Source organism: Psychrobacter cibarius (assembly GCF_904845955.1).
GTDB lineage: Bacteria > Pseudomonadota > Gammaproteobacteria > Pseudomonadales > Moraxellaceae > Psychrobacter > Psychrobacter cibarius_B.
Map to the genome: position 1 here is coordinate 1 of NZ_CAJGYX010000009.1, position 57671 is coordinate 57671.

Below are 57671 nucleotides of genomic sequence, written 5' to 3' on the forward strand. Positions count from 1 at the left end.
TGAGGACACGCCCTAGCAACTGTTCCCTTATTGCGGTCAATCTATGAAGCCTGCTACTAATATCGTCTCTACTGTTACTCATTATTTGCATCGTGATGACACGCTATCTCCACCTCAATTGCGCAGGTTGGGGCTTATTTATAGCAGTTACCGCTTTGCTGTTAGTCTGTTTTCTCTACTGATGGTATATATCACCGCTCACTCTGACAACAGCCTCTCTCTACCAAGATTTTTACAACAAACAACGCTTAGCTTTTATTTCCTACTGAGTCTTATTTTACTTGGCTTGTTTTATGTCGTTAATCATCAAATGCGGCGGCAGTTAGCTTTTGGTTTAGTATTAGACGTCATTATATTAAGCTTATTACTATATACAGCGGGTGCGCCTGATTTACAGTTGACCATGCTATATATGGTGGTCGTCGCAGCGAGTTTTATGTTGCTACACGGCTCACAAGCCTTAATTATTACCTTACTCGCTATTATTTTTGTCATTTATCAGCAATTCTTTTATGCCATTGCCAATAGCATGAGCTTAGCAAATTTAGGGGACGCATTGCTCATGTCAGCCAGCTTTTTGGCGGTTGGTGGTTTGAGCTGGTCCATCTCACAGCGTTTGGTACAACTTGAGAAAGTAGCAGCGAGTCACGCTAAAGAAGTTGAACGATTAAACGTCATCAACCAAGAAGTCATCACGCAAATGGTCAATGGTGTCATCGTCATCGATAAAAAGCATATCGTTTTAGCAAACCTTGCCGCTCACCAATTACTTAGCCTTTCGCACACCCCTTCCGCATCATTGCACAACACCTCTATTGATACAAAAGATACTCGAAACAATACTCGCAGTGCACTCTTATCTAACTTTCAGCAGCAGCTTGGTCAACAACATACGCAGCTATTTAAAGCCTGTTTGTCAGTAGCGGCAGGCCAATCACGTACCTTTATTTATGATTTGCCTGCAGTCGCAAACGCTTCCATATTCGGTAAACTGCGCGTACAAATTATTCCATTAAAAGATGACAGTAAATTGATAATGTTAGAGGACTTACGCCGCGAGCAAGCCAGTGCCCAACAATTGAAACTGGCTTCTTTAGGGCAATTGACGGCGAGCATCGCCCATGAAATAAGGAATCCTTTGGCAGCGATATCACAAGCCAGCCAATTATTAATGGAAGATGTTATAGAAGCCAATCTAGAAGTCGATACAGCAGATAATACAATAACGGCGACTATCTCAAATGACGATATGGCAGCGAATCATGAGCTTTATCAAATGATATTTTCACAAACAAAACGCGTGAATCGCATTATCGAAGATGTACTAAAATTGTCTCGCCAGCAAACTGCAAACCAGCAGTCGATTATACTGGCAGACTGGATGCCAACATTTTTAGAGAATTACTTTCAAGGACACGATGTTTTTCTACACGTAAAAACACAACCGACCATATCATTCGACACGCATCAACTAGAGCAAGTCTTAATCAATTTAATCAACAATGGCTTGCGCTACAGTAGCTACGCCCACCCTCATGCCTATGTGGAAATCGAGATTTATTGTGCGGATAACGATGTTATAATTGATATCTTGGATGCTGGTCGTGGGGTTAGCACCAAAGACTTAGAACATTTATTCAATCCATTTTTTACGACAGATCAAGCAGGGACAGGCTTAGGACTGTATTTATCACAAGCTTTTTGTGAGGCCAACCAAACTCGTTTGCTTTATATTCCTGAACATGAAAAAACCTGTTTTCGCTTGATAGCACCTGCTATTGGCGCTGATACTCATGTAAATAAAACTGAACATAATGTGAATGCCACTATTTTATAAATATTAACGTTACCAAGTATTAATATTATATGGAATACTTTGCCATTAAGGCCTCTTGGTTTTTACCATTTTATAGCTATTGAATACGATGAGATGATGTATGACAACAACCGCGCTAGTCGTTGATGACGAAGTGGATCTGTGCCGATTGATGCAAATTACTTTGACCAAAATGGGCATTAAAAGTGATGAAGCATATACTCTGTCACAAGCAAGATCATACTGGCAAGACAATGATTACGATTTTTGTCTGACCGATTTAAAGCTGCCTGATGGGTCAGGACTAGAGTTGGTAAAAGAAATTAGCAATAGCTCTAGTACGCCCATTGCCGTGATTACTGCTCACGGCAGTATGGATCTCGCCATTGAAGCATTGAAGCTTGGTGCTTTTGACTTTGTGAATAAACCTCTTGAGTTACCGCGCCTACGTCAACTGGTGGAAAATGCTTTAAAAGTTATTCATCAAGATAATGAAGCAAAAGCCACAGCCGAATGCTCACCTGAACAAAAACTGCTGGACAGTAGGCTCATTGGTGATTCTGCGGTGATGCACCCACTGAAAAATACTATTTTAAAATTGGCACGCTCACAAGCACCTGTATTTTTGTCAGGCGCTTCGGGTACTGGTAAAGAAGTGGTTGCCCGATTGATTCATGATTTAAGCCCACGCCGTGATGGTAGCTTTGTACCAGTAAACTGTGGGGCGATACCATCAGAGCTGATGGAATCAGAGTTTTTTGGTCATAAAAAAGAAAAAACGGTGAGAGCCATTGGTGATACCAAAGAGGTTCCCGTAGATATTCGTATCTTGTCCGCCACCCACAAAAATTTAAACCAATTGGTGCAAGACGGTGCGTTTCGACAAGATTTGTACTACCGTATCAATGTGATTGAGTTAAAACTGCCGACGCTCAATGCACGTCGTGATGATATCCCTGTATTAGCCAAGCACTTTTTAGCATTAATTGCTGATGAATGGCAGCTAGAGAATCCACCCATACTCACTGTTGAGGCATGCGAGCGTTTGCAAGATCATAACTTTGCGGGCAATGTTCGTGAACTACGTAACGTCCTTGAACGTGCAGTAACCCTAGCAGAGACACCGCACATTGACATCAGCCACTTGGGTTTGCCTGATATTGATATAACCCATCACCGCGCAGTCTCTCAAGATCAGAAAAGTGAGCCAGCGGTTGTCAATAATACTCAACATTCTGAGCGTCAAACAAGCAACCAAATGGTCGCTCAATCGATAGAAAATAGAGAAAAAGTCATTCAATCTATGGATGAGACAATAGCGCCACAGGTCAAGCAAGTGACGACCAACTTGCATCCTTATCGTACTAACGCTCAGCACTATCCTTCTATGATACAGCGTTCAGAAAGCCATCATGCAGAAAGCCCAAACCATACGGCCCGTCATAATCATGAAGAATCTGTCACCCATCGATCTATTCTGCAAGGAAGTGATGAAAAAGCAATTCTAAGCAAATTAGAGGATGGTCAGTTACCCTCTCAAGGGTTAGAACACTACCTACAAGAACAAGAAAAACAGTTGATTATTACCGCGCTAAAACAAACGGCTTGGAATAAAACGCAAGCAGCTGAGCTACTAGGCACCACTTTTCGCTCTTTACGCTATCGCATGAAAAAACTAGAGATAGCTGAGGATCAATTCGAGCCATAGCATTCGCCATTTTTGAATAATGACAAATGATATTTTAACGTTGATATATTGCGATAGCCTGTCTTTAAGCGAGCCTTACTGAACCCTATCGCCTGCCACCGCTTGATCGACTTTGGCAGGTTTTCGGACAAAACGAATACCCGAATCAAGTGCTTTTGTTTTTAGTAAAGCAAGCGCTTGCTGCTCCCATGTACTTTCACTTCCTGACAAGGTCATATCAGGCTCTACCCCGATTCCATCGATCTTATTGCCTGACGCTGTCATATAGTTAGCGACGGTTAGTTTGACAGCCTGCTCATCATTCAGTGGGATGACCGCCTGTACAGACCCTTTACCATAGCTGACTTCACCAACGATTGAGGCACGTTTTTGTGCTTGTAAGCTGCTAGCAAGCACCTCTGCCGCTGACGCCGAATAGCGATTTTGCAACACCACCACTGGCAATGATTCAAGTATCGCCAGACCTTGAGTGGATAGCGTACGCGTGTCACTTTGACGACCCTTTACTTGTACCACATCAGTGTCGCTCATAAACAAACTGGCCACGCTCACCGCCGACGTTAGCACCCCGCCTGGATTATCACGCATATCTAGCAAGATACCTGTGATAGGTGCGTCTAGATCTATCAAGCCTTCCAATAGTTTTTCACGGCTATTATTTTGAAAGGCAGGTAACTTGATAACAGCGATACCGTCAATGAGACTTGCCTCGACCGTTTGAGGGTGGCTGTTATTACGCTGCAAGGTCGTGGTATGTTTGCGGCGACCAGCTTTTGAGGTGATAACATCTACTTGCGTACCCGCAATCCCTGTCAAAAGCTGCTCGATATCGTTACTTTCTTTATCTTCATCAAGTTTGAAATCACCGACTTGATGTAAATAATCGCCAACCGCAATGCCCTTTTTATCTGCAGGCGATGCATCAATAACCTCTGTAATCACCCAATAGCCATCTGTAGGCTGATAATTGACTTTAATACCAACATCACCCACATCACCTTCGGTAAAGGCACGCAGGTTTTCATAAGCCTCAGCATCTAAAAATTCAGCATGACTATCTAGCTTAGTCAACATACCACTCAACGCATTATTGAACAGCTCTTCATCGTTGACCGCATCTACATATTCACGGCGTACCAAATCCACTACCGCAACAAACGTCTTGAGCGTTTCTGGAGAAATGGCATTCAATGATACTTGCGCAACCTCAGGTGGAATACTGACATCGATCTCATTCGTGTCATCAGTCAAGGCACTCTCATCTGCGACACTGTCTATCGAATCGTCAACTTGGTCGGCCGACTCAAGCATATCAGCGACATCTGATAAATTATTAGTGTCATCTTCTGTGGCTATCTCATCGGCATTTAAGCTAATCAGTTGTAGACTGGCGGTGGGATTATTGATGGTCGCATTAGCTGGTGACCTCGCTGCTTGTGCGTACATACTAGCAGTGCTGAGCCCAAGCAGACCTATCATCAATGCAGGTTTAAAAATAGTCGGCGCAGTGAATACCTTCATTGCTTGTTTGCCCAATCGCTTCGTCACTGGTAAGCGCATAAAATAAATAGAACGCATAAGAGAACTCGTTTAATAATAGAATTATTTTTATAGATATATAGATGAATATTTATCTCATAAGATAGCATCAAGAGCCAGTCTAAGACTAGGAGAGTATTGCAAGTAACATTCACGATAACTGATATGATTTCATCAAATGATGAGTAGCGGTGTCAAGTTTGTTTAGCAGGCGAAATATCATACTTGCCCTTATTTTTCTCACTACCCAAACATTTAAAGATAAATAAAGTCAGCCAAATATCTCTTAAAAAACAGATCAAAAAAAGGAGAGACAATAAATATCTCTCCCCTTTCTATTACTTCTAACAATGCTAGTAAGTTGTCAATATAATCGTATTAAATGCCTGACTTACAACGCTGGAACCAGTAAGCTTTCGCCCGTCATTTCAGCAGGCCGCTCAATATCCATCAGCGCCAAAATAGTCGGTGCGACATCGCTCAACTTACCACGACTACGTACTTGTAGCTTTTTCTCACCCACATAAATGAGTGGCACATGTTCAGTGGTATGTTGAGTATGTACTTGACCGCTTTCGTAATCTTGCATCTGCTCACAGTTGCCATGATCTGCTGTGATAAGCATATCACCGCCAGCAGCGCGTACCGCTGACTCAATACGGCCAACACAGACATCTAGCGCCTCTACTGCTTTTACAGCCGCATCAAAAATCCCTGTATGCCCGACCATATCACCATTGGCATAGTTGACAATTAACACGTCATATTTGCCTGATTCAATGGCAGCCACTAATTTATCGGTCACTTCAGGCGCACTCATCTCTGGTTTCAGATCATAAGTCGCCACATCTGGAGAGGGTACGAGAATACGTGTTTCACCCTCATACTCTTCTTCACGACCACCGCTAAAGAAAAACGTCACATGCGCGTATTTTTCAGTTTCAGCGATACGCAGCTGAGTTTTACCATTGTCTTGCAAATACTCGCCAAGTGTATTGGTCAACGACGTGGGATAATAAGCAACGCTAGTTTTGGGATTGTCTGCTAAAACGTCAGAATATTTGGTCAGCATCACAAACGCCGCAAGTTTTGGCTGCTTATTGCGGGCAAACCCTGAAAACTCATGATCTGGCAAGACAAAAGCTTGCGCCAGCTCACGGGCACGGTCAGCACGGAAGTTCATAAAGATAAGCGCGTCATTGTCATCAACGGTATATGGCACTTCATCACGGCCAATCACTACGGTCGGGTTAATAAATTCATCGGTTTCGCGTGCCTTATAAGCAGCTTGTACTGCGCCATCTGCACGCGTAGACAGACGATCGGCTTTACCTTCAGTGATAAGCTCATAGGCTTTTTGCACACGATCCCAGCGATTGTCACGATCCATTGCATAATAGCGCCCAATGATACTGGCAATCTGTACGCGGCCGCCTTCATAATGAGCATTAAGCTTATTGATATGATCCCGCAGACGATTAATATACTTATCCGCCGATTTAGGTGGGGTGTCGCGTCCATCCAAGAAGCAATGAACAAAGACATTTTTGGCGCCGTGCACTAACGCCGAGTGGCACATTGCTTCGATGTGATCTTGATGCGAATGTACACCACCATCTGACAGCAAACCCATGATATGGACGTTACCACCCAACTCGTTCGCGGCTTTAACCGCCTTGACTAAGGCTTCGTTTTTATAAAATTCACGATTGGCTACTTCACTTGAGATACGAGTCGAATCTTGATACAGAACGCGACCCGCACCTAAGTTCATGTGCCCAACTTCTGAATTGCCAAACTGCCCATCTGGCAAACCAACATCTTCTCCAGAAGCAGAGATCAATCCATGCGGATATTGCTGATAAATCCTATCCAAATTTGGCATACTGGCGGCAGCAATCGCATTATCCTTATCGTCTTCACGATGCCCAAAACCATCTAATATCATTAAGACATGCGGCACTTTTTTATTTTGATCGCCATCCTGCTTACTATTGAGCTGAGCCTGATTATCATCGATAAATGCTGATTGTTGCTGGGTATTGGTCATGGATTACCGCTCCTCAAGTGAATGAACACCTATAATGCTATATTAGGATGTTTAAAGCCCTCTATATTAACACACATCTTAAAATAGCTGAAAAATCGTCATTTTACGCCCACTCTTAAGCGTCTAAAGCATACTTATTTAAAGCACATCTATAGTTAAGTCGTTATAAAATCGATACAGCCTATATCATGAAATAGTTTAGGCAGATTATTCTCCATCCAACCTTGGCGTAAAAACTTTGCTTGTGCCCACTTCTTTTCAATGGGGTTGAGATCAGGACTGTAGGGTGGCAGCCATAGAATGCGATGGCCATGCCTGTTCAGTAATCTCTGAATACGCTTATTTTTATGAAACCGAGCATTATCCATGACAATCACGCATTTAGTCTTGAGACTTGGAATAAGCGTGAACTTGCACCAGTCATAAAATATATGGCTGTTGATATTCTGTTCAAAGTAATCAAGCGCAAACAGTACTTTCTCATAGAGAGCACCGATGACGTTGGTACGTTTTTGCTTGCCAGTTGTAGCTATCAATACAAGGGGTTCCAATCGGTGCATAGCCATAAGGTCTGATAGTTTCAGCCTCAAAGCCACTTTCATCCATATATACTATGGGATAACCTTGCTGCATAAAGCTACTAAGCCTACTCTGATACTGAGCTCTCTTTATCAGACATGCTTTTGGATGCTCCAGTGTCTTTTTTTAACTGATGCCAAGACGCTTTAGAGCATTGAAGATGCCCGTTTTACTACAATTTAATCGACGAGCTCTTTCGTAGTTATAATCATCAGGGAATCTTCTTACGTCTTCAATCAATGCGTCATCAGGTATTTTAGTCGGTGCTTTGTTTCTGGTTGTTTTAGGGGCTAAATTCTGCTGCCAGCTGTGAATGGTGCTGGTGCTAAGTCCATAAAACAGGGAAGCTTCACGTATGGTCATACCATTAGCGATGCTAGAAAGTACCTGCTTGCGATAGTCTATTGAATAAGTCATCGTTTATTTCATTAAATGCAATTGTTAATAGGATTGTATCGGTTTTATTTGGATTAGACTATATCAGTAGAAAAGGCGGTTAAAACTTAATAGCAATAATGCCACTCTCTAAATCTACGTATCAATCTGTAAATCATACTTGCAATCATTCAAATCATTCGTTAAGATAATTATATTCTGAAGTGTTGGCTAGTAGATGTTTATTCCCTGAGCCGATAATGCTTTACCAGGATGTGGTACCTATTGCTTCATTGTGTATGCCTGCACCGCTTGCGGTGTATCAGGAAACCTGCAGAGGCAGTGACGCATCCGCCCTGAACTTCACGGTTCATGGGTCACCATCTTACAGCGGCACTTCGGTTGTTCTATTCGGTTAATTATTATTCTAATAATATTTGGTAGGTTTACTTATAATCTACCATTTCATAAAGACTTAGTAATAACCATTAAAAACCCCCTTTTATCATTGATAAAAGGGGGTTTTTCTATGCTTGCCGATTAATTCTACTATTCATCATTGGCAGATTTGGTGATTTTTTTCACATCCTTGGGAATGGTTTTTGCTGTCCCATCAATCGTTGTATGCTGTTTAAACCCATCGCCAAACGGGTTTTGTTGTTGACCAAATGGGTTCTGATTATTCATACCACCTGCGCCGCCGAATGGGTTTTGACCGCCCATGCCACCAAACGGATTTTGTCCGCCGCCCATCTGTCCACCCATTTGCTTGGCCATCATTTCCATCATTTTTTGCTGATTATTCATGACATAATTATTAGCAAAGTCTTTGAGCTTCTTTTGCACGGGTGGCAATATCACCAATAATGCGAGCAAATCGCTCAGCACACCTGGAATGAGTAGCAGAATACCAGCCGCTGCCATGGCCACACTTTTCATCATGGTTGATTCTTGCGGACGCATCGATGGGTTCATCATGCCACCTGCTTTCATTTGCTGCGCCATTGGATTGAGGGCAGCCATCCCTTTACGCAAGAGGGAGATACCGATGACTGCGGCGATAATAAACCACATAAATACCCACCAACCACTCATAAACTGAGCAAGCAAATACCAAAGTAGCATTTCGATAATAAACCAAACAATGGCAATACCAACTATCTGACCCATAAAGTGTCGTCCTATAAGATAAAATCTAAAAAATTAAGCGCCATGAAAATTAAAATGGCTAACATATGATGTATATGGGGATTGATTGCTATACTATCAAACTTAAGGCTGATTTTTAAGCCATATAGTCGGTACAATATAATTTGGATACAAGGAAGATGAGTAAAAGTACTACGAGTAGTAGGCTGAGCGAGTCTGACACCGTATCTGATTTATATAGGATTGAATATAAAATAAAATGTAAGCAAGATGGGATATTATGGCAATTATTATCGGGATTGATCCTGGTTCGCGCATGACCGGTTATGGCATCGTGCAACAAACAGGCGACAAACTCACCTATATCGATGCAGGTACCATACGTACCGACACCAAAGAGATGCCTGAACGTCTAAAGCGGATTTTTAATGGCTTAACGCGCATCACACAGCATCATTTGAAATATGCTGATGAGCCTATCTATACTGCCATTGAGCAAGTATTTATGGCAGAAAACCCTGACTCAGCGTTGAAACTTGGGCAAGCGCGAGGTGCTGCTATTGCCGCTATGGTTGCTCTGGATTTAGAAGTGTCAGAATATACTGCACGCCAGATTAAGCAAGCCGTTTGCGGTTATGGTGCAGCGGCAAAAGAGCAAGTGCAAGAGATGGTCTGCCGCATACTATCTTTGGATGTCGTGCCACAGCAAGATGCCGCCGATGGTCTTGCCTGCGCCATCTGTCATGCGCATTCAAGCCATTCCATGAATAAATTAATATTAAACAGCGCCATGCGTGGGCGCGGTGCATCTAAGAAAAAAGGTCGCTGGCGTTTGACAGAAGAAGATTTAGGCAATTTGCGTTAAGAACGCTTATAACACAAGCATAAAAAACACGCGTCTAAATAGCGCGTGTTTTTCGAACTGTCTAAGTTATTTACACTTTCACTTTACTATAAAATCGCTTTACTCTAAAAATGCAACGGCTTAAACCGACTACTCTGCGACGGCACTTTCAATCACTGCATCCAACACATAAGCATATTCTTCGCCTTCTATACTATTGCTATCGTCACTGTCTAATGGGTAACGCTGTAGACGTAATACTTCATCGTGCATGCCATCATGCTGATAGCCATCGATTTCACCCGTAAAGACTGCCCACTTGCCTTCGCTCATTTTAATACCTTGGTCATCATAGGTAATGGGTTTCACTTGTAGACACATCTCTAAGCCATTATCGGTGCTAGGTATCATTTTCGAGCTTACTGCCCAGAATACGGTCTCACCTTTACTATTATACTTGGCTTGTGAGGTAAGCCTGCCTTCCCAAATCAACGTTGCTCCATCACTGGTGACTTGGGTTAATATTGGCTTATCACTCCTGAGACTATCATCCTGAGAGTTGTTGTCTTTAGCGTCGCCATCTTTGGCACTGTTAGCTCTCACTAATGTTAACTGGCTTTCACCTTGCATCAGCTGACTTAAACTATTTTCAGCCTTATCAAGCTCGCCACAAGACATTTTCGTACTCATACCCTCTTCAACAGTCAAAGTATGACCTTGCAATTGGTAGCCGGCGCTCATGGTATTACAACCAACGCTATAACTTAACGTATTCTCACCTTGGTATTGATTAAAAGACAAACGCACTTGGTCTTTAATATCCGTCAGCATATTTAATGGCTGTGCGCCTTTGTCCATTACAGACAGCAATGTCCAACGATAACGTGAAAGATTGGCAATCATTTTCTCTTCATCGCTCATGTTATCCATCTGAGTATCATCCGTTACTGCATCGGCATTCATATCTATGCCATCATCATTTATTGCATCAGCGCTTTTCTGAGTGCCTTCTTGTACCTCACTTTCATTGGGCAAAGAGGCATCTTGGCAAGCACTTAATGCCAAGCTTAGTGCCAACAAACTTGGTAGTAAAGTGAATCGAATTGGCCATTTTTTAACAGATGAGGTCATAGCAGTCATACCTTGTGGTTATCCCTTTTTTAAGTCAAAGTATTTAAAAAATCAAGTTAAATATTTAACAATAAGGGGCTGATGATATCCACTTTAATAAAGCGTCACATTTCACCACTATAGCGCCGTTGATTACCATGGTTGTAACAAAGTGTTTATTTTTATGGATTCATCGTAACTGCTATTTTAATATTTAAAGGTACCATAAAAAATCAATGGTCTCAGATAATTGGAAATTTCATCAATTATTCAAGACCATCAATGATGTCACATTTTTAATTTTTCGCGCTAGGCTTACTCGTTTGTATGAGCAATTTTGGCTTTTGCCATATTTTTAATACTAAAACGCTCATTCATCATTTGATAAAAACGCGCAAGATTTTCGCCCTGCTCGTTCGGATTTACGTTAAGGACTTTACCAAAATCCAAACCGAGATATAGGACGATATCAGCAAAGCTTAATTGTTCACCGACCAAATACTCACGACCTTCTAAAATATTTTCAAAATAAGCAAGAGCTTTAACAGCTCGTGCAACAGATGGCGCGACAAACTCTGGGACTTGCTCAACGCGTTGGGCTTTGGACGGATGGCTGTGCTGAAAAGCCAGCATAAAGTTATACAATACCTCAAACTCAGCAATGCGGCGCATAGCGCACACTTGCGCACGTTGTATCACATCATTACCCATCACCGAACGCTCACCATAGACACGGTCGAGATACTCACATACAGCCTGCGAATCATTGAGTACCGTGCCATCCCCTAGTATGAGAACTGGCACGGTCTGCATTGGATTTATTTTGGTGAACTCGTCTGACGTTTGCTCATTGGCAGCAAAATCAATATCAATCACGTCCACATCATCCATATCATCGACATCGATGCCTTTTGATGCTAACAAAATAAGGGCTTTACGTGGATTGGGCGCGGTACGGGTGACGTATAGTTTTTTCATGGCAAATTCCTTGTAAGATTAGACAAAAGCGACTCAACGCTATCTGGTTTTATTATGGTTGTTACGCTGTTGATGATAGATAAAGACTTACCATCCTTTATACAACAGTTATATCCTACTCTGCTCATCATAGCAAAGCCTTATTAGGCTTGCTTTTTTGATCAGAGACTCAACAACAAAAAGCCCCACAACGTTACGTCATGAGGCTTCATTGCATTCATCCAATCATACTACTTATTTATTGGGTGCAGGCGTAGTACGTAAATAAGGCTTAATTTCTGTATAACCTTTAGGGTATTTAGCCGCGATATCTTCGTTTTTGACACTTGGTGGAATGATGACATCATCACCGTCTTTCCAGTCAACTGGCGTCGCAATATTATATTCATCAGACAGTTGCAGAGCATCAATGACACGGATAATCTCGTCAAAATTACGACCACAGCTCGCAGGATAAGTCAGCGTTAAGCGGATTTTTTTATTTGGATCAATAATGAAGACACTGCGTACCGTATGCGTGCTATCTGCATTTGGATGCATCATGTCATATAGCTCAGCGACTTCTTTGTTCGGATCAGCAATGATTGGAAAATTTAACTCAGTACCTTGAGTCTCACCAATATCTTTTGCCCACGCATGATGGTCATCGATACCATCAACAGAGATACAGATTGGCTTGACACCACGCTTTTGAAATTCGCCATTCAGTGCCGCAGCACGGCCAAGCTCAGTAGTACATACTGGCGTAAAATCAGCTGGATGGGAGAAAAAAACGACCCAATTATCGCCTGCCCACTCGTGGAAATTGATATTACCTTCTGTGGTTGCAGCGTCAAAATTCGGTGCGGTATCGCCTAAACGTAAATGTGCCATGCTTAATTCCTTAGCTATGTTAGTGATGAGCACTAATATCCAAAGATATTCGCGTGCTCTATTATTATCAATGTGCCCTGTCAGATATTACACAATAACTCAAAGCACGTCAGCAAAAATTCTATTTTATCTTAGCAAACTGGTTATAACTGTCTTGTGAAGGATTGTAATGCGGTTATTCTGTTTATTACTAGGTAACTTAGCATACACTTAGCGAATGAATCAAATTACCATTCCAGAATCCCATAAACAAAAATCACCGAATTTACCTTTTTTACTGGTACCGCCTGCTGCACGCCCAGCATCTGTTAATGTGAGCTCACCTTCTTGCTCTTGTAAATATCCCGCTGCAAGCAACTTATCATTTAACTCTTGTGTCTTAAAACCCAACTCTTTGGCAAGCTTCGCCGCCGTTAATTTAGAGTAATTAGGCGTTGCCGCTTCTGTAGCAGTAGGTGTGACCGTTGTATTAGCATTATTGCTGGACATTGTATGACTGGCAGTAGCAGTATTATCAGCCCTACCATCAGATTCGGTCACTTTTTCAAGCGACATGCGCACTTCATCGCTGATACGAATAATGCGCTGTGCCTCCTCATAAGTATCGGCATATAGTTTGGCATCTTCATTACGATAAATCAGCACGCCCATTTCATTATTATTGACTTGGCTAAATTCATACAGGTTCAAACTGGTAATAATGCATTCGTTTTCATTGAGGTAGCACTTCGCATGCAAATTTTTGCAAAAACTGGTACGAATAAAGGTCAGGTTTTTAAGCCAGTTTATTTCTTCTGGGTGCAAATCATTCTTGCCATAGACAATGCGAATATCGATTTTTAGACGATTACGGTCTTCCAATATAGTCGATTCAATTTAAAAATAGTACAAGGCAACCGAGCGTAGATGTATATTTAATACTTCAAGCGAGGTTAATGCAGTAATACTTTTATAGTGGAATGACTATAGCTTTTTAATACGCTCATTCAGCTTTAGATAGGGACTGATGATAATCAACCTATCAGACGCATTTTTAATCAATTCTTCTAAATGGTAAGTCGTGCCACTGCTGTTTAAAAATTTTGCCATTATTATTTCCTCAAATCTTACGATCAATCACTTTATAATCATGCACAAAAAAGCCCATCCCTAGCGTACTAGAAATGGGCAAGCTTGCAAACTACTATTGTTCAGTAGTTTTTCAAATAAGCGCTAATGCCGCTAATAGTGATAAATTAAGCTGGCTTATAGCTGTCACGCAAGCTGACGATTTGGTTAAAGACTGGTTTGTCAGTGTTATGGTCTTCGCTATCAGAGATAAAGTAACCTTCACGCTCGAACTGGAAGCGTGTGCCAGCGTCCGCATTCACCAATGACGGTTCAACCACGGCATTGAGTTCAGTCAACGAGTTAGGATTTAATGCTTGATGGACGTCAGCGACGCCACTTGGGTCTTCGACACTAAATAACTGCTCATACATGCGCACCGTTGCTGGGATGCCTTGGCTAGCTGATACCCAATGAATCACGCCCTTAACCTTACGGCCTTCAGGATTTTGACCCAATGTCGTCGGATCAATCGTCGCTTTTAGTTCGACCACATTGCCCGCTTCATCCGTAATGTGCTCAGTTACTGCCAATACATAGGTATTACGCAAGCGGATTTCTGGCTTTTCTGGCGATAGACGCTTATACCCTGCTGGCGGCTCAATCTCATAATCGCCTTGGTCGATATAAAGGGTTTCGGTAAACGGAATTTCACGCTCGCCCATATCGACATTAGGATGATTTGGCTGCGTCAGCCATAAGGTTTGCGAAGCATCATCAAAGCGAGCATTGACGCTGTCCGCTTTTTGCGACTCCCAACTACTGACCGCTTCGGCAAAGTTGGTAATGGTCACTTTTAATGGCTTAAGTACCGCCATACCACGACCTGTGGTCGTCTCTAATGATTGACGAATACTAAATTCTAATAAGCGAAAGTCAACGACGCTGTCTACTTTTGTTACACCAACACGCTCACAGAAATCACGTAAACCCTCTGGTGTATAACCACGGCGACGCATGCCAGCGATCGTCGGCATACGCGGATCATCCCAACCACTAACGATATTTTCGTCAACCAACTGTTTAAGCTTACGCTTGCTGGTCAAGGTATGATCGACATTTAAGCGGCTAAATTCATACTGGTGCGGTGGTACATCAAAGCCAATTTTGTCAATGACCCAATCATAAAATGGACGATGATCTTCAAACTCCAGCGTACACAATGAATGGGTAATGCCTTCGAGTGCATCAGAGAGCGGATGGGCAAAATCATACATCGGATAGATACACCATTTATCACCCGTTTGGTGATGCGCTTGATGCATGACGCGATAGATGACAGGGTCACGCATATTCATGTTTGGGCTTGCCATATCAATTTTGGCGCGCAACACCGCTTTACCTTCTGCAAACTTACCTTCTTTCATGTCATTAAAGAGGGTCAAGTTTTCTTCAACACTGGCAGAACGATGTGGTGACGCCGTGCCTGCCTCATTGAATGAGCCTCGGTTTTCTTTAATTTGCTCAGGCGATTGCAAATCTACATAAGCGTCGCCTTGTTTGATAAGCTGAATCGCCCAAGCATGAAGTTGGTCAAAGTAGCCTGACGCATGGTGCGCCTCTCCTGCCCACTCAAATCCAAGCCATTTCACATCATTTTCGATATTGTCGATGAAGTCTTGCTTTTCTGCGGTTGGGTTGGTGTCATCAAAACGCAGGTTACAAACACCACCAAACTCTTCGGCCACGCCAAAGTTTAGACAGATAGATTTTACGTGCCCCAAGTGCAAGTAACCGTTTGGCTCTGGCGGAAAACGCGTCACGATTTGTGGGTATTTTTGCGCCTTGACATCGTCACGAATGATATTGCGAATAAAATCATTTTTTTGTTCGTCTTTTTGTGCATTGTTGCTTGAGTGCTCACTCATCGGGCATTGCTCCTAACGCAAATTGTCAGTTCATGCTACGTGCCATCACGTAGCATGGAAAATTCAAACCAAATCATTAAAAACAAGTTATTAAAAATGATAATAAAAAGCTAAAGTTGCGTTATTCTATCAGCTTTTGCGAACGCATTAACAGCCTGATACATGACACGAGATAAAAAAGCCGTTAGACTAGCCATAACTTTTTAATCACCAACTTTTTAGCCACCACTTAACAGCGTCATTTTAGGCGCTGCAATCAAAGAGGAATATCACATGGTAGACATGCCACCAGTAGTAGAACTAGACACCAATATGGGTGCGATCGTTATCGAACTCAATGAAGAAAAAGCACCAAAAACCGTTGAGAACTTTTTAAACTATGTAAAATCTGGTCATTATGACGGTACGATTTTCCATCGCATCATTGACGGCTTTATGATTCAAGGCGGCGGAATGGACGCTGAAATGAATGAAAAAGCGACCAATGCCCCAGTTGAAAACGAAGCAGACAACGGTCTAAAAAACGACGCTGGTACGATTGCAATGGCACGTACGCAAGATCCGCATTCAGCAACTAGCCAGTTTTTCGTTAACGTAAAAGACAACGATTTCCTAAATCATTCTGGCAAAAACATGCAAGGTTGGGGCTACACCGTATTTGGAAAAGTAACAAGCGGTATGGACGTGATTGAAAAAATGCGCGGCGTACCTACTGGTCGTTTCGGCATGCATGCTGATGTACCAAAAGAGCCAGTGGTTATCAACTCAGCGACTATTATTACTAAATAACTGTCTCTCAGTAATCATTCTTCAATAGTTATTACTCAGTAGCGATGAGTCTGTAAAAGCTTATGAGTCGTTGCTGTTTAAAATTACGAGGATAAGGATAAATGCAAAGTTTTGACCACCTAATTACCACCCGCCCTCATGAGGTGCGGCAAGTATTGATTAGCGATTTGCATTTATCGCCTGAAGAGCCTGCCTTAGTGCAGGCTTTTTTGGCGCTGCTTGATGATTGCCTTGCTCTGCCTGCGCTCAAACGCTTGTTTATCTTAGGTGATTGGTTTGAAGTCTGGCTCGGTGATGATTTTTATTTGTCTTTATCCGACGAGGAACGACAAAGTCATTGGCTCACCCCACTTATCGTTAAGTTAAAAAAGCTACGGGTAGCTGGCTGTGAGATTTTGGTCATGCATGGCAACCGTGATTTTTTGTTAGGTCAGCCATTCTGCAGTCTATTTGGTGGCGAGCTTATTTATGAGCCGTATACTTTAACTGTCGGTCAGCAAAATTATCGTCTAGAGCACGGTGATGCCTTGTGTACTGATGATAAAAAGTATCAGTTTTTTCGCAAAATCATGCGTAATCGTTTGACTCAGTGGTATTTGCTCAATAAATCGTTAGAGAAACGCTTGGCAATCGCCGATAAAATGCGCCAAAAAAGCCAGCAGAATAATGCCAATAAAGCGGCGCATATCATGGATGTCAATGAAGATGCTGTGATACAAGCAGTGGCTGGTAGTGATGCTATACTACATGGTCATACCCATCGTCCAGCTATTCATCACGCGACTCATGATAAAAAACGCTACGTGCTCGGCGACTGGAGATTATTAGATAAAGATATTCGCCAGCCAAAAGTAAGTGCGGTGATTGGCGCAGTCAGGCGACGAGCACTCAGATGACAGTTTTAATAGTAATGCTGCTGAATTTAGATTGATTGAATTTAAATCGCTCATTTAATGTCATTTTTTTTGAGCGCCTCTGAACAATAAAAAAGGTCTGTTGAATTATCAACAGACCTTTTTTATATAAATGACACTGCATGATTGACGCGCATCTAAGTGTCAAACTATTGATCGCTCAACTCTTACTTTACGGTATTAATTTAAAGAAATGCTGGCGATAATGCTTCAATTCACGAATAGAATCACGAATGTCATCTAACGCTAAATGACTGCCGCCTTTTTCAAAGTTTCTGAGAATATCAGGACGCCAGCGGAAGCAAAGCTCTTTAATTGACGACACATCCAGATTGCGATAATGGAAGAATTTTTCTAATTCCGGCATTTGACGCGCCATAAAGCGGCGATCTTGACAGATGGAATTGCCACACATTGGCGACTTACCACTATCGACCCATTTATTGAGAAACTTAATGGTTTCAGCTTCGGCCTCTGCCAATGTCACGGTACTACGGCGGACACGGTCGACCAATCCTGACTGACCATGCTGCTTGGTATTCCAATCATCCATTTTATTTAACGTTTGATCCGATACTTTTATAGCGAACACTGGCCCTTCGGCAAGGACATTCAAATCTTCATCAGTGACAACGGTAGCAATCTCGATAATCTCGTCATTCAAGGTATCCAGCCCGGTCATTTCTAGGTCAATCCATACCAGCCCTTTTTTGCCTTGGTTTCTAATTTTAATCTTGTTGGGGTGGTCACCGGTACTCATAAAATATCCTATGGTCAATAAAGTTTAGAACAACTTTGGAGCAATATTAATTAGATAAATCGCCTGTTAATGTTCATGCATAAGTAGCAAAACGTTGCATCTACTGATTTATAACCCTTAAAACGTTACAAAATCTCTGTCTGCAGCAGGCGCTTTAGGCTGTATGTTATCAAACTTTCACGCTACACTTAGCAATATTTTTTTAATAGGTTCAAAACCCATGGCATTAATTCGGCAACGCAAACTGACTAAACAACAGATTCGTCGCATCGACAAACAACAGCTGGCAAGCCAAGACAGCATCGATGACAGTTTGATGGATGGCGTGGTCATGGCGCACTATGGCAAGCAACTAGAAGTACAAGTGACCAGCTTGCCTGCAGTGATACCTGTGCAGCCGAAGATTGCCCCCGATGATCCTGAACCGTTTTGGCAAGAGCTGGCATTAGGCGATATTTGGCGTTGTCATGTGCGTACCAATTTACCGATGCTAGCCGCTGGTGACCAAGTACGCTGGAGTGCTGACCCTAATACTGGCTTTGGACGTATTGAATCGGTTAAGCCGCGTACCTCTCTGGTCTCGCGTCCTGATCGTTATCATAAACTTAAACCTGTCGCCGCCAATGTCGATATTTTGGCGATTGTCTTCGCGCCGCTACCTGCTGCCGCGCCAACCCTCATCGATCGTTATTTGGTCGTCTGTCATCATGCTGGTGTAAAGCCACTGTTGGTGCTTAATAAAGCCGATTTATTGGCAGAAGAAAACGGCGTCGATACCAAAGAATTATTGGCACAATATGCTTCTCTCGGTTATGAGAGCGTTCTCACCTCAGTCGATTGCCCTGAAAACGTTGCGGATAGCGATGAGCAAGAAGGGCTGGATGAATTAAAACGTTATATCGATAAAAAACTGGTTATTTTTGCGGGGCAATCTGGTGTCGGTAAAAGCAGTTTAATCAATGCCCTACTACCTGAATCGGCACAAAGCGTCAATATCATCTCTGATAACTCAAAACTTGGTCAACACACCACCACCACCAGTCGCTTATTACCATTTAATCCAGCCGACTTGACCCAAGGCGGTATCGTCGATACGCCAGGTATCCGCGAATACGGCATTTGGCATCTCACACCCGATGATATCATTTCAGGATTTGTGGAGCTTGCACCGTTATCTGGCAACTGTCAGTTCCGTGATTGTCGTCATACTCACAACAGCAAAGGCTGCGCCCTATGGCAAGCGGTTGCTGACGGCGTGGTATTGCAGCGCCGTGTGGAAAACCTCGTGACTTTAAGAGAAGAGGCAGATACTAAGCCCTATTAATATTGGCATTATTAGTATCCGCCTTATTAATCGCTGCCTTATAGATCGTTAATCGCTCGGTTGACCATCGCCCGTTTACTATGGTTGGTCTAATCGGTATAATAGCGTCTTGTTCAGTATCGTTAGGCTGTCTTCTCAGCTTAACCGAACACTTATTTTTTTGGAGGTATGGTTTGGATCGTGCGCTGGAATTTGTGGGCAACCACCCGTTTTTATTTGGTATATTAGCCGTACTTGCCGTGCTATTTTTTACGATTGAAAACAAACGTAGTGGCAGAAAAATATCGCCCAATACCTTAGGCATGATGGTTAACTCGCAAAACGCGCAGCTGATCGATATTCGTGCCAAAAAGAAGTTTGAGACCGGTTACATCCAAGGCAGCCGTAACATACCGTTCACCGAGCTTAAAGACCGCTTAGAAGAAATCCGTGCAATTGAGCAGCCAGTAATTATCATTTGTGATATGGGTGTGCAAGCAGGCGCGGCGATTCAGATGATCGGCAAGGACAGTGTCTATCGCTTAGAAGGTGGTATCGGCGGTTGGCAAGCAGCGGGCATGCCATTGGTTGGGTTAAAGGATGCAAAGCCTAAAAATAAAGGCAAAGCCAAACCAAGTCTACATAAGTAGTCCGCTATACTGCTATTTAAAAATATTTAGCCCGTATCAATTGATATATGATTGAGGGGCGTTGAATATTCACAAATAAAAAAGACACCTTATCGATAGGTGTTTTTTTTGTTTGTGGCATTTGTGCTACTGTCAGCGCTTTTATACTCAAACATCTTGAATTTGCTCTGCTCATCCCCACTTTAATAACGAGCATCATCGAATCTATCTTCAATTTACTTGCTGGTAACGGATTATAAGAATTTTTATCAAATAATTATTTATAATACTTTTTATAATAAAACGATTACCTTCTAAACTTATAAATAAGGATTTACCATGACTGTCGCTGTTAAAGTTTATACGACGCCTATCTGCCCATATTGCTCAAACGCCAAACAACTCTTAAAAACTAAAGGCGTTGACTACGAAGAAATTGGCATGCACGATATGAGCCGCGAAGAGCGTCAAGAATTAATGAAAAAAACCAATAACTATCGCACTGTACCGCAAATTTTCGTCGGTGAGACCTTTGTCGGTGGTTTTGATGAGCTCAATCAAATGAACCAACAAGGCAAACTTGACGAGCTATTAGCAGGTTAATCTGCTACTTTTCGTTGCTGTCTGTCTTTGCCTGTGTAATGATAGACAGCGGCAAAGATAAAAGAGAGTAATAAAAACATCCAGATTTTGTCTCGATTTATATTACAATGAACTTTTATTAAAATGACAGTTTGTCCAACTATTTGATTAACTTTTAGAGGATTTATCATGGCTGAAGAACAAGCACAACCACAATTAGCACTAGAGCGTATCTACGTAAAAGACATGTCACTTGAAGTCCCAGGCGCTAGTGTGTTCACCAAAGAGTGGAACCCAGAGCTTGATATCAATTTGTCTAGCAATGCTGAAAAACTGGATGACGATCATTATCAAGTCATCTTAACGGTGAGCGTTACAGCAAAAAATGCGGAAGAAGCAGCATTTATCGCTGAAGTGCATCAAGCAGGTATCTTCTTATTAAAAGACATCCCAGAAGACCAAATCGGTCAAATCTTAGGTGCATACTGCCCGAACGTTTTGTTCCCATATGCTCGTGAAGTCATCAGCGACATCGTAACGCGTGGTAGCTTCCCGCAGTTATTGCTAGCCCCTGTCAACTTTGACCAAGCTTACGCACAAAGCCAGCAACAAGCACAAGTTGATGCTGAAGGTAATGCATAAGTTTTAAGCAAAAATGTGCTAGCTTTATTCGCAGTATATTTTAATAAAAAAGCCGTTTACTCATTAGGAGTGAGCGGCTTTTTTGTGGATGCTGTTTAAGCGCTTACTCAAAAGAATCGTTGAGCAATGAGAGTTCGGCTTAGTAATGTTGTAAGACAGACAGTTAAAACCATCAGACATAAAAAACCCTGCTAATAAACAGGGTCTTCAATCGCGTCATCAATTATTCGAAATCGATGATTAGCCTTTTAACGCTGACAAGATTTGTTGCTTAACATCATCGATGCCTTGCGTGCCATCAAACTTATCATAATTAGGGGCATCGGCACCTTCTTTGGCCTTGTCTTGATAAAAACCAACAAGCGCTGATGTTTGCTCATGATAAGTCGCTAGACGATCACGAATGGTAGATTCTTTATCATCTTCACGCTGGATTAGCGCTTCACCTGTCACATCGTCGATACCATCGACCTTGGGTGGATTGTGATCAACGTGATAAACGCGACCTGAACCAGGATGTTGGCGACGACCAGATAAGCGCTTGACAATCTCGTCATCTGGCACGCTAATTTCGATTACATGATCGATAGCAACGTCAGCATCTGCAAGTGCTTGAGCCTGTGGAATCGTACGCGGAAAACCATCCAAAATACAACCATTGGCACAATCAGGCTTAGCGATACGTTCTTTCACTAGGTTAATAATGAGGTCATCAGAAACCAAACCACCAGCATTCATGATGTCTTTGGCTTTTTTGCCAAGCTCGCTGCCTTCTTTGATTGCTGCACGCAGCATATCGCCAGTTGAGATCTGCGGGATATCATATTCTTTAGAAATAAACTGGGCTTGGGTACCTTTACCGGCGCCTGGTGGACCTAGCAAAATAATACGCATCATTACACGATTCTCCTTAATAGATAGGATTTTGGGACTAATAAAACTCAGGGATTGGTTGTTTGCCAAGCTACCTTACCTTGTGGCTTGGCAAAGCTCAAGTATTTTCATTATTTGCAGTGATAAGTTGTCATGACTTATCTGTTCATATAATGCTGTTGCGCGCTGCTGTATCGGACAACAGCGCTTACGTCAGAGGTGCTGACAACAACAGATATAAATACTATGGAATTTGTTGATTGATTTCAACATTGACCTGATTTTGTTCCGCACTAATCACCACAGGATTACCTGACAAATCCCCTGACTCTGCACTGGCAGTACCACTATGGCTGATACGAGCGATGACAGCCAACTGAACTTTATCCGCTCTCGCCGATTTCAAAGTACGTTCAGGCATCATGGCATCCAAATCGCTTAGGCTAATGCTGGCTTCACCTTGCTTGATAACACTGATCGGCAAACGTTTGGCAGCAAATGGTGGTCCACCATTGACATCACGTATGGCGACAAATAACACATCGTCGGCTTTGACTAACGGCAGCAGGCTAGCATTAATCGTAACAGTCACTTCAACACCTTCAGAGGCTTGCTGTTGCTGAGCGGTGACATTAGCACTTAGCTCATCTAAACTCGCCAATGCTTTGGTATGATCACCAGGTTTAGCCGCAATACTGTCACGTAGACGCTTAATCCAGCCTTGTGCTTGATCAAAATTACTACTCCGTGCCTCACCCATTGCCATGAGCATTTGCGCGCCCTCATGCTCTGGATTTTTAGCCAACACGTCTTGTAGCACTCGGCGACTATTAGCGTCTAATTGGCCTTTATTGGCAAAGAAGCTAATCTGTGCATAAGTGGTTGCAATCTCTTCATTGTCTGGTGACAAACGATAAGCACGCGATAAGGCTTCAATTGCGGAATCCGTTGCTTCTAATGATAAGAATAATTCTGATAAACGCATCCAGCGATCTGGATCATCAGCGTGACGATAGACATTGGTTTGCATGGCACTAATCAGCTGTTGACCATCTTCAATCGCCCAAGCAGGCGGCTGATCAATCTTACCCGTTAATAAATCATCAGCCACTTGACCCACTTTGTCTTCAGCTGCCCAAAGCTCGAACACAGGCGTACGATCGCCGACCATCAAATACGCCATCGCTGCTAAGACAGGCACCCAGACAGTAATGATCAATCGGCTTTTGATACCAGGCGCGACCATCGGTGTGACTTCACGCTGAGCATCCAATAACTGGCGTTCAAGCTCCAGTTTTTGGTTCTGGTAATGGCTGTCATCGATAGTGCCATTGTCTTTATCTGTTTTTAGTTCCGCTAAACGCTCACGGAACACAGCAACGTTGATATCCAACAGCTGATTGTCCAGAGGCTTTTCTGGCGAGCGTGACGCTCGCAGCCAAGGCATGATGGTAATAACAGCGAGTATTAAGGCGATAAGTAAGCTTAGAGCAATAAATAAGCCCACAGTAGAGAATATGGTCATTTTTTGTCCTTGAGGCTTGTAATATCATGGTCGTTTTTGTCATCGCTCGAAGCACGTGATAACAGACGATCAATCTCGGCTTTTTCAGCAGCAGACAGAGCAGCAGCCGTACTATTGACCGTCACCCCGCTTTCACCACTAGCGACAAGCTGACGTCGTTTGCTTTGCCAGAACCAGCCTATGAGTAAACTGATGAGTAATAGTGGCGGAAAAAACCACAAAATCCACGTTGATGGACGGACAGGCGGCTTATAAGTGATGAAATCGCCATAACGTTCCTGCATATAAGCACGAATCTCGCCATCACTACGACCGTCTTTTATCAAATCATACGTTTTTTGCTTTAGATCTTGAGCAATGGGCGCATCCGATCCTGCAAGATTTTGGTTTTGACATTTTGGGCAACGCAGCTCTTCGATGAGACCACGATATTGGGCTTCTTGCTGCACAGAATCAAAGTCATAGACCTCAATAGCAGCATAGCTTGCCATACTTATTAGACAAGCTATCAGTAAGCTCGCGACTTTTAACGTAACGGCTGTTATTTTATTGGCTATCATTTACACGCCTCCGCAACCTGAGTCGGATCTGGACTGACGTTGTTATTATTAGCTTCATTGAGCACCATCAAGCAAGGCGTAATACGGCTTTGCCAGTTGCTTTCATTGATCTCACCAATGATGTGCTGACGAATAATACCATTACCATCGACTACGAAAGTCTCAGGCGCACCCGTCAAACCTAAGTCCAAAGCAAACTGACCAGATAAATCCTGAATAGACATCGAGAACGGATCGCCACCTCGGTTTAAGTAGCCTAGTGCATCGCCAATGTCATCTTTATAGTTGACCCCGACCAGATTGACACCGCGCTCCTCTAATTGCATAAGAAAAGGATGCTCAATAATACAAGTTGGGCACCAAGAGCCCCAAATGTTCATCAAAAAGGGCTTATCAGGCAGATTCTCATTGGTCATGATACGACTGGTATCTGATAATAAAGGCAGCTCAAAAGCGGGCACTGGGCGCTCAAGTGCCGTATTGGTAACGATATCCGTCGGCTTACCCAAACGCAGATATAGCATGATGATTAAGCCAATGAAAACGATCAGTGGAATCAAAAACCATAGCTTAAGTTGCTTTTTATTCATGGTTTTCGTGCCACCTACCTTATCTTGCTTTGCATTTTGCTCAGGGGATTGCTTTGATGTGCTCATATTAATTATCCCCTGTCTTTAATGCTGACGCATCCAAATCGGCGACGGTGGTAAAGCCTGCTTTATTCGCTGCAATTTGTGCAGGTGTCTTGGTTTTCTTAATACGATACCGATGATCAAGAATACTCAATACTGCACCAAACGCCATAATCAGAGCGCCTAGCCATATCCAGCGGATAAGCGGTTTCACATAAATACGTACTGCCCATTCGTTGCTATCTTCGGCGATAGGTTCGCCCAGTGCCACGTAAACATCACGCATGAGGCTAGCATCAATCGCGGCTTCTGTGACTGGCATCATACTAATGATGTAATTACGTTTTTCAGGATACAGCGTAGTCACAGCACGGCCATCTTTGCTGATTTCAACCTCAGCTTGGGTGGCATCAAAGTTACTGCCTTTGACTTCACGAAAGCCTTTAACGGTAAAGTCATAGCCTTGGACATGAACGCTATCGTTTGGTCCAAGCGCGACATCACGTTCAATACTTAACGTACTGGTAAATGCGACGCCGATGACGGCAATAATGACACCAATATGAGCGGTCTGTTGACCCCAATAGCTCAGACGTAACTGGCGTAACCCTTTAACAAAATTGGGTGCGTTTTTGGTTTTGTCTTTAAAATCAACCACCATCCATAGCAGTACCCAAAAACTGACCGCCAAGGTAACGCCAATATTAAGCATCGCAGACGGGCTCACAAAATACGTGATAACTGCCGCAAGCACTAAACTACTGGCGGCAATGACCATACCAGCGCCCAATAGCGGACGGCTGTCTTTTTTCCAGCGAATGTTCGAGCCCATACCCATTGCCACTAAGATCAGCCACGTGAGCGGTACAAACAGCGCATTAAAGTAAGGAGGGCCGACTGACACCTGGCCTAAATTAAAGGAGTCAGCAATGATAGGATACAGTGTGCCGAGTAGTACGACCAAAGTCGAAATCAAAATAATAACGTTGTTAATGACTAAAAATGACTCGCGTGAGATCAGTTGATACTGACTTTCGACCGTTAAACGCCAACCACGTACCGCAAACATCAACAAGCCACCGCCGATGATCACACCGAGAATGACTAAAATGACCAGACCACGCGTTGGGTCTGCGGCAAACGAATGCACCGAGGTAATAACGCCAGAACGCACGAGAAAGGTGCCCAATAGACTGAGTGCAAAAGCAAAAATCGCCAGCATAATCGTCCATGCTTTAAAGACACCACGTTTTTCTGTAACGGCAAGCGAATGTAGCAGCGCTGTACCAGCCAGCCATGGCATCAATGAAGCGTTCTCTACTGGATCCCAGAACCACCAACCACCCCAGCCAAGCTCGTAATAGGCCCACCATGAGCCAAGCGCGATACCAACGGTCAAAAAGCCCCAAGCCGCCAATGCCCACGGACGCGACCAGCGTGTCCACACTGCATCTAAACGACCTTCCCACAATGCCGCCATACAAAAGGCAAACGGCACGACCAAACCCACATAGCCCATATACAGCATCGGTGGGTGAATAATCAAACCGAAATCTTGTAGCACAGGATTTAGATCCGCACCATCAACAGGTAAGTTTGGCAATGTACGATCAAATGGCGACGAGGTAAAAATCAGCATCGCTAGCATCATCATCTGCACGCCAGCCAAAATCACCAACACTCGCGCACGCATAGACAGTGGCAAACCACGGCTAAAGTAAGAGACCAGCGCACACCAAGTAGCCATGATGGTCATCCAAAGCAGTAATGAACCCTCATGACCACCCCAAGTTGCCGACAGCTTATAATACCAAGGCAACAGCGTATTAGAATGCTGAGTGACATAGACGAGGCTGAAGTCATTGTAATAAAAGCCTGCCATCAGCGCGGCAAATGATGTGATCATGGCAGCAAATTGTGCCCACGCCAGACTTGGTGCCAAACGCTGCCACGCAACGTGGTCACGCATGATACCGACGGTTGGTAATACCACCTGCAAAATCGCCAATATAAAGGCGGCTAGCAAGGCAAAATAACCCAATTCTGTGATTAACATACGGTCTAACCTTGTTTACCTTAATACGGTCATTGTTTATTTTAGGGATTGGTTTTTTAGGATATTCGAAAGTATCCAGTAATCGTTACTACGAGTATTTATACTGCTGGTCTTTATTAGTGTTATTTATAATAAAAGCGCCATTAGCCATTGCAGCTGAGGGCGCTTACAGCAAGGTACATTAGCGTCAACTTGTCACGTTTCTGTATCCACTCTGTATGCGATGTGTATAAAGACATAAAAAATGCGTCATTACTGAATCGCAGGAAAAAACACTAAGACCAGATGCAACCAGCCTGCTAAAAACCCTGTCAAACCACCCAACACGATTAACGTCATCTCATCTTCACGAAAAGCGGGACGTAATAAGTTCTGAAACTCATCTGGCGTCAGCGCGCGAATACGGTCACGAAACAGCCCAAAAATTTTACTGGCACGGCTTTCATTGAGCTCAGGATCTCGCAATGGCACCATTGTCGCAACAATTGACTTATCAATGATGGTGTTTTTTAGCTGTCCATATTCGCGGCGACCCAAGCCTAGACGCAGTGTCGTACTAATCACAGGCGACTCTAGCACTTTATATAAATGCGACTTCATCAACTCACGCGTTTGCGCAGCACGGTCACCATACATCATCTCATTCATGATGTTCTCAAGCGTCACCAAATCTTTTACGACAATTTCAGCAAAAACCTCAGAAACTTCCTCTTGGCGTTTCATAAAACCGCCTTGCAAACGATACTGGGCGATATGTGGTAATTGCGGTCTAATAAATGGAAAGCGACTCTGGACGGCAAAAAATTTCACATAAGGAATAAATCGCGGCTCTACAGGATTAAACACCATCCAAATAGCAATCCAATTGGTAAGAAAGCCCCAAATCGCGGCAAAAAACGGCACTGTCCAATGCTGCGGCACCACCAAAAATATAAACATTTGGATAATACCGAAGACCAAACCAATCAAAGCACTGATATGCCAAATAAAATCGATCTCTTTTTGACCAACCTTCAAAAACATATTGACCATTAAACGACGATCACTTTCCATCGTGTTAACAATCATTTTGCGCATATCAACCAAGTCTTCGACGTTATGGGTCAAGTCAGTCACCAAAGACTGCATGATATTGGGCAGCTCTTGATGCGCTTGAGCGTAGACACGGCGCTTCAACGCATAAGGCAGATTACCCCACAACGCTGGCGAATGATCCAACATGATTTCATCAATCAATGCTTCAAGGTTTTTGTCCACGGTATCCGTGATAAATACCGCCATCTGCTCAGGCTCCATCGCCTGAAAAAACTCATCAAGCGAGCCAAGCTTTGACAGCGTTTGATCCACGATAACGCCTGATATCTTGCCAGCCTTTCGTGGGACGATACCTTGCCAGCCAATACCTGGCAACCCAAAAAACGGGAAGTTTGGAATACGAATACCCCGAAACTTAATCGGATAGAACAGCATTTTAAGCGCCATCCACACGTGTATCCATGTGACAAATGCAGTCACAGGCGGAATAGTCAGCATGGCAAAAAACTCTGGGTGTTCAGCTATTGTCTGCCACAATGAAGTTGCATCCATGACTTATCTTGCCCCTGACAGGTTAATTGTCGTCGCTAATTAAAAAGGATTAGCAAATTAGAACGCTTAACAAAAAGCCGCTCTGCCCATGATAATTATTATCAAATAAATCGCCTGATTTTAGCATACTTGCCATTCATTAGCACACGTCGAGCCTAGGTAAGTTGTGACTAGGGATGACACGTTTTACTATTACTCTCGATAGTAACAATATGAATATCATCTACAGACGCTTTAGATAATAACGACCACAAAATAAATGGCGGTGTACTGCGGCGACTCATTTGTTCTGTTATAATTTGTGATTGTATGACCGCACATCGCTGTATATAGATTGAGGGATTATTATTTCAACTCATATCAGTCCATGTAATTGAAATTCTTATTATTATCCTTTATGCTCGCCGCACTTTGGTGAACGACCCTGCCCCTTTACTCTCTTTTATTGACTCACTGACCGTTTGGGCTCTTACTTTCTATGAATAAACCGCTAACCCCCAATACTGAACAGGTCAATCGTGTTTTCACCAGTCGTATTATTATCCTTGGAATTCTGATATTCATTGGATTGAGCGGCTTGATCGTGCGTTATGGTTACCTGCAAGTCTATGCGCACGATAAGTATACGACGCAAGCAGACAATAACCGTATTAAGCTGATCTCTGCACCGCCCAGCCGCGGCTATATTTATGATCGCAATGGAATCATATTGGCAGACAACCAGCCCGTATTTACGGCCATGTTAAGCCCTGATGAAGTCGAAAATCCAGAGCGTACGCTAAATTTGCTTGCGCCTATTTTTGAGCTAACAGATGAAAATATTACCGATATTTTAGCGCGACTGAGTAAAAGCAAAAACGATCCTGTGACCATCAAAATTGACTTAACCGATGCCCAATTGGCGCAGTTTAGTGAGCGTAAACCCTTCTTTCGCGGTGTGACTATTCAAAGCAAGCTGACACGTTCATACCCTTATGACGAGCTATTTGCACACGTCATCGGCTATGTTGGGCGTATCAATGATAAAGAAACCAAACGCATTGACAAAGATCGCTACGCTGGCACTGACCTTATCGGTAAAATCGGTATCGAAGATTATTACGAGGACATATTGCTAGGGCAACCGGGTTATCAGTCGGTAGAAACCGATGCGCATGGTAATATTTTGCGTCAATTAGACACTAAACCACCAGTAGCTGGTAATGACATTACGCTGAGCTTAGATTATGGCTTACAGCAAGTCGCCCAGCAGCAGCTAGACGGTCGTCGCGGCGCTATCGTGGCAATCGATCCAAAAAATGGTGATGTATTGGCGTTTGTCAGTAATCCAAGCTATGACCCCAACCCTTTTATCTCAGGCATCTCCTTTAAGGATTATGGCAATCTGCGTGAAGATCTGGATCAGCCGCTCTATAATCGTGCGCTACAAGGGACATACCCACCCGGCTCTACTATTAAACCTTTTGAAGGCTTAGGCGGCATTCATTATGGGCTGCGCAATTGGGAAACCACTATCTATGATCCCGGTTACTTTAGCTTACCAGGAGACTCACATCGATTCCGTGACTGGAAACGCGGTGGTCACGGTACGGTAGATCTTAAAAAATCTATCGTGATGTCAGTGGATACCTATTATTATAAATTGGCTTATGAGATGGGTATTCAGCGCCTACATGATTGGATGGCACGTTTTGGATTTGGTGAACCAACAGGTATTGATTTGCCCAATGAAAAATCAGGAATTATGCCGTCACCAAAATGGAAAAAAGATACCTATGACAAAGGCTGGTTGCCGGGTGAAACCATCTCAGTCAGTATCGGGCAGGGTTATTTCTTAGCCACACCATTACAGATTGCCAATGCAACCGCCATGACAGCGAACAAAGGCTATCACATTACTCCGCATCTCCTAAAAAGTAGCGATGGTGCAGCACAAGTTAACGTAATCACCAAACCCGACGGTAAAATCGAATATAACGGCAAACCGTCTGACTGGCTACGTATGCACGATGCGATGGAAGAAACCGTCAAGGCAGGTACCGGACGTGGGATTTATACGCCGCGCTATCGTATTGCGGGTAAAACGGGTACTGCGCAAGTCAAGTCCATTGCGCAAGGCAAACGCTATGATAAATCTGCCATAGACAAACGTCACTGGGATCACGCGTGGTTCAATGGTTTTGCACCCGTAGAAAATCCTGAGATTGCGCTTGCAGTACTGGTTGAAAACGGTGGCGGTGGTAGTGTGGTTGCTGCACCCATCGGTCGCGCACTATTTGACTACTGGATATTACAGCGCAAAAACGACCCTATCTTGCCACCAACGGCTGATCAACTAAAAGTCATCAAACGCCAAAAAGCTTTTGAAAAATTGATGCGTGATGCCCAGCGTGAAAAAGAAGAAAAAGCGCTAGAAGAAAAGGCAGAGGTGGAAGCAGCCACAGCCGCCACAACCTCTGAGTAAAAGTACGCTAAACCAGATACGGTAAATATAAATATTATGAAAAAATCTATAAGCAGCCGCGAGCATAGGAACAATCATAAGAACAAAAATATAGCTGCGGGCGACGTGCGGATCATTGGTGGTCAGTTTAAACGCCGTGTTGTACGTTTTATCGACGCAGAAGGTCTACGTCCTACCCCAGATCGCTTGCGAGAGACGCTGTTTAGCTGGCTACTTCCTGATATTCATGGCGCTTATGTGCTTGATAGCTGTGCTGGTAGCGGTGCCTTAGGTTTTGAAGCATTGTCTCGTGGTGCCGCGCACGCAACCTTTATCGAAATAAATCCTGCGCAAAGTAATATGCTGCGTCAAAGTGCTGAACAGTTGCATCTGAGCGCTGATACCCATCAAATTATCCAAGGCACTGCAGAAAGAGTATTGATGCAAGAGCAGATTGTTCCGCGCCCTTTCAATATTGTATTCATCGATCCACCGTATGCTCAAGATCTGTGGCAACCTATTTTAATGGCACTGATTACCCAGTCGTTAATTGATAGTGAAACACTGATTTATCTAGAAGCGGATAAAGATTTAAAAAGCCAATTGAAACAACTGGAAGAGACGCTTAATAAAAATATAGATATCCAATCAGGTACTATTCAGCAAACAATCCGCTTTGAATGTGTGAAACACACCAAAGTTGGACAAGTTGTTGCTGGACTTTATCGTTTATCATCGTCATAATTGTCGGGTTAATGCCTGCCATTAACAAATTTTACAAATGTTTAGAACCGCTAAAAACTGGCCAACGCTGCAGTTTAATGTATATAAGGCGAAAATAAACCCCAATGCAGCTTGCAAGCGTAGGCACTACTGCTTATAATGTGCAGTCTGTTTTTTGAGAGCCCCGTTCCCAGCTAAACTCTCAACGAATTCTAATTTTAAGGTTTTATCATGAAAACACTTAGTGCAAAACCAGCTGAAGTGACCCATGACTGGTATGTCGTAGATGCTGACGGCAAAACCCTTGGTCGCTTAGCCACTCAAATCGCTAGTCGCTTACGTGGCAAGCATAAGCCTTCTTTTACGCCGCACGTTGACACTGGTGACTTCATTGTTGTCATCAATGCTGATAAAATCACGGTAACGGGTAAAAAAGCGCAAGATAAAAAATACTATCGTCACAGTGGCTACCCAGGTGGTATCAAGGAAACCAACTTCAGTAAGTTGCTTGCACATAAGCCTGAAGATGTTCTACACAAAGCAGTTAAGGGTATGCTTCCAAAGGGCCCTCTTGGCTATGCGATGATCAAGAAGCTGAAGCTATATGCGGGTACTGAACATCCACATACTGCACAGCAACCTAAAGAACTAGACATCTAAGGATATACTTATGGAACGCAATTACGGAACTGGTCGCCGCAAGACGTCTACTGCTCGTGTCTTTTTAGCTAAAGGTACTGGTAGCATCGTTGTTAACGGTAAGCCACTTGATGAGTATTTTAGCCGTGAAACTTCACGTATGGTTGTTCGTCAGCCTCTAGAATTACTTGACTCACCTACTGCTTATGACCTTTACATCACTGTAAAAGGTGGCGGTATTAGTGGTCAAGCTGGCGCAATCCGTCACGGCATCACGCGTGCATTGATTGAGCTTAACGAAGCCAACAAACCTGCACTAAAAGCAGCTGGCTTTGTTACTCGTGACTCACGTCAAGTTGAACGTAAGAAATTGGGTCTACGTAAAGCACGTAAACGTCCACAATTCTCAAAACGTTAATCAAAGCTATCTCTTATCTTTTTGCGGCTATTGTCTTTATCTCAGAGCGACAGTCACAATATTAAAGAAAAGAGTAGATTTGCAAAACCTTATAAGCTGTCCGCAGCTTATAAGGTTTTTTTATGGCTGATGACTTTTGCATTTGCTCGTGATTTTGTGCGTAAATCACCTTGCAAAGCAATGCTGACTACCCCATCATGATGATAACTTTTCATTATTAGTAACAATTTTATGAAAGCGCCTGAACAATACGACCCCAGCAAACCACCTACCAAAAGCAGCCTGCCACCGCCAAGTACGCAGCAGCCTGCTAAGTCCCCAGCGATACCTGCTGGCATGCCAACGATTACCCAAAATCATAAGCGCACAGCACCCATCGAAAAAAAGCCTTTTCAATGGCAGTTTTTGTTGCCCAAATATTGGGGCATTTGGCTATTGGCAGCAATAATCTTACCCATCATATATTTGCCGCTACGTTGGCAGTTTTGGCTGGGACGTCAGCTTGGCATATTTATCTATAAAATAGCAGGCTCACGTCGGCGTGATACGCTTATCAATTTGAAACTGGCTTTTCCAGAAAAGCCAGACGTCGAGCGCGAATTGATGGCAAAACAAGTCTTTGTCAATCAGGGCATTGGTGTGTTTGAAACTTTATGTGCTTGGTATCGTCCAAATGTTTTTACTCGTACCGTTTCAATTTCAGGATTACAGCACGTTGTCAATGCACAGAATGAGGGTCGTCCTGTCATTTTACTGGGCGCTCATTATACGATGCTTGATCTGGGCGGCATGCTCTGTACGCAATTTTTTCCGATGGATGGGATGTATCGACCGCAGAATAACGCGCTACTTGATTGGTTTGTTTATAATGGCCGTGCCAGTATTCTTAGCAAGCAAATAGCCAGTCGTGACATGCGCAGTTTTGTTGAGTCAATTAAAGCTGGTCACGTGATTTGGTACTCACCTGACCAAGATTATGGTCTAAAACAAGGCGTCATGGCACCATTCTTTGGTGTGCCAGCAGCGACTATTACAGCATCACGGCGCATGGCAAAATTGGGCGACAAGGCACATCCACCCGCATTAATGGCGCTGCATACTTACCGGCAGACACCAGACAGTTTACCCAAAGGCAAACGCCCGCACTATCATCTAACGATTACCCCAGAAATTCAAAACTATCCAAGTAACGATGAATTGGCTGATGCGACGCGAGTCAATGAGTTGCTAGAGGGATTGATTCGTATTGATCCCACTCAGTGGATGTGGTTCCATCGTCGTTTCAAAAATGGTCCTGATGGTCGTACTGATATCTATAAGTAAGCGTGTATTGCTACGAAAAATCGCCAGAAAATTTGCTATACTTTGCAGCTTATATTTTTTATATTACCTGCATATAAATAACAATGAATTTATAATAAATTGAAAAACGAAACTTTTATAAATAAAACCTTGATGAACCAAATAATGGATTTACCATGAATAACACTCATATTTCTGATAACCAAAGTTCTGATAACCAAAGTTCTGATAACCAAGCTCCTGATCACTCAACGCAAGCCAAGCGCATTTTGACGGGCATCAAACCGACGGGTACCTTGCATTTAGGAAATTACGTTGGCGCGATTCGTCCAGCCATTCAGTCTATCCAAAACAGTGATGACGAAGCATTCTTTTTTTTAGCAGATTACCATGGCATTATCGGCTGTTATGATCCTACTATTATTCATGAATCGACCAAAGCCATTGCAGCGACTTGGCTTGCCTGTGGTCTGGATCCTGAGCGCGTCACTTTTTACCGTCAATCAGATGTGCCGGAAATACCAGAGCTTGCTTGGATTTTGAACTGCTCATGTGCCAAAGGTTTAATGAATCGTGCTCATGCTTATAAAGCAGCTGTTGATATTAATATGAAAAAAGAAGACGTCGATCCTGATCAAGGTATCAACATGGGATTGTTTGGCTACCCTGTACTCATGGCAGCAGATATCTTGATGTTTAATGCCACACATGTACCTGTCGGTCGCGACCAAATTCAGCATGTTGAAATGGCACGTGATATTGCTGGTACCTTTAACCATCGCTATAAAACGCTCTTTACCTTACCATCTGCCGTTGTAGATGACGATATCCCATTACTAACGGGTTTGGATGGTCGCAAGATGAGTAAGAGCTATGGCAATACCATTCCGCTATTTGGTGATTCTAATCCACAAGTTAGCGCCGAAAAGCAGATGCATAAAGCCATCATGAAAATTGTGACCAACTCACAATTACCTGCTGAGCCAAAAGACCCTGATGACTCTGCTATTTTTGAGATTTATAAAGCCTTTGCGACCCCTGCTGAGATTGCCGATATGCGCGCGCAGTTTGCTGCTGGTATTGGCTGGGGCGATGCCAAGCAAGCCCTGTTTGAGAAAATAAATACGGAAATAGCACCCTTCCGCGCGCGTTATGAGCATCTTATGGCTAACCCAAAAGAGCTAGAAGAAATCTTACAAATGGGCGCAGAAAAAGCCCGTCGTCATAGTCGTAAGCAACTAGATAAGACTCGTCGTGCCATTGGTATCCGTCCACTTGCTAAGCTTAAGTAAGTCTTTGACTGCTTTAACTTATCTTAATCAAAGCGGATGCTAAGCGTGCAGACTGAGCTAACAAATCAACCAGCGGCTTTAACAAAAGCCGCTTCTCTTGTAGGCGCGTATCAAAACTCTGAGCTTATAGATAGCAATGGCGAGCATGATGGCCAACACGACCATTTAGCTATCAATGATATGTCTTTACGCATTTACCAGACATCCGTACAACATCTACCAGAAGATCTCTATGTGCCGCCGCAAGCCTTTGCCATTTGGCTTGAGCAGTTTGCCGGACCATTAGATTTCTTGCTATATTTGGTCAAAAAAAATAATGTTGATCTGACCCAAATGCCGATACTACCCATAACTGAGCAGTATTTGGCTTACATCAGCGAATTAGATACCGAGCATTTTGAATTGGCAGGCGATTATCTGTTGATGGCGTCCACGTTGATTGCCATTAAAACCGAGCTGTTGCTGCCCAAACCTGAAACTCCGAGCGATGAGCGTGATCCAAAAGCAGAACTGATTGAGCGCCTTGAAGAATATGCGCAAATCAAAGTAGCCAGTCAACGCTTAGATAATCTGGTGCGTCTTGAGCGTGATGTGTTTTTAGCCATGGTCAGTATGCCCGGTCAAGACGTCATGAATGCGGAATTACCTAGCTATTCGCCAAACCTTTTGATTGACAGCTTATTTAAAATGCAACTGCAGCCCGATTATCAAATGCATACCATTAAAGTCGACGCTGTTCCCCTTGCTGATCGTATTGCCAGTATTAGCCGACAGCTCAGTACGGATGGTGAGCACTCTTTTTATGAGCTACTAGATAAAACACAAGGTAAAATAGGTGTGGTTGTCAGCTTCGTCGCCATACTAGAGCTGATAAAACGACAGTTGGTTGGTATCGTAAATACTGAGTTAGAAAGTCACCCTACCACTGACAATAATGATGCTGAAGACAGTCATATTAAACCCTTAACGTTACAGTGGTTGGCATAGTTATTATCGACCTGTCTATTCCTATAAATATCGATACACATTATCATTTAAAAAGAGTCGCTTTCTAATGACAGATACTGACAATACCAAGCAAGATCATGACAAACCATCCTCATTATCTACCGCTTTACTGTCATTGACCGATGAGCAGCGACAGCATCTAGAAGACTTAAGCAAGCATATTGAAGTGCTATTACATGCGTCAGAAGCGCCCCTCACCGCCACTGTCTTAAGAAAACACCTGTCTTTAACGGCTAAAGAGCTAACACAGGCTTTGGCGCTACTAAGACAGCGCTTGGATATGGGCGTGCTAAGCTTGCACGAAACTGCCAGCGGTTATCGACTGCAAGTCGCGAATAACTATAGTGCTTTAATTCAACGCGTCTTCCCACAGCGCCAAGAACGCCTGAGCCAAGCCTTACTTGAGACGCTTAGTGTGATTGCTTACAAGCAGCCAGTGACTCGTAGCGACATAGAGCACGTGCGCGGTGTGACGCTATCAAGCAATATATTGCGTCAACTATTTGATAAAGGCTGGATTGAAGAGAAGGGCTACAAGGAAACATTGGGTCGCCCAGCATTGCTACATACCACGCCACAATTTTTAGATGCCTTTGGACTGAGTGAGTTGAGCGAGTTACCACCGATGCCAGATATAAGCGCCATCAAAGCAATGTCTTAAGCATTTAAAAATCATTAAGCATTTAAAACATGATATAGAAGAGATTTAGCAGTATTTTCCAGAGAATCCTCATTCAAAAAAAAGACAGACCACATAGGATCTGTCTTTTTCATTTAATCAATGAAGTCGTTGATTAGCCTTTAATAATTGGCTCTTGCTAACGGCCTGTTATTGATTGATAACATCAACACCTTTTGGTGGCGTAAACTTAAACTGACTGCTACTGATGCTTGGGTTTAGTTTGATACTACTGAATTTGATGGAAGTGGTTTGACCAAGGCTGTCATTTAGCACCATCATTACTGGCTTCCCACCGCTAAAACTCATTGATAAACTCTTAAAGCTAGCACTGTCTGATTTTGGGTACAGCACGTAGTAATTTTTATTGTCATATGGCTGGGTAATTTTAAAATTCTTGTCAATTTGGCTTGGGTCGCCTGATAACAGCAGTGCTGGTGTATTGCCAACTTGGCTGTCAACGTTTTGCTTGGTCGCTTGCTCTAAATCCTTGTCATAAACCCACATGGAGTTACCATTAGCGACGATCAGTTGCTGTGATGGCGACTTTGTTTCCCAGCGGAAATTATTTGGGCGTTGTACACTCATCGTACCCGTAAAAGTACCACTGTTGGCACCTTTCGTCGTTTGGCTAAAGTTAGCCGTCATGCTTTTGGTATTTGTCAGCAGCTTGTTTAAACGTTTGGCAGCGGTCAAATTATCAGCTGGTGCAGCAGTAGCTGATTGTGTCAATACCATCATTGGGGCTGCGACACCAAGCGATGTCATTAATACACCAGCTAAAGCACCGCTCATCATTTTTTGTTTTAAAGTTGTTTTGTTGGTTAATAAAGTCATCATAAATCCTCTCTAAAAATGCATAATCGCTTAAAAATTGTCGCTTTAAAATAAGACATCTTATTAAAATTTTTGTTTTCCATAAATATTTATCTAGCAGCCATAAAACGGGTGCTCATAAACAATGACAACAGTGTGCCAGTTTTTTTATTACACGCCTAGTCATGATTTGCAATCTTTACTACCGCTGCCATACACGCTTGTAACTACTCTTTTGACCATTTTTGTGATCATAAGCGGCTACACAATAATAAACCGCATGGATGGTGATTTTTTTGACTATTCATTATTTCCTAACGTTATTTACTAATATTGTTTAGCAGCATAAAGCCAATTTAGCATCCTTAACCCCTACGAAAATAACTAAAAAAAAGCCCCTACTACCAAACGGTAATAGAGGCTTTTTAGTCATCGGATTATTTTAGTCTTTGACTAAAACAACCTAGATGGGCAATTATGCGCTTTCAACCATTACATAACGACGGTTGAACTTACCTTTGGTCGCAAACTTTACCACACCGTCATTCAGTGCAAATAAAGTATGGTCACGACCCATGCCAACGCCTTCGCCTGCGTGGAATTCTGTACCACGTTGACGAACGATGATGTTACCAGCTGTGATAGCTTGGCCACCAAAGATTTTAACGCCTAGCATTTTTGGGTTTGAATCACGACCATTACGGCTTGAACCGGCAGCTTTCTTATGTGCCATGGGAAAATCTCCTTGTTAATTTGACTTATCGCTGATGCGATAACTCTTAAGCGTTTAGTGCACTATTTAGCAGTAATTGCTAAGTGGATAATTAGGCATTAATAGCTTTGATTTTTAACAAGGTATACCATTGGCGGTGACCTTGCTCTTTGTGATAATGCTTACGACGGTTGTGCTTAACGATACGGATTTTTTCGCCGCGACCATGTTCAACCACTTCAACTTCAACGCTAGCACCTTCAACGATAGGCTGACCGATTTTGACAGTTTCGCCGTCAACAATCATCAATACATCTTCGAATTTAATTGTTGCGCCAGTTTCCGCTTTTAGTAGTTCAACTTTAAGCAACTCATCGACAACTACACGGTGCTGTTTACCACCAGTTTTGATTACTGCGTACATTGTATGACTCCGTTTAACCCGTGTGCCGTGGCTGATGTTATACCAACGCTTTTACGACGAACACGACAGGGAAAAATTAAAGGCAAGATTTTACGGCTTTTTGCTCATAAAAGCAAGCCGTCTATCTCACTTGTTTAACTGGTTTTTGTAAGGCAGTTACACGAATAACCACCTCACTTTTTATTATATCTACTGCTGATTAGGAGCGCATCTAAGATGCTACTCCAACAAAAAAACACTATATAATAACAGCGGCTATTATAACTTATATAATCAGCGACTTACAGCCTTTTATACATCTCTTAAATGACCTTAAATGTCGCCGATAAATGACCATTGATTCTAGTGAAATTTCAGCCAGTTTTTACAGTTTTTATGTCAATTTCTATATATAGCAAATCTTATATAAAAGATAGGCGCGATGTTTTAGGCACGTTTTAACCCACAATCTAAAGGCATAGCTATGCTATTATAGAAAATAATGCCTTACCTATCTATAAAACTAAGGCTATAAAAAATTCTCTTTATTCTTATTAATATGACTATTTATTATGACCAGCATCCCTTCACATAAAACAGATTCAATGACTCAATCAACGCCTAATTATGCTGATATTCAAAGTATCGTGGCGGATGATTTTGAGATTATGGACAAGCAAGTATTTGGTAGTCTTAATTCCAAAGTTCAGCTGGTAATGAGCGTCTCACAGCATGTAATTAATGCTGGTGGTAAGCGCATGCGCCCGCTGATTACCTTGTTATGTGCACGCATGTTTGAGGACAAGCCCTCAGAAAAAGCCATGCATCTAGCCGCTATTACTGAAATGCTGCATACAGCGACCTTGGTTCATGACGATGTGATTGATGAGTCAGGACAGCGCCGTGGTAAGCCGACCGCTAATGCCACATGGGATAATGCCACCGCGGTACTGGTCGGTGACTATCTGATTGCTCGTGCCTTTAATTTATTAGTTGGCTTCCAAAGCCTGCCACTGTTGCAAGTATTCTCAGATGGCACCTGTGATATCGCTGAAGGCGAAGTATTGCAGCTCCAGCATCAGCACAACCCTGCCGCGACAGAAGAGGATTACTTGCGCATTATTGACGGTAAAACCTCGCGGCTGTTTATGATGGCGACTCAAGGCGCTGCAATTTTACAAGACAGAATAGAGCATATGCAGGCTTTAGGCGATTTTGGTCAGCACTTTGGCAATGCTTTTCAAATTATCGATGATGTGCTCGACTATAGTGGTGATAGTGAGGTAATGGGAAAAAATTTAGGAGACGACCTTGCTGAAGGTAAGCCAACCCTGCCGACCATCAAAGCGCTTGAGCTGCTAAAAAACAGCGACATCAAAGGCTATGAGCAGTTGCGTGTCGCCGTACAAACTGGAAAGACACCGAACGCTGAGCAACTTATTGAGTTAGTGCGCCGCTCAGGATCATTAGATTACTGTAAGCAGCGGGCTTGGGAAGAAACTAAGCTGGCACAACAAGCATTGAGTACGCTACCTGACAATCGTTATCGCACAGGCTTATATCAATTGACTGAATTGGCTAGCGCGCGCTTGCTGTAGTCAGTATTGTCATAACAGCTATTAATATTTGCGGCTAGCAGCCATTAGCTGTTGGTAAAGACCATTAATGAGTAATTGTGTTAATGGTCACAGTTAATAGTTGCTAAAGTTTGTGTTTTGTTGGCAAACCTTATTTATCATTCATTAAAGACCTTACAATCTATATGGTTATGCCATTTTCACAAAAGTTTACAATTATTTCTCATTGACCGTTGTATGACTGTACATTAGCTGTTAATGAAGATGGCGCTTGCCATGACAGCATTTCATGCATTCACAAAAGCTGATATTACGATTTCTAACCATAAATCCTGCGCTCAACTACTTGACTGTGGGGTTATCCCGATAGTTTATAATTACTCGTTAACTTTACTAATCAAGGTTGTGGTTTGGCTACAGCTTTGATGCTTAAGATTCTTACACCGATACTTGATACTTATATCGCTATTAGAGGTTCTAATAGTGATGTTTGGCTAAATTCATATTATTAAGAATAAATTTAGCCGAAAAAGTAAAGATCATTAGAATCAACACCCATTTTTATATTCAATACGCTTAGATTTATTGATAAACTTTTTATACTGTCATTACTTATTTTATACCTATTGCCGAGGACATTGATGAAGCACTCTACTCTTGCGCTTGTAATAGCATCTGTACTATCTGGAGCTGTACTGATTGGCTGTGACAAAAACGAGGACGCCGCTGGCGCAGATGCCGCACAGCAGCAGATGCCGCCTGCGGTTGTTAACGTCCAGACTGTCACGCTCGATACTGTACCCCAAGTGCAGACTTTTTCTGGACGTACCACGGCTTATCAGACTGCCGACGTCCGCCCACAAGTTAATGGCGTTATTGACGAAGTATTGTTCCGTGAAGGCGGCAACGTCAAAAAAGGCCAGCCACTTTATCGTATCAATACTGATAACTACGCTTCTTCTGTCACCAGTGGTCAAGCAGCAGTGCAACAAGCACAGGCAAATTACCAGACAGCACAAGCAAATAATGCCAATGCAAAAGCCGAGCTAGCCAGCCGTCAGGCATCATTGGCACAAGCGCAAAATGATTTACAGCGCTTACAAGGCTTGGTTAGCATCGACGCCATCTCAAAGCAGCAGTATGAGCAAGCACAAACACAAGTACGTACTGCACAAGCAGCGGTACAAAGTGCGGCCGCCGCTGTTGGACAGACACAAGCAGGCATCGAAAGTGCAAAAGCAGGCATTCAAACTGCTCAAGCGGGTTTAGATGCTAGTAACCTAGATCTTAACCGTACCATCGTACGTGCCCCTCTGTCAGGTCGTACTGACCGCTCTAGTGTCACCGCTGGTACTTTGGTCAGCGCAGGTCAAGCTGATCCGCTGGTGACTATCTCACGCTTAGATCCTATCTATGTTGATATCAGTCAATCATCCTCTGAGCTATTAAAACTGCGTCAGCAAATCGCTGAAGGCAAAGCACAGCCGGGTATGAACTCGGTTGAGTTGGTATTAGAAGATGGCTCAGTCTACCCAGCACGCGGCAAGCTTGCTTTATCTGAAGCAAAGGTTGACGAGTCAACAGGCGCTGTGACCTTGCGTGCTATTTTCCCCAACAGCAATAATATCTTGCTGCCTGGTATGTATGTGACGGCGCGTTTGACACAGAGCGTGATTACCAATGCTGCATTGGTACCGCAAAGCGCCGTGATGCGTACACCGAAAAGTGAGACGCAAGTTTACATCGTTGATGAAAATAATAAAATCCAAGTACGTCCTGTCACTATTAATGGCACTTATAAAGGCCAGTGGGTTGTCACTGACGGCTTACAAGCAGGGGACAAGATAGTTGTTATCGGCGGCTCAAAAGTTAAGCCTGAACAAGAGGTGGTCGTTAAGCCATTAGAGAATCCAAACCCAGCACCAGCTAAAGAAGGTGCCCCTAATGCCCAGACGCCGCCGCAAGCTGCTAAAGCGATGGATAAGCCAGCTAGCAAAGATGCCACTGCTCAGAAACCAGCAGAGTCTACCGCTAACTAATTCCATTCAAAGATAGGAAGACTAGGAATATACTATGTCACGTTTTTTTATTAATCGCCCTATTTTTGCATGGGTTATGGCTATTTTAGTCATGCTCATCGGGGTGATATCGGTCATTAACTTACCGATTGAGCAGTATCCACGTATTGCACCACCGACGATTTCAGTCAGCGCAAGCTATCCTGGTGCTAATGCTCAGACGGTTGAAGATTCAGTCGTTCAGATTATTGAGCAACGCATGAAGGGTCTTGATGGTCTGATGTATATGTCGTCATCAAGCTCCTCGAATGGTGCTGCATCCATTACGCTCACTTTCGAAAATGGTACAGATTCTGATACTGCACAGGTACAGGTACAGAACAAACTCCAAGCCGCCATGAGCTCACTACCCGAGTCGGTACAGCGTCAAGGCGTCAACGTTAATAAATCCTCTAGCAGCTTTTTAATGGTGCAAGGTTTTATCTCTGAAGATGGCAGTATGGATCGTGCGGATATCGCCGATTATGTCAACTCAAACGTTGTTGATCAGTTAAGCCGTGTGGAAGGTGTTGGTGAAGTACAAGTTTTTGGTTCTGCTTATGCCATGCGCATTTGGTTAGATCCGGCGCGCTTACGTAGCTATAACATGGTGCCAGCGGATGTGGTTGAGGCAGTACGTGCACAAAACGCCCAAGTATCTGCCGGTCAGCTAGGTCAAGCACCTGCTGATACCAATCAACAGGTTATCAATGCGACTGTCACGGTTCAAAGCTACCTACAAACGCCTGATGAATTTAAAAACATTCTATTAAAAACCGATACTGCTGGCGCAAAAGTGCGTTTAGGTGATGTGGCAGAGGTTGAGATTGGTAGTGCAGACTACGGCGTAGTGTCGCTATACAATGGTAAAGAAGCAGCTGGTCTCGGTATTTCATTGGCGGGTGGTGCAAACGCACTGGAAACTCGTGAAGCTGTTGGGGCTCGTATGGCAGAGCTGGAAGCAAACTTCCCAGCAGGTCTAACATCCGTTATCCCTTATGACACCACACCATTTGTGCGCTTGTCTATCGAACAAGTAGTTATGACACTGCTTGAGGCAATTGTTCTCGTATTTATCGTCATGTTCGTTTTCTTACAGAACTGGCGTGCGACTATCATTCCTACTCTTGCCGTACCTGTGGTACTACTTGGCACCTTCGCTGTACTTTACATCGCTGGTTTTAGTATTAACGTCTTGACCATGTTTGCAATGGTGCTATCCATCGGTCTGTTGGTCGATGATGCGATCGTCGTCGTCGAAAACGTCGAGCGTATCTTGGAGGAAGATCCTGATATTTCCATCAAGGATGCTACCGTACAATCGATGGGCGAGATTAGTAAAATCGTTATCGGTATTGCGCTGATTCTATCTGCCGTATTCGTACCGATGGCATTCTTCGGTGGCTCAACAGGTGTGATTTATCGTCAGTTCTCTATCACCTTGATTACCAGTATGGTGCTATCGGCCTTAGTAGCGCTTATCTTTACCCCTGCCCTTTGTGTGACCTTACTCAAGCGTAGCAAGAGCCATGATAAAGGTAATACAGAAGAGCAAAAAGGCTTCTTTGGTTGGTTTAACCGCTCGTTTTATAAAGTCAGTCGTAGTTACGAGAATTTAGTTGGCAAAAGTTTCCGCTTGAAGTGGCTATACTTAATTCTTTATGCTGCCATTATCGGTATTATGGCAGTGGTATTCTTACGTATTCCCGGCTCGTTCTTACCAGAAGAAGATCAAGGTATTATGTTTACCTTGGTTCAGTTACCTGCTGGCGCGACGCTTGATGAAACGCAAGAAGTGCTCGATAAAGTCAGTGATTATTACAGTACCCAAGAAGGCGATAATATCGCTTCAGTCTTTACGATCGCAGGTTTTAGTTTTGCAGGACAAGGGCAGAATATGGGACTGGCCTTTGTACGTTTATCGGATTGGGCTGATCGTCCCGGTGAAGAAAACACTGCACAGGCTGTCGCTGATCGCGCCATGGGTTACTTCTTTACCCAATTAAATGAAGCCCAAGTATTTGCGATTGTACCGCCAGCCATTACCGAACTTGGTAACGCCAGTGGTTTTGACTTAATGATTCAAGACACCGGTAACCTTGGTCATGAGGGTCTACTCGAAGCACGTAATATGCTGCTTGGCATGGCTGCGCAAAACGACAAAGTCGCAGGCGTTCGTCCAAATGGTCAAGAAGATGCACCGCAGTTAAAAGTGAATATTAATCAAGAGCAGGCCGCTGCTTATGGCTTGTCACTTGCTAGTATTAATAGCGTTATTTCTACCGCTTGGGGCTCAAGTTATATTAATGACTTCGTCGATCGCGGGCGTATTAAACGCGTCTTTGTTCAAGGTGAACCAAGCAGCCGTACCAATCCTGAAGATATTGCTAAATGGTATGTACGCAACGATGTAGGTGAAATGATTTCATTTGATGCGTTCTCTAGCAGCGAATGGCAATCTGGCTCACCGCGTCTGACCCGTTATAACAGCTTACCATCGATGAATATTCAAGGTAGTGCTGCACCTGGTCTAAGTACGGGTGAAGCGATGAGTTCGATGGAAGCAATGATGGAGAATCTGCCTGAAGGTGTGGGCTATGAGTGGACGGGTATGTCACTTGAAGAGCAAAAGTCAGGTGCACAAGCGCCGATGCTATACGCGCTTTCAATCTTGGTGGTGTTCTTATGTCTAGCAGCCTTGTATGAAAGCTGGTCTATCCCCTTCTCTGTGCTATTGGTCATTCCACTTGGGGTATTAGGTGCAGTCCTCTTTACTTGGCTACGTGGCTTTAATAACGATATTTATTTGCAGGTAGGTCTACTCACAGTCGTTGGTCTATCCGCTAAAAATGCTATCTTAATTATTGAGTTTGCAAAAGAGCACCAAGAGGAAGGCTATAGTCTGAGAGAAGCCGTTATGACAGCAGCGCGTCAACGTTTGCGCCCGATTATCATGACCTCGCTTGCCTTTGGACTGGGTGTTGTGCCATTATTTATCGCCACAGGTCCTGGTTCAGGCAGTCAAAATGCCATCGGTACCAGTGTACTAGGTGGCGTCGTGACCGCGACATTGTTAGGTATCTTCTTTATTCCCATGTTTTATATTTGGGTACGTAGTATGTTCCCGTACAAATACGAGAATAATAAACCAAATGATAAAGATGATGGTCATGGTACGCCTGATCCACAAGACCCAACGCCTTCTGAGAATTATCAGCCTGCAAGCTTTGGAGACAATACACAATGAGTGTTCAGAAAACATATAACACCAACTCAGCAGCGGTAGCAAATATTGCTATCACTGCGCAACCAGCGGGCTCACATATGCGCAGAAATGCTGGTCGCCTAATCGGCTTGACCGTTTTAGCGATGAGCATGGCTGCTTGTAACACGATTCCAAAAGCAGATATGCGCCCTGTGCTTGCTGAGCCAAATATCCCTATCGAACAAACCTATGGGGCATTCGATAAAGAAACGGTTAGTAGCGCTGATCAAGCAAGTATTGCGGGTCAACGCTGGCAGAATTTTTATAGCGATGAGCGTTTAAAGGGCTTAATTGCTTTAGGGTTAGAGAACAACAAAGATTTTGAGAGTGCTCGTTTAGCAATCGAGAAAGCACGTGCACAGTATCAAATTACCGATCTTAATGATCTACCAGCGATTAATGGTAATGGTGGATATACGCGTCAAGCACAAAATAGAACCGACAAAAACCCCAACAGTAGCTATAACGTCAACCTAGGCTTAGCTAATTACGAGTTGGACTTTTGGGGTAAAATTGCTAGCTTAAAAGATCAAGCGCTACAGAATTTCTTAGCCACTACAGCGGCCAAAGATTCGACCCAAATTAGCTTGATTAGTAACATCGCTCAGAGCTATGCCAACTTAAGCTATAGCTTAGCGCAGTTAAAGCTGGCAGAAGCCACGGTTGAGAGTCGTGAAAAGTCCTTGTTTATCGCTGATAAACGCTTTGAAGCAGGCATTGATCCGAAGCTGCCATCTTTGCAAGCCAGTGCGTCATTAGAAAATGCCAAACTTGCTGTCCTACGGGCACAAAGCAGCATTTTAAAGTCACGTAACGCCTTGCAGTTCTTGGTAGGTGGACCGATTCCAACCAATCTAATTCCAACACCAGCTGTCAGCAACATCACTAGCCAGCAGATATTTAGTGCAGGCTTACCAAGTGAGTTGCTACGTTATCGCCCAGATGTACTGCAAGCAGAATACAACCTAAAAGCCGCTGGTGCCAATATCGAAGTGGCACGCGCGTCTTATTTCCCATCTATCAGCTTAGCCAGTAGCATTGGGGTTAGTAGCGGCAGTTTAGATGACTTATTCAAAAGCGGCGCTGTCGGTTGGTCGTTTGGTCCAAGCATTAGCGTGCCTATCTTTGACGCTGGTCGCCTAGATGCCAATTACGATGTGGCTAAAATTGAGCGTGAACAAACGCTCGCAGGCTACGAGAAATCTATCCAAACCGCATTCCGTGAAGTGTCAGACGTACTCGCGACACGAGCCACGCTGGGTGAGCAGCTCGAAGCACAATACCGTCTACAAGATAACTTTGAACAAACATTCCAGATAGCAGATGCACGCTTTAAAGCAGGTATCGCCAACTATCTAGATGTGCTAGATGCACAGCGTTCATTGTTCTCAACGCAACAAGGTATTTTGGATTTAGAGCTACAAAAAATTGTGAGCCAAGTCGAGCTATACCAAGTGCTGGGTGGCGGTGCCAATCTGGATGTACCAACGGCGATTCCTGTACCACATAAAAACTTAGTGCAACTAGTGAATCTACCTGCCAATAGCAATAAAGCAAAAGCGGCAAATGCTATCGATGCGGCTAGCTCAGCGCGAGTTGCTTCTGCACAAGAAGCAAACGCCATTAAACAAGCGCAACCATCGGAAACGGCCACCTTTGAGCCAACCGCTGTCGTTGACGTCAATAATGATGGCAAAAAAGACGCTGCCGTAGGAGTGGTTACCAAACAGACGACGTATAACGAAACCAGCGTTGAGCAAGTACCGGTCACGCAGATCGTTGAGCCTTAAACACTCATAAATAGTGTGAGGTGAATTCCTTCACATTGATAGTCGATAAGTACAAAAGCCCTACCGACTTGGTAGGGCTTTTTGCTTTTGTAAGGCGCTTTTAGTTATAGTAGACAAATTAGCTTACACATACTTTTATCCACTTATTAATGTCCGTTCTATAAAAAAATATGCTTCAAAACAGCTTATTTAATCAAGCTGATAAATAACAATGACTAAAATCAAATGAGGACAAATCATGACTTATACCTTTAACCGTCAATTCCCTGAAACGCGTCTACGTCGACTACGCTACAACGATAACGTACGCGCGATGATTCGTGAAGTTGAGCTGCATCCTAAGCACTTTATCGCCCCTGTCTTCGTCTTAGAAGGCAAAAATAAGCGCGAAGCAATCGCTAGTATGCCAGGCGTTGAACGCTTATCGATTGACCTACTGATCAACTATGCCAAAGAATTATTAAGCGAGGGCGTCACTACCATCGACATCTTCCCTGTTATTGATAATTCCTTAAAAACACCCGACGGTAAATCAGCTTATGATGAAAATGCCCTTACTGCTCGTACCGTAAAAGCGATCAAAGATGCTGTGCCTGAAATGGTGGTAATGACCGATGTGGCGTTAGATCCTTATACCTCACACGGTCAAGATGGACTGCTGGATGATTCAGGCTATGTGATTAATGATGAAACGGTCGAAGTATTGGTCAAGCAAGCATTGGTACATGCCCGCGCTGGCGCTGATATCATCTCGCCTAGTGATATGATGGATGGCCGTATCAAAGCCATGCGTGACGCCTTTGAAGCCGAAGGCTTTGTGAATACCGCTATCATGGCTTACTCTGCCAAATATGCTTCTGCATACTATGGCCCGTTCCGTGATGCCGTCGGCAGTGCTGGCAACCTAAAAGGCGGACACAAGAAACAGTACCAGATGGATTTCGGCAATCGTGCCGAAGCGTTGCACGAAGTGGCGATGGACATAGCCGAGGGTGCAGACATGGTCATGATTAAGCCGGGTCAGCCGTATCTAGACCTTATTCGTGAAGTTAAAAATACCTTTGGCGTACCGACCTTTGCTTATCAAGTGTCTGGTGAATATGCGATGCATATGGCTGCGATTCAAAACGGCTGGCTAACCGACGCGGTGATTTTAGAATCGTTGATTGGTTTCCGCCGTGCGGGCGCTGATGGAATTTTGACGTATTTTGCGCTAGAAGCCGCTCGTCAATTGAATAATGCGTAATATAAATTAAGCAGCTTTTTATTTATACCGTCAATTTATCGCGCCAACTGTGATCAAGCAGCTGGCGCGATTTTTTATTGGTCTTATTTTAATACCTCAATAGAACTTATAAACGTGTACGCTCGTGTGGCTCATTAAAATCAAGCACTGGACCAACAGGAATGATACGCGTGGGATTGATATTGGCATGGCTAGTATAATAATGCTGCTTGATATGATCGATGCTTACCGTCTCTGCAATACCCCGCACTTGATATAAATCACGTAAATAACCCCAAAGATTGGGATAATCAACAATACGGCGAATATTACATTTAAAGTGTCCGACATATACCGCATCAAAACGCACCAGCGTAGTAAATAAGCGCCAATCCGTCTCAGTAATCGTATTGCCTAGCAAATAACGCTGGTCTGTCAAACGTGCCTCTAGCGTCTCTAATGAATCGAATAGCTCCGTCACTGCTTCTTCATAGACGGATTGTTTGGTGGCAAAACCCGATTTATAAACCCCATTATTAATCGCATCATAAACAAATGCATTGATCTCATCGATTTCCGCTATGTAATCTGCTGGTAAAAAATTACCTGCTAGTGCCCCAACCTCATCAAAAGCTGAGTTAAACATACGAATGATCTCAGAGGACTCATTACTGACGATGGTATTGGTTTTTTTGTCCCATAATACTGGCACCGTCACCCGTCCTGTATAGTCAGGCTTTGCCGCCGTATAAATCTCATATAAGTAATTAGCATTTAAAATAGGATCAGCAATCACGCCCTCGCCCTCTGCAAACGTCCAGCCCTTATCGCCCATAAATGGATGCACCACTGACAGCGAAATCAGGTTTTGCAAACCCTTTAGCTGACGGTAAATAATGGTACGATGTGCCCAAGGACATGCAAGCGAGATATATAAATGATAGCGATCAGCTTCGGCTTTAAAACCGCCAACACCTGACGAGCCTGCGCTGCCATCGACCGTGACCCAATTTCTAAAGCCGGCATCTTCTCGCTCAAAGCGTCCACCGCTCGCCTCCGTGTCATACCATTTGTCTTGCCATTGACCATCAACCAACAGCCCCATATCACTCTCCTCTACATTCTATTTTGATATAATTTTTGTGAACTATGAGTACTGTGAAACTATTATCACAATCCTCACTTTATTTTGAGAATGATGATACCAGTTATATATCACCTAGCTATTAGGGTTTGTGGTTCTACTGACAATAAAAAATAAACCAATTTCAATCACTATTTAATATAACTACATAAAAAAATATTAAAAGTCACTTAATATAAAGTGTGATAATCATTATTATGCTAATAAAAAAAATTATTAGAAATAAAGCTTGTAAAATCTCAAAAACTTGATAGAATACTCAACCTAAATAGGCGTATAGCTCAGTTGGTTAGAGCGCTACCTTGACATGGTAGAGGTCAGCAGTTCGAGTCTGCTTATGCCTACCAAATATTTAGAAAGCCCCAATCTCACGATTGGGGCTTTTTTTGTCTGTAAAATATGAGCTGTCCAACCAATAAAAAGATCACCATGAATAGTATTATATTTTGCAGTAGCGTCATGACGGAATTGCCCTTGACCCATGTAAGCAATCCAACGCCCCACTATTCCCCAGTTGCTCGGTGGAATATTAAATAAATACTTCCTGAGTAATGATCATAAGTCCATCACAGCGGTAGCGCCAATACCGATTAATATTATAAAAACGACGTTATCCATGATGACTCTCTTACTGGTTCCAGTATCAATGTGATGATTACATACAATTTTAAGTCAAGCGGGCATTATGGATATTTCGCAGATTGCTAAACAGTCTGGTGTTCCTGCTTCAACGTTACGATTTTATGAGAAAAAATGCCTAATTCGCTCTGTTGGTCGGCACTGTATCCGCCGAATTTTCAGCGAAGATATATTAGAGCGCCTGGCCTGAATTGCTTTAGGACGTGTTTCAGGGTTTTCACTGGAAGAGATTGCTGGGATATTAGGGTCTGGAAAAACCCTAGATGTTGATCGAGATTTGTTGCTGAACAAAGCCTCTGAACTGGATGAAACGATTCAAAAATTAGTCGCTATCCGTGATGGGCTGCAACATGCTGCAACTTACACAGCGCCTAGCCACTTGGAGTGTCCGAGGTTTCGACGTCTAATGAATCTAGCAGCCACTGGCGCTATTAAAGGTAACACCTTGCATAAATAAGCAATAGAGCCGATTTTACTAGGTGATTAGGTCAATCAAATAATATTGAACTGCTTAACAAATACACTGCGCTTATCCAAAAAACCTAGATTACTAGTATCACCTGCCTACGTTCTCTCTATTCAATTGTGCCAAACGTATAGAGTAGCGTTAGTAAATAAAGACAAACCTACTCTAAAGCCTGCCCCTTCATACGATGTTTGTTCTTCGCAACTGCCGTTAAAGCTAAACTAGCTATTTTTTATTCAAGTTATCACTCAAAGTTGGTTTTAAACTTCCAAAATATAACACTTTCAGCCATATGAAATCCTAAACTCTGGTGCTGAAGTCCTGCAAACTGTCATTAGTCCAGACGATCTATTGTTGATTTATTGCCTACCGTTTCCATTTCTTATTTCTTCAAAGACTGGCTTACAAAGTGCTCTATATTTCAGACGTATCAATTCATTGACCAGAGATCTATAAGGCTTTTTATGATTGATATTCTCCTGAACCATAGCTCTTAACACATTCATTTTTCTAACTTTCGACATACTCATTATTATCTCAGTACCAACACATTCATTGAATGACTGTGACATTTATCACTCACAAAGAAAGTCAAATATTGAAGTTACCTTGTGTAAGCGTAGCTAATATGAACACCTTACTGAAATATAAGGTTTGTATATCGTTATGTTATATTATAACATAACGAAGATATTTACTTTTATCGTTATTTATCCCTATATAACTTCTTATTTTGGTAATCTCATGTCTACAATTTTTCACATCAACAGATTAAGAGAACCTGATTATACTCCTGTGTCTTCAGTTAATTTTAGTATTCGCCGGGTAACGACTGTATTCTCAGTAACGACAGCTTTAGGTATGGCAAGTTTGTCAGTAAATGCGAAGGATACGATCGTAGATATCAAACCTATGACATCCCCATCTTTTCACCTAAACTCTCCTGATACGACCCACCCTTCGGTGACTCTAGACACCATAGTGGTGACGTCTAACCCTTTATTGCCACAAGCGAATGAAATGGCAACCGCAACCAGTATTGTTACTGGCGATGTGCTCACTACTCAGACAAGCAGTACGCTTGGTGATGCACTAGCAAATGAAGTGGGCGTGTCTACTGATAGTTTTGGACAAGGTGCAAGCCGACCCATTATTCGAGGGCAAAGCGCACCGCGTGTCCAAGTCATGCAAAATGGTTTGAACGTACAAGATGCGTCACAAATATCACCAGACCATCAAGTGGCGGTACCTGTACTAGGTGCCAAACAAGTTGAAGTAATCAAAGGCACGTCAGCGTTGATGTATGGCGGCGGTGCTATAGGCGGTGTGGTCAATATCGTCAATGACACTATCCCTAAAGAAAAGCCTAAAAACAACATCAGCGGAAAAGTGGCATTGATTGGTCAACAAGCCACAGATGGTTATTTGGGTTATGTAGAACTCAATGGCAGTATCGGTGAAAACTGGTTATGGAGTGGGTATTACCAAAAGACGGATAAAGGCAATATCCAAGTACCACATTTGGATACCGATGAGATTGCCAACAGTTGGTACACGCAAGACAATGGTAGCATTGGCTTGTCTTATGTGACTGATATGGGCTATATCGGTGCATCATATCAGCGCCTATCCTCAGAATATGGCTTGCCCTTTCATGTGCATAATGAATGCTCACCTGATAGCGCACTGACTCACCAACTGAGCTGTGAGGCGGATCACGAACATGACCACGATCATGGTGAAGCGCCCTATGTCGATATGACGTCAAACGTCTATCAGCTCCATGCAGAGCGAAAATTACCCATGATAGGCGTCGATAGCATCAATACGAAACTCAGCTATACCGATTATCGTCACGATGAAATAGATGAAGGTGCGGTGGGCACAACTTTTGAAAACAAAGCCATTAGCGCTAAAACGCAAGCCACGCATAGCACGTATAAAACAGGCAATCTAGGCTTTATGAAAGGTGTGGTCGGTCTAGATTACACAAACAGCCGGTTTTCTGCTGTTGGGCTAGAAGGTTATTTGCCGCAAACCGATCGTACACAAGTCGGTTTATTCTTCATTGAACGACTCACGCCTGATTATTTTGGCACAAAAATACAGAATGCTGATAAATTTGCAGGACAACCATTATCTGCAAGTGATGCCCATGCTGGTCATAATCATGGTGAGACGACGAACGACGCTCCCCTCGATACGTCTAGTATTTTAAGAAAACAAGGCAAAAGTCCTTGGTATATTGAGTTTGGCGGTCGTCAAGATTTTCAAAATCTAATAGATAACGACAATAACATCGAAAAAACACATGCCGGAACATCTGTCAGTTTAGAAGGTGGCAAATATCTTACGCCTAATACGCAGTTGTCAGCCAGAATCAGTCATTCTGAAAGACTGCCTTCTCCACAAGAGTTATTCTCTAATGGCGCTCATCTTGCAACCAATACTTGGGAGCGTGGTAATGGGCAATTAGAAGAAGAATCTACTGATGGCGTGGAATTCACTTTGCGTTACGACAATGGCAATCGTTTTGATAGTAGTATTTCTGTCTTTTATAACGACAGCGCAAATTATATTTATGCAAAAACTCAAGACATTGCTACTGAAGGAGAGTCTGCTGGTTTCCGTTTAGTGGATTATGTCCAAAGCGATGCCAAGCATTATGGTGGTGAAATTCAATCACGCTATTATCTCAATGATAATATTAGTATTGGCAGCTTTGCCGACATTGCACTCATCACGCTAGATGATAGAAGCCTTACACGGAAATACGCACCAAGATTGGTAGCGCCCCGTATTGGTGGTGATATTACCTCTCAATTTGGTCAGTTTGACTTGGTGCTGTCTGGATATCATCGTTTTGAGCAAGATCACATTGCTGATTTTGAAACCAATACGCCGAGCTACAACATGGTTGATGCCAAGCTTGTCTATCACAGTTCGAGCGCTCATGATTACACCGCTTTTTTTCAAGTCGAAAATATTCTAAACGAGCTTGCCTATAATCATGCCTCTTATTTGGCTGAACAAGTGCCAATGCCAGAACGCTCGTTAAACGCAGGTATCACCTATAACTTCTGACAGCTTACTCTCTTTTCATTAGTCACCAGTAACTAGCAATCCGTAATCAATTGTCATAAGCCTCATAACTTATGACTGGAGTCCTTTATGAATCAAATAAATCCTTTGAGCCGTGCCATCGCGCTCGCTTTCTCTTCTTTAATCGCCGTTTCAGCACTTAGCGGCTGCGGGTCATCAGATGATAGGAAAACACCAATCATAGATTCAGAACACGACCACGACCATGGAGACGATCATGACCATGATGATGAATCTGCTGTCAGCACTGAAATGGAACAAGGTCGTTTATTCATCACTGCAAAAGATGGCAATCAAGCTTACATTTATAGCCTTGCTCAAGATAAAGTGATACAAACCTTACCATTAACCGGTCAAGCCGATGCCGCACAAAGTAGTCCAGATGGTCATTACGCCGTCATCATGGATCGTACTAACAACGCGGTCAATTTTTATCATAGTGGGCTTGATATTGAAAACCATGGCGATCATGATCACCCATATGCTCGTGATGCGGCAAAAATGCCATTACAGCTCAACTATACTCGCCCAGTACATTTTCAAACGTTTGGAGAGCAAGCAGGGCTGTTTTTTGACGGCTTAGGTGCGACAGGCAATCCTATAGAAAACCCTGTACAAGAAGCTGGATTTGTACTTGTAACAGATACCGGTATAGCTGACGGTACACTGCCTTATCAAAAGCTTAATACCAGCATGCACGGTACAGCGGAACCTAGAGGCAATTATGTGATTGCCTCGCAGCGTTATCAGACAACTGGTAGCTCACTGGCTGATACGCTCTCTGTATTTGAACAGCATGGTGATCACTATCATATAAGCCAAACCTTTGAGACAAAATGCATGGGGTTGCATGGCAGTGGCAGCGTCACAGATTACAGTGTCTTTGCTTGTAGCGATGGCGTTTTAAGCGTCAAACAAACCGGAGACATTTTCAGCGCCGAAAAAATTACCTATCCCAGCAGCCTAACCAATATTCAATGTGATGGTACAAGCGGTAGTCCTGCTCGAATTGGCTCATTCATCACTAACCACCATCATAATTATGCCATTGGCAGCGCTTGCGGTCAGCCTTACCGTGTTGATCCTGTCAGTAAAAACATGACACCTATTGTCTGGACAACAGACAGCAGTCGCCGTGTTGTCAGCTATGATTTTGATGCCCATGGAGAGTATTTAATGCTACTCGATGATACTGGCAAGTTATACATACTGGATGTCGCACAAAATTATAAGCAAACCGCCGTATTAAATATTTTCCCTAATGGCATCGAAGGCAAAGCGGTTCCCTCATTTATTGTTAACCCAAACACGCAAATGGTTTATATGATGGATGACTCAAACCAGAAAATTATCGAGATTGATCCTCATGATGGTAAAATCGAGTCAAAAATAACACTAAATTTCACACCCTCTCATGTGACTTGGTTTGGTGTGAAAGCTGGGCATGATGATGAACATAGCCATTAGCGCTTAGCACCTCATCTAATAAAGCTACTTTAATGACTGCTGACAGTAACTGGCTATTAAATATATCTATAAACGCTAGTATTCAAGATAACCCTTAATCCGACGCTTTTTAAATTCCGAAGCATCCGATTAAGGCGCTCGCTGATCTTGAATTCTTCTATAGGCATATCTTAAACAACTGGGCTAGTAGGATTTACTACATTAGTTATAGTCTGCTATAAAATCATATTATCCCAGTTTATAGTTATAAAAAAACCAATGAAACCGCTACGATATTTTCATAGCAGTTTCATTGGTTATACGGTCTTTAACGCTAAAAATTATTCGCCGAATACTTTCATACGCTCTTCAACTGGCTGAAACGCTTTGTCACCTGCTGGCTGCTCAATAGCGCCGAACACCATTTGAGCATTCAATTCCCAATCTTCAGCGATGTCCCAAGCATCAGCAACTCTCTGATCGATGACAGGATTATAATGCTGCAAGTTGGCACCGACATCAATGCCTGCCAATGCCGTCCAAATCACATACTGATGCATCGCGCTGGTTTGATGTGCCCAGATTGGGAATTTATCCGCATATAAAGGGGCTGCTTCTTGCATGTTTCTCACGACGCCTTTGTCCTCGAAGAACAATACTGTACCCGCACCCGCTCTAAAGCCTGCGATTTTATCTTTAGTACCTTGGAACTTCTCGTCATCGCCGACGATAACCTTGAGTGTCTCTTCAGTGATGTCCCATAATTTTTTATGATCTTCACCGAATAATACTACGATACGCGTCGATTGTGAGTTAAAAGCGGATGGCGTATGCAAAACCGCATGCTCAACTAACTTAACGATTTCGTCATTTGATACTGGCAATTGATTACTCAATGCATAGATAGAGCGACGTTTTTCTGCCAATTGCTGTAATGTTTTTAGGTCTGACATTATTTTCTCCAGTGATTATTTATGAGTTTACGTGATTAAGAACTAAGTTATAAAGCTAAATGCTAATTAACCTTTAAAGCCTTGAGGTAATTCAGGTGCTGGCAAACGTTTCATATTAGAGTCGACATTACCAAAACGCTCATGACCATTATTCCAGTCGATGATGGATTGCTCGATCTCTTCCTTATTATCAGCAACAAAGTTCCACCACAGTAGCACTTGGTTGTTTAATGGCTCACCGCCGATAAACATCACACGGGTACCTTTTTTGGCGACCAGCTTGATGCTTTTGTTATTAGCAACATCGCTATCGTGGAAGCGAAATAACTGATCTTGCTTACAAATATTACCTTCAGACTCTATCTCACCTTCTGAAACCAATATACCGTATTCAAAGCTTGGTTCTAAAGTGAGCGTCACCTCACCATCTTCGGTGAAGTACACGTCGATACCGACCAGCTTGGAGTATTGGATGGTAGGCGCTTTAAAGTGCTGACCTGAAGCATTGGTATAGCTACCGGTGGTCAAAATCATCTCAACACTATTTTCCGTCCACGTTGGTAGCTCTGGATAATGATGAAAACCGCGCTCAATCTCTTGATCCGTCGGTAGTGCAATCCAGAGTTGTACCATACTGATAGCACGCGCCGCCTCTGACGAACCACCAGTGTCTGGAAAGACGCTTTGTTCCGTATGACTGATACCTTGATTCAAACCTGTACCT

The 57671-nt window shown here is 43.1% G+C and carries 49 protein-coding genes, 1 tRNA gene, 1 other RNA gene and 2 pseudogenes (1 of these 53 running past the window's edge); 28 read left to right on the top strand and 25 right to left on the bottom strand.

Features of this window, described 5'->3' with window-relative positions; genetic code table 11:
* Positions 1-43: 43 nt before the first annotated feature.
* On the top strand, positions 44-1837 hold the full coding sequence (locus JMV76_RS13445; protein WP_201503035.1) for a sensor histidine kinase: 1794 nt from the start codon (positions 44-46) through the stop codon (positions 1835-1837).
* 100 nt (positions 1838-1937) lie between these two features.
* Entirely contained in the window at positions 1938-3524 is a 1587-nt protein-coding gene (locus tag JMV76_RS13450; RefSeq protein ID WP_201503036.1) for a sigma-54-dependent transcriptional regulator, read from the top strand.
* A gap of 75 nt (positions 3525-3599) precedes the next feature.
* On the opposite strand, the gene JMV76_RS13455 is transcribed toward JMV76_RS13450, so the two are convergent.
* From JMV76_RS13455 to JMV76_RS13470, 4 genes are all read right to left on the bottom strand, one after another.
* Positions 3600-5102 (bottom strand): S41 family peptidase, encoded by a 1503-nt coding sequence (locus JMV76_RS13455; RefSeq protein ID WP_201503037.1) that lies wholly within the window; start codon positions 5100-5102, stop codon positions 3600-3602.
* Between the two features lie 352 nt (positions 5103-5454).
* Positions 5455-7113 (bottom strand): 2,3-bisphosphoglycerate-independent phosphoglycerate mutase, encoded by a 1659-nt coding sequence (gene gpmI, locus JMV76_RS13460; RefSeq protein ID WP_201503038.1) that lies wholly within the window; start codon positions 7111-7113, stop codon positions 5455-5457.
* 155 nt (positions 7114-7268) lie between these two features.
* Positions 7269-7679: a transposase gene (locus JMV76_RS13465; protein WP_227690402.1), complete on the bottom strand. Its 411-nt coding sequence runs from the start codon at positions 7677-7679 to the stop codon at positions 7269-7271.
* A gap of 139 nt (positions 7680-7818) precedes the next feature.
* The gene (locus tag JMV76_RS13470; protein WP_201503040.1) at positions 7819-8109 is read right to left on the bottom strand and encodes an IS630 transposase-related protein; all 291 of its coding nucleotides are present in this window, start codon (positions 8107-8109) and stop codon (positions 7819-7821) included.
* Positions 8110-8280: 171 nt separating this feature from the next.
* On the opposite strand from JMV76_RS13470, the gene ssrS reads away from it, so the two are divergent.
* A non-coding RNA gene (gene ssrS / locus JMV76_RS13475) (6S RNA) lies at positions 8281-8476 on the top strand.
* A 140-nt stretch (positions 8477-8616) separates the two neighbouring features.
* Here the strand turns inward: ssrS and JMV76_RS13480 are convergent.
* A complete protein-coding gene (locus JMV76_RS13480; RefSeq protein WP_055123798.1) occupies positions 8617-9237 on the bottom strand; it encodes an FxsA family protein in 621 nt (206 codons plus the stop codon).
* 259 nt (positions 9238-9496) lie between these two features.
* Here JMV76_RS13480 and ruvC point away from each other — a divergent pair, with 259 nt between their 5' ends.
* Positions 9497-10081: a crossover junction endodeoxyribonuclease RuvC gene (gene ruvC, locus JMV76_RS13485; RefSeq protein ID WP_045446965.1), complete on the top strand. Its 585-nt coding sequence runs from the start codon at positions 9497-9499 to the stop codon at positions 10079-10081.
* 129 nt (positions 10082-10210) lie between these two features.
* On the opposite strand, the gene JMV76_RS13490 is transcribed toward ruvC, so the two are convergent.
* The 6 genes and pseudogenes from JMV76_RS13490 to JMV76_RS13515 all read right to left on the bottom strand — a co-directional run bounded on the left by JMV76_RS13490 (position 10211) and on the right by JMV76_RS13515 (position 15996).
* Positions 10211-11191, bottom strand: coding sequence for an META domain-containing protein (locus JMV76_RS13490; protein ID WP_201503041.1), 981 nt, complete (start codon positions 11189-11191; stop codon positions 10211-10213).
* Between the two features lie 294 nt (positions 11192-11485).
* On the bottom strand, positions 11486-12148 hold the full coding sequence (locus JMV76_RS13495) for a glutathione S-transferase family protein (protein WP_045451181.1): 663 nt from the start codon (positions 12146-12148) through the stop codon (positions 11486-11488).
* Between the two features lie 234 nt (positions 12149-12382).
* The gene (locus JMV76_RS13500) at positions 12383-13021 is read right to left on the bottom strand and encodes a peroxiredoxin (RefSeq protein WP_045446971.1); all 639 of its coding nucleotides are present in this window, start codon (positions 13019-13021) and stop codon (positions 12383-12385) included.
* A 222-nt stretch (positions 13022-13243) separates the two neighbouring features.
* Positions 13244-13882: a DNA repair protein gene (locus JMV76_RS13505; RefSeq protein WP_265090315.1), complete on the bottom strand. Its 639-nt coding sequence runs from the start codon at positions 13880-13882 to the stop codon at positions 13244-13246.
* A 105-nt stretch (positions 13883-13987) separates the two neighbouring features.
* A pseudogene (locus JMV76_RS13510) lies at positions 13988-14110 on the bottom strand (DNA repair protein); the annotation flags it as partial.
* Positions 14111-14256: 146 nt separating this feature from the next.
* A complete protein-coding gene (locus JMV76_RS13515; protein WP_201503042.1) occupies positions 14257-15996 on the bottom strand; it encodes a glutamine--tRNA ligase/YqeY domain fusion protein in 1740 nt (579 codons plus the stop codon).
* Between the two features lie 273 nt (positions 15997-16269).
* On the opposite strand from JMV76_RS13515, the gene JMV76_RS13520 reads away from it, so the two are divergent.
* Both JMV76_RS13520 and JMV76_RS13525 read left to right on the top strand, forming a co-directional pair.
* Entirely contained in the window at positions 16270-16785 is a 516-nt protein-coding gene (locus tag JMV76_RS13520; protein WP_045446977.1) for a peptidylprolyl isomerase, read from the top strand.
* A gap of 101 nt (positions 16786-16886) precedes the next feature.
* On the top strand, positions 16887-17681 hold the full coding sequence (locus tag JMV76_RS13525; RefSeq protein ID WP_201503043.1) for a UDP-2,3-diacylglucosamine diphosphatase: 795 nt from the start codon (positions 16887-16889) through the stop codon (positions 17679-17681).
* Positions 17682-17871: 190 nt separating this feature from the next.
* Here JMV76_RS13525 and orn read toward each other — a convergent pair whose 3' ends face one another.
* Positions 17872-18459 (bottom strand): oligoribonuclease, encoded by a 588-nt coding sequence (gene orn, locus JMV76_RS13530; RefSeq protein ID WP_045446983.1) that lies wholly within the window; start codon positions 18457-18459, stop codon positions 17872-17874.
* A 220-nt stretch (positions 18460-18679) separates the two neighbouring features.
* On the opposite strand from orn, the gene rsgA reads away from it, so the two are divergent.
* From rsgA to secB, 4 genes are all read left to right on the top strand, one after another.
* A complete protein-coding gene (gene rsgA, locus JMV76_RS13535; protein WP_201503044.1) occupies positions 18680-19783 on the top strand; it encodes a ribosome small subunit-dependent GTPase A in 1104 nt (367 codons plus the stop codon).
* 173 nt (positions 19784-19956) lie between these two features.
* Positions 19957-20412, top strand: a complete 456-nt coding sequence (locus JMV76_RS13540; protein WP_045446990.1) for a rhodanese-like domain-containing protein — start codon at positions 19957-19959, stop codon at positions 20410-20412.
* A 318-nt stretch (positions 20413-20730) separates the two neighbouring features.
* Positions 20731-20994 carry a glutaredoxin 3 gene (gene grxC, locus JMV76_RS13545; RefSeq protein ID WP_045446994.1) on the top strand — a complete coding sequence of 88 codons (264 nt, stop codon included), beginning with the start codon at positions 20731-20733 and terminating at the stop codon, positions 20992-20994.
* A gap of 168 nt (positions 20995-21162) precedes the next feature.
* Positions 21163-21615, top strand: a complete 453-nt coding sequence (gene secB, locus JMV76_RS13550) for a protein-export chaperone SecB (RefSeq protein ID WP_045446997.1) — start codon at positions 21163-21165, stop codon at positions 21613-21615.
* A 240-nt stretch (positions 21616-21855) separates the two neighbouring features.
* Here secB and adk read toward each other — a convergent pair whose 3' ends face one another.
* From adk to JMV76_RS13580, 6 genes are all read right to left on the bottom strand, one after another.
* Entirely contained in the window at positions 21856-22512 is a 657-nt protein-coding gene (adk, locus tag JMV76_RS13555; RefSeq protein WP_045451169.1) for an adenylate kinase, read from the bottom strand.
* 220 nt (positions 22513-22732) lie between these two features.
* The gene (gene ccmI / locus JMV76_RS13560) at positions 22733-24013 is read right to left on the bottom strand and encodes a c-type cytochrome biogenesis protein CcmI (protein ID WP_201503045.1); all 1281 of its coding nucleotides are present in this window, start codon (positions 24011-24013) and stop codon (positions 22733-22735) included.
* Positions 24010-24573: a cytochrome c-type biogenesis protein gene (locus JMV76_RS13565; protein ID WP_087815522.1), complete on the bottom strand. Its 564-nt coding sequence runs from the start codon at positions 24571-24573 to the stop codon at positions 24010-24012. The genes ccmI and JMV76_RS13565 overlap by 4 nt, the downstream gene beginning before the upstream one ends.
* Complete coding sequence (locus tag JMV76_RS13570) at positions 24570-25229, bottom strand: DsbE family thiol:disulfide interchange protein (RefSeq protein ID WP_201503046.1); 660 nt, start codon at positions 25227-25229, stop codon at positions 24570-24572. The genes JMV76_RS13565 and JMV76_RS13570 overlap by 4 nt, the downstream gene beginning before the upstream one ends.
* Before the next feature lies 1 nt (position 25230).
* A complete protein-coding gene (locus tag JMV76_RS13575) occupies positions 25231-27261 on the bottom strand; it encodes a heme lyase CcmF/NrfE family subunit (RefSeq protein ID WP_055123789.1) in 2031 nt (676 codons plus the stop codon).
* A 252-nt stretch (positions 27262-27513) separates the two neighbouring features.
* Positions 27514-28848 (bottom strand): hypothetical protein, encoded by a 1335-nt coding sequence (locus JMV76_RS13580; RefSeq protein ID WP_087815527.1) that lies wholly within the window; start codon positions 28846-28848, stop codon positions 27514-27516.
* 478 nt (positions 28849-29326) lie between these two features.
* On the opposite strand from JMV76_RS13580, the gene mrdA reads away from it, so the two are divergent.
* From mrdA to scpB, 8 genes are all read left to right on the top strand, one after another.
* Positions 29327-31312: a penicillin-binding protein 2 gene (gene mrdA / locus JMV76_RS13585; RefSeq protein ID WP_201503047.1), complete on the top strand. Its 1986-nt coding sequence runs from the start codon at positions 29327-29329 to the stop codon at positions 31310-31312.
* Between the two features lie 36 nt (positions 31313-31348).
* Positions 31349-32035, top strand: coding sequence for a 16S rRNA (guanine(966)-N(2))-methyltransferase RsmD (gene rsmD, locus JMV76_RS13590; RefSeq protein ID WP_201503048.1), 687 nt, complete (start codon positions 31349-31351; stop codon positions 32033-32035).
* 210 nt (positions 32036-32245) lie between these two features.
* Positions 32246-32674: a 50S ribosomal protein L13 gene (gene rplM / locus JMV76_RS13595; protein ID WP_045447009.1), complete on the top strand. Its 429-nt coding sequence runs from the start codon at positions 32246-32248 to the stop codon at positions 32672-32674.
* 10 nt (positions 32675-32684) lie between these two features.
* Positions 32685-33071: a 30S ribosomal protein S9 gene (gene rpsI, locus JMV76_RS13600; protein WP_045451158.1), complete on the top strand. Its 387-nt coding sequence runs from the start codon at positions 32685-32687 to the stop codon at positions 33069-33071.
* Between the two features lie 231 nt (positions 33072-33302).
* Positions 33303-34394 (top strand): LpxL/LpxP family acyltransferase, encoded by a 1092-nt coding sequence (locus tag JMV76_RS13605; RefSeq protein WP_201503049.1) that lies wholly within the window; start codon positions 33303-33305, stop codon positions 34392-34394.
* A gap of 170 nt (positions 34395-34564) precedes the next feature.
* A complete protein-coding gene (locus tag JMV76_RS13610) occupies positions 34565-35665 on the top strand; it encodes a tryptophan--tRNA ligase (protein WP_201503071.1) in 1101 nt (366 codons plus the stop codon).
* A gap of 180 nt (positions 35666-35845) precedes the next feature.
* Positions 35846-36652, top strand: coding sequence for a segregation and condensation protein A (locus JMV76_RS13615; RefSeq protein WP_226950294.1), 807 nt, complete (start codon positions 35846-35848; stop codon positions 36650-36652).
* Between the two features lie 136 nt (positions 36653-36788).
* The gene (gene scpB / locus JMV76_RS13620) at positions 36789-37334 is read left to right on the top strand and encodes an SMC-Scp complex subunit ScpB (RefSeq protein WP_374190066.1); all 546 of its coding nucleotides are present in this window, start codon (positions 36789-36791) and stop codon (positions 37332-37334) included.
* Between the two features lie 168 nt (positions 37335-37502).
* On the opposite strand, the gene lolA is transcribed toward scpB, so the two are convergent.
* The 3 genes from lolA to rplU all read right to left on the bottom strand — a co-directional run bounded on the left by lolA (position 37503) and on the right by rplU (position 39304).
* The gene (gene lolA / locus JMV76_RS13625; RefSeq protein WP_045451149.1) at positions 37503-38189 is read right to left on the bottom strand and encodes an outer membrane lipoprotein chaperone LolA; all 687 of its coding nucleotides are present in this window, start codon (positions 38187-38189) and stop codon (positions 37503-37505) included.
* A gap of 454 nt (positions 38190-38643) precedes the next feature.
* Positions 38644-38901, bottom strand: a complete 258-nt coding sequence (rpmA, locus tag JMV76_RS13630; RefSeq protein WP_055123782.1) for a 50S ribosomal protein L27 — start codon at positions 38899-38901, stop codon at positions 38644-38646.
* 91 nt (positions 38902-38992) lie between these two features.
* Complete coding sequence (rplU, locus tag JMV76_RS13635) at positions 38993-39304, bottom strand: 50S ribosomal protein L21 (RefSeq protein ID WP_010199185.1); 312 nt, start codon at positions 39302-39304, stop codon at positions 38993-38995.
* A gap of 551 nt (positions 39305-39855) precedes the next feature.
* Between rplU and JMV76_RS13640 the strand changes: the two genes are divergently transcribed.
* The 5 genes from JMV76_RS13640 (at position 39856) to hemB (ending at position 49218) form a co-directional block, all read left to right on the top strand.
* A complete protein-coding gene (locus tag JMV76_RS13640) occupies positions 39856-40881 on the top strand; it encodes a polyprenyl synthetase family protein (protein WP_227690412.1) in 1026 nt (341 codons plus the stop codon).
* Between the two features lie 620 nt (positions 40882-41501).
* The gene (locus tag JMV76_RS13645) at positions 41502-42899 is read left to right on the top strand and encodes an efflux RND transporter periplasmic adaptor subunit (protein WP_060491544.1); all 1398 of its coding nucleotides are present in this window, start codon (positions 41502-41504) and stop codon (positions 42897-42899) included.
* A gap of 34 nt (positions 42900-42933) precedes the next feature.
* Positions 42934-46164, top strand: a complete 3231-nt coding sequence (locus tag JMV76_RS13650; protein WP_201503051.1) for an efflux RND transporter permease subunit — start codon at positions 42934-42936, stop codon at positions 46162-46164.
* On the top strand, positions 46161-47972 hold the full coding sequence (locus JMV76_RS13655) for an efflux transporter outer membrane subunit (protein WP_201503052.1): 1812 nt from the start codon (positions 46161-46163) through the stop codon (positions 47970-47972). Before JMV76_RS13650 ends, JMV76_RS13655 begins: the two co-directional genes overlap by 4 nt.
* Before the next feature lie 238 nt (positions 47973-48210).
* Positions 48211-49218: a porphobilinogen synthase gene (hemB, locus tag JMV76_RS13660; RefSeq protein WP_109589282.1), complete on the top strand. Its 1008-nt coding sequence runs from the start codon at positions 48211-48213 to the stop codon at positions 49216-49218.
* A gap of 106 nt (positions 49219-49324) precedes the next feature.
* On the opposite strand, the gene JMV76_RS13665 is transcribed toward hemB, so the two are convergent.
* The gene (locus JMV76_RS13665; protein ID WP_201503053.1) at positions 49325-50302 is read right to left on the bottom strand and encodes a glutathione S-transferase family protein; all 978 of its coding nucleotides are present in this window, start codon (positions 50300-50302) and stop codon (positions 49325-49327) included.
* 309 nt (positions 50303-50611) lie between these two features.
* Between JMV76_RS13665 and JMV76_RS13670 the strand changes: the two genes are divergently transcribed.
* Positions 50612-50688: transfer RNA gene (locus JMV76_RS13670), tRNA-Val, on the top strand.
* Here the strand turns inward: JMV76_RS13670 and JMV76_RS15265 are convergent.
* Positions 50639-50881, bottom strand: a pseudogene (locus JMV76_RS15265) (DUF2938 family protein); the annotation flags it as partial. The gene JMV76_RS13670 and the pseudogene JMV76_RS15265 overlap by 50 nt on opposite strands.
* A gap of 145 nt (positions 50882-51026) precedes the next feature.
* Here JMV76_RS15265 and JMV76_RS15270 point away from each other — a divergent pair.
* The 4 genes from JMV76_RS15270 (at position 51027) to JMV76_RS13690 (ending at position 56015) form a co-directional block, all read left to right on the top strand.
* Positions 51027-51170 (top strand): MerR family DNA-binding transcriptional regulator, encoded by a 144-nt coding sequence (locus JMV76_RS15270; protein ID WP_374190065.1) that lies wholly within the window; start codon positions 51027-51029, stop codon positions 51168-51170.
* The gene (locus tag JMV76_RS15275; RefSeq protein ID WP_374190067.1) at positions 51171-51437 is read left to right on the top strand and encodes a MerR family DNA-binding protein; all 267 of its coding nucleotides are present in this window, start codon (positions 51171-51173) and stop codon (positions 51435-51437) included.
* 921 nt (positions 51438-52358) lie between these two features.
* Positions 52359-54530 carry a TonB-dependent receptor gene (locus JMV76_RS13685; RefSeq protein WP_227690414.1) on the top strand — a complete coding sequence of 724 codons (2172 nt, stop codon included), beginning with the start codon at positions 52359-52361 and terminating at the stop codon, positions 54528-54530.
* Between the two features lie 87 nt (positions 54531-54617).
* Positions 54618-56015, top strand: a complete 1398-nt coding sequence (locus JMV76_RS13690; protein WP_201503055.1) for a hypothetical protein — start codon at positions 54618-54620, stop codon at positions 56013-56015.
* 320 nt (positions 56016-56335) lie between these two features.
* On the opposite strand, the gene JMV76_RS13695 is transcribed toward JMV76_RS13690, so the two are convergent.
* Positions 56336-56947, bottom strand: coding sequence for a nitroreductase family protein (locus JMV76_RS13695; RefSeq protein ID WP_201503056.1), 612 nt, complete (start codon positions 56945-56947; stop codon positions 56336-56338).
* Between the two features lie 66 nt (positions 56948-57013).
* On the bottom strand, positions 57014-57671 hold the 3' portion of the coding sequence (locus tag JMV76_RS13700) for a pirin family protein (protein WP_201503057.1). The gene runs 281 nt beyond the window's last position; only the last 658 of its 939 coding nucleotides appear in the window; its start codon lies beyond the right edge, outside the window; the stop codon is at positions 57014-57016.

Bases quoted from the DNA above. Each gene is read 5' to 3' on its own strand.
- JMV76_RS13665 (WP_201503053.1), bottom strand. From the start codon at position 50,302: ATGGGGCTGTTGGTTGATGGTCAATGGCAAGACAAATGGTATGACACG.
- JMV76_RS13605 (WP_201503049.1), top strand. From the start codon at position 33,303: ATGAAAGCGCCTGAACAATACGACCCCAGCAAACCACCTACCAAAAGC.
- JMV76_RS13515 (WP_201503042.1), bottom strand. From the start codon at position 15,996: ATGAGTGAGCACTCAAGCAACAATGCACAAAAAGACGAACAAAAAAAT.
- JMV76_RS13455 (WP_201503037.1), bottom strand. From the start codon at position 5,102: ATGCGTTCTATTTATTTTATGCGCTTACCAGTGACGAAGCGATTGGGC.
- rplM (WP_045447009.1), top strand. From the start codon at position 32,246: ATGAAAACACTTAGTGCAAAACCAGCTGAAGTGACCCATGACTGGTAT.
- rpsI (WP_045451158.1), top strand. From the start codon at position 32,685: ATGGAACGCAATTACGGAACTGGTCGCCGCAAGACGTCTACTGCTCGT.
- JMV76_RS13685 (WP_227690414.1), top strand. From the start codon at position 52,359: ATGACATCCCCATCTTTTCACCTAAACTCTCCTGATACGACCCACCCT.
- JMV76_RS13615 (WP_226950294.1), top strand. From the start codon at position 35,846: ATGTCTTTACGCATTTACCAGACATCCGTACAACATCTACCAGAAGAT.
- JMV76_RS13445 (WP_201503035.1), top strand. From the start codon at position 44: ATGAAGCCTGCTACTAATATCGTCTCTACTGTTACTCATTATTTGCAT.
- orn (WP_045446983.1), bottom strand. From the start codon at position 18,459: ATGAGTACCGGTGACCACCCCAACAAGATTAAAATTAGAAACCAAGGC.
- JMV76_RS13580 (WP_087815527.1), bottom strand. From the start codon at position 28,848: ATGGATGCAACTTCATTGTGGCAGACAATAGCTGAACACCCAGAGTTT.
- rsmD (WP_201503048.1), top strand. From the start codon at position 31,349: ATGAAAAAATCTATAAGCAGCCGCGAGCATAGGAACAATCATAAGAAC.
- JMV76_RS13690 (WP_201503055.1), top strand. From the start codon at position 54,618: ATGAATCAAATAAATCCTTTGAGCCGTGCCATCGCGCTCGCTTTCTCT.
- mrdA (WP_201503047.1), top strand. From the start codon at position 29,327: ATGAATAAACCGCTAACCCCCAATACTGAACAGGTCAATCGTGTTTTC.
- JMV76_RS13465 (WP_227690402.1), bottom strand. From the start codon at position 7,679: ATGGCTATGCACCGATTGGAACCCCTTGTATTGATAGCTACAACTGGC.
- rplU (WP_010199185.1), bottom strand. From the start codon at position 39,304: ATGTACGCAGTAATCAAAACTGGTGGTAAACAGCACCGTGTAGTTGTC.
- secB (WP_045446997.1), top strand. From the start codon at position 21,163: ATGGCTGAAGAACAAGCACAACCACAATTAGCACTAGAGCGTATCTAC.
- ccmI (WP_201503045.1), bottom strand. From the start codon at position 24,013: ATGACCATATTCTCTACTGTGGGCTTATTTATTGCTCTAAGCTTACTT.
- JMV76_RS13500 (WP_045446971.1), bottom strand. From the start codon at position 13,021: ATGGCACATTTACGTTTAGGCGATACCGCACCGAATTTTGACGCTGCA.
- JMV76_RS13480 (WP_055123798.1), bottom strand. From the start codon at position 9,237: ATGGGTCAGATAGTTGGTATTGCCATTGTTTGGTTTATTATCGAAATG.
- JMV76_RS13490 (WP_201503041.1), bottom strand. From the start codon at position 11,191: ATGACCTCATCTGTTAAAAAATGGCCAATTCGATTCACTTTACTACCA.
- ruvC (WP_045446965.1), top strand. From the start codon at position 9,497: ATGGCAATTATTATCGGGATTGATCCTGGTTCGCGCATGACCGGTTAT.
- JMV76_RS13650 (WP_201503051.1), top strand. From the start codon at position 42,934: ATGTCACGTTTTTTTATTAATCGCCCTATTTTTGCATGGGTTATGGCT.
- JMV76_RS13695 (WP_201503056.1), bottom strand. From the start codon at position 56,947: ATGTCAGACCTAAAAACATTACAGCAATTGGCAGAAAAACGTCGCTCT.
- JMV76_RS13575 (WP_055123789.1), bottom strand. From the start codon at position 27,261: ATGTTAATCACAGAATTGGGTTATTTTGCCTTGCTAGCCGCCTTTATA.
- rpmA (WP_055123782.1), bottom strand. From the start codon at position 38,901: ATGGCACATAAGAAAGCTGCCGGTTCAAGCCGTAATGGTCGTGATTCA.
- JMV76_RS13495 (WP_045451181.1), bottom strand. From the start codon at position 12,148: ATGAAAAAACTATACGTCACCCGTACCGCGCCCAATCCACGTAAAGCC.
- JMV76_RS13450 (WP_201503036.1), top strand. From the start codon at position 1,938: ATGACAACAACCGCGCTAGTCGTTGATGACGAAGTGGATCTGTGCCGA.
- JMV76_RS13470 (WP_201503040.1), bottom strand. From the start codon at position 8,109: ATGACTTATTCAATAGACTATCGCAAGCAGGTACTTTCTAGCATCGCT.
- JMV76_RS15270 (WP_374190065.1), top strand. From the start codon at position 51,027: ATGGATATTTCGCAGATTGCTAAACAGTCTGGTGTTCCTGCTTCAACG.
- hemB (WP_109589282.1), top strand. From the start codon at position 48,211: ATGACTTATACCTTTAACCGTCAATTCCCTGAAACGCGTCTACGTCGA.
- JMV76_RS13645 (WP_060491544.1), top strand. From the start codon at position 41,502: ATGAAGCACTCTACTCTTGCGCTTGTAATAGCATCTGTACTATCTGGA.
- grxC (WP_045446994.1), top strand. From the start codon at position 20,731: ATGACTGTCGCTGTTAAAGTTTATACGACGCCTATCTGCCCATATTGC.
- JMV76_RS13570 (WP_201503046.1), bottom strand. From the start codon at position 25,229: ATGAGCACATCAAAGCAATCCCCTGAGCAAAATGCAAAGCAAGATAAG.
- JMV76_RS13520 (WP_045446977.1), top strand. From the start codon at position 16,270: ATGGTAGACATGCCACCAGTAGTAGAACTAGACACCAATATGGGTGCG.
- lolA (WP_045451149.1), bottom strand. From the start codon at position 38,189: ATGACTTTATTAACCAACAAAACAACTTTAAAACAAAAAATGATGAGC.
- JMV76_RS13640 (WP_227690412.1), top strand. From the start codon at position 39,856: ATGACCAGCATCCCTTCACATAAAACAGATTCAATGACTCAATCAACG.
- JMV76_RS13655 (WP_201503052.1), top strand. From the start codon at position 46,161: ATGAGTGTTCAGAAAACATATAACACCAACTCAGCAGCGGTAGCAAAT.
- JMV76_RS13565 (WP_087815522.1), bottom strand. From the start codon at position 24,573: ATGATAGCCAATAAAATAACAGCCGTTACGTTAAAAGTCGCGAGCTTA.
- gpmI (WP_201503038.1), bottom strand. From the start codon at position 7,113: ATGACCAATACCCAGCAACAATCAGCATTTATCGATGATAATCAGGCT.
- JMV76_RS13525 (WP_201503043.1), top strand. From the start codon at position 16,887: ATGCAAAGTTTTGACCACCTAATTACCACCCGCCCTCATGAGGTGCGG.
- adk (WP_045451169.1), bottom strand. From the start codon at position 22,512: ATGATGCGTATTATTTTGCTAGGTCCACCAGGCGCCGGTAAAGGTACC.
- rsgA (WP_201503044.1), top strand. From the start codon at position 18,680: ATGGCATTAATTCGGCAACGCAAACTGACTAAACAACAGATTCGTCGC.